This is a genomic window from Caldalkalibacillus thermarum (assembly GCF_014644735.1).
Taxonomy (GTDB): domain Bacteria; phylum Bacillota; class Bacilli; order Caldalkalibacillales; family Caldalkalibacillaceae; genus Caldalkalibacillus; species Caldalkalibacillus thermarum.
The window spans coordinates 1-56,546 of sequence record NZ_BMKZ01000011.1; the positions used below are offsets into that span (position 1 = coordinate 1).

The 56,546-nt window shown below is 47.2% G+C and carries 62 protein-coding genes, 4 tRNA genes, 2 pseudogenes and 1 riboswitch (1 of these 69 running past the window's edge); of the genes and pseudogenes, 11 read left to right on the forward strand and 57 right to left on the reverse strand.

The features are described from left to right. The first annotated feature begins 112 nt into the window (after window positions 1–112). Window positions 113–505: an AbgT family transporter gene (locus IEW48_RS05850; protein ID WP_268236544.1), complete on the forward strand. Its 393-nt coding sequence runs from the start codon at window positions 113–115 to the stop codon at window positions 503–505. Between the two features lie 62 nt (window positions 506–567). On the opposite strand, the gene IEW48_RS05855 is transcribed toward IEW48_RS05850, so the two are convergent. The 6 genes from IEW48_RS05855 to thiE form a co-directional block, all read right to left on the reverse strand. Next, window positions 568–840, reverse strand: a complete 273-nt coding sequence (locus tag IEW48_RS05855) for a hypothetical protein (RefSeq protein ID WP_007506219.1) — start codon at window positions 838–840, stop codon at window positions 568–570. 76 nt (window positions 841–916) lie between these two features. After that, entirely contained in the window at window positions 917–1,738 is an 822-nt protein-coding gene (thiD, locus tag IEW48_RS05860) for a bifunctional hydroxymethylpyrimidine kinase/phosphomethylpyrimidine kinase (protein ID WP_188622996.1), read from the reverse strand. A gap of 84 nt (window positions 1,739–1,822) precedes the next feature. After that, window positions 1,823–2,998, reverse strand: coding sequence for a glycine oxidase ThiO (thiO, locus tag IEW48_RS05865; RefSeq protein WP_188622997.1), 1,176 nt, complete (start codon window positions 2,996–2,998; stop codon window positions 1,823–1,825). 14 nt (window positions 2,999–3,012) lie between these two features. After that, window positions 3,013–3,819, reverse strand: a complete 807-nt coding sequence (locus tag IEW48_RS05870; RefSeq protein WP_276529770.1) for a thiazole synthase — start codon at window positions 3,817–3,819, stop codon at window positions 3,013–3,015. 3 nt (window positions 3,820–3,822) lie between these two features. Beyond that, on the reverse strand, window positions 3,823–4,023 hold the full coding sequence (gene thiS, locus IEW48_RS05875) for a sulfur carrier protein ThiS (RefSeq protein WP_007506223.1): 201 nt from the start codon (window positions 4,021–4,023) through the stop codon (window positions 3,823–3,825). 60 nt (window positions 4,024–4,083) lie between these two features. Beyond that, the gene (gene thiE, locus IEW48_RS05880) at window positions 4,084–4,710 is read right to left on the reverse strand and encodes a thiamine phosphate synthase (RefSeq protein ID WP_188622998.1); all 627 of its coding nucleotides are present in this window, start codon (window positions 4,708–4,710) and stop codon (window positions 4,084–4,086) included. A 65-nt stretch (window positions 4,711–4,775) separates the two neighbouring features. Next, window positions 4,776–4,866, reverse strand: a riboswitch (TPP riboswitch). Window positions 4,867–4,984: 118 nt separating this feature from the next. On the opposite strand from thiE, the gene yfkAB reads away from it, so the two are divergent. Then, on the forward strand, window positions 4,985–6,157 hold the full coding sequence (yfkAB, locus tag IEW48_RS05885) for a radical SAM/CxCxxxxC motif protein YfkAB (RefSeq protein WP_188622999.1): 1,173 nt from the start codon (window positions 4,985–4,987) through the stop codon (window positions 6,155–6,157). 141 nt (window positions 6,158–6,298) lie between these two features. Here the strand turns inward: yfkAB and htpX are convergent, their stop codons facing one another. From htpX to IEW48_RS05905, 4 genes are all read right to left on the reverse strand, one after another. Further along, entirely contained in the window at window positions 6,299–7,189 is an 891-nt protein-coding gene (htpX, locus tag IEW48_RS05890; protein ID WP_188623000.1) for a protease HtpX, read from the reverse strand. 181 nt (window positions 7,190–7,370) lie between these two features. Then, a complete protein-coding gene (nfsA, locus tag IEW48_RS05895; RefSeq protein ID WP_188623001.1) occupies window positions 7,371–8,138 on the reverse strand; it encodes an oxygen-insensitive NADPH nitroreductase in 768 nt (255 codons plus the stop codon). Window positions 8,139–8,213: 75 nt separating this feature from the next. Continuing rightward, entirely contained in the window at window positions 8,214–8,753 is a 540-nt protein-coding gene (locus IEW48_RS05900) for a hypothetical protein (RefSeq protein WP_188623002.1), read from the reverse strand. A 370-nt stretch (window positions 8,754–9,123) separates the two neighbouring features. Then, window positions 9,124–10,272: a glycerate kinase gene (locus IEW48_RS05905; RefSeq protein ID WP_188623003.1), complete on the reverse strand. Its 1,149-nt coding sequence runs from the start codon at window positions 10,270–10,272 to the stop codon at window positions 9,124–9,126. A gap of 144 nt (window positions 10,273–10,416) precedes the next feature. On the opposite strand from IEW48_RS05905, the gene IEW48_RS05910 reads away from it, so the two are divergent. After that, on the forward strand, window positions 10,417–10,734 hold the full coding sequence (locus tag IEW48_RS05910) for a hypothetical protein (RefSeq protein WP_188623004.1): 318 nt from the start codon (window positions 10,417–10,419) through the stop codon (window positions 10,732–10,734). Between the two features lie 17 nt (window positions 10,735–10,751). Here the strand turns inward: IEW48_RS05910 and IEW48_RS05915 are convergent, their stop codons facing one another. The 6 genes and pseudogenes from IEW48_RS05915 to ehuB form a co-directional block, all read right to left on the reverse strand. After that, window positions 10,752–11,276, reverse strand: coding sequence for a metallophosphoesterase family protein (locus IEW48_RS05915; RefSeq protein WP_188623005.1), 525 nt, complete (start codon window positions 11,274–11,276; stop codon window positions 10,752–10,754). 107 nt (window positions 11,277–11,383) lie between these two features. Then, a complete protein-coding gene (locus IEW48_RS05920) occupies window positions 11,384–11,635 on the reverse strand; it encodes a DUF1128 domain-containing protein (RefSeq protein ID WP_188623006.1) in 252 nt (83 codons plus the stop codon). 43 nt (window positions 11,636–11,678) lie between these two features. Then, a pseudogene (locus IEW48_RS05925) lies at window positions 11,679–12,037 on the reverse strand (amino acid ABC transporter ATP-binding protein); the annotation flags it as partial. 2 nt (window positions 12,038–12,039) lie between these two features. Next, window positions 12,040–12,174, reverse strand: a pseudogene (locus IEW48_RS05930) (ABC transporter permease subunit); the annotation flags it as partial. 59 nt (window positions 12,175–12,233) lie between these two features. Next, on the reverse strand, window positions 12,234–12,869 hold the full coding sequence (gene ehuC / locus IEW48_RS05935) for an ectoine/hydroxyectoine ABC transporter permease subunit EhuC (protein ID WP_188623007.1): 636 nt from the start codon (window positions 12,867–12,869) through the stop codon (window positions 12,234–12,236). 83 nt (window positions 12,870–12,952) lie between these two features. After that, window positions 12,953–13,870, reverse strand: a complete 918-nt coding sequence (gene ehuB / locus IEW48_RS05940) for an ectoine/hydroxyectoine ABC transporter substrate-binding protein EhuB (protein ID WP_188623008.1) — start codon at window positions 13,868–13,870, stop codon at window positions 12,953–12,955. Window positions 13,871–14,161: 291 nt separating this feature from the next. Here ehuB and IEW48_RS05945 point away from each other — a divergent pair, with 291 nt between their 5' ends. Together IEW48_RS05945 and IEW48_RS05950 are read left to right on the forward strand one after the other, a co-directional pair. Then, window positions 14,162–14,308: a hypothetical protein gene (locus tag IEW48_RS05945; protein ID WP_188623009.1), complete on the forward strand. Its 147-nt coding sequence runs from the start codon at window positions 14,162–14,164 to the stop codon at window positions 14,306–14,308. Window positions 14,309–14,403: 95 nt separating this feature from the next. Then, entirely contained in the window at window positions 14,404–14,550 is a 147-nt protein-coding gene (locus IEW48_RS05950) for a YjcZ family sporulation protein (RefSeq protein WP_007506239.1), read from the forward strand. Window positions 14,551–14,725: 175 nt separating this feature from the next. On the opposite strand, the gene IEW48_RS05955 is transcribed toward IEW48_RS05950, so the two are convergent. From IEW48_RS05955 to IEW48_RS05970, 4 genes are all read right to left on the reverse strand, one after another. Then, entirely contained in the window at window positions 14,726–15,703 is a 978-nt protein-coding gene (locus IEW48_RS05955; RefSeq protein ID WP_188623010.1) for an ROK family glucokinase, read from the reverse strand. Window positions 15,704–15,779: 76 nt separating this feature from the next. Continuing rightward, complete coding sequence (locus tag IEW48_RS05960) at window positions 15,780–16,871, reverse strand: ABC transporter ATP-binding protein (RefSeq protein WP_188623011.1); 1,092 nt, start codon at window positions 16,869–16,871, stop codon at window positions 15,780–15,782. 135 nt (window positions 16,872–17,006) lie between these two features. Beyond that, window positions 17,007–18,011, reverse strand: coding sequence for a PucR family transcriptional regulator (locus tag IEW48_RS05965; RefSeq protein ID WP_188623012.1), 1,005 nt, complete (start codon window positions 18,009–18,011; stop codon window positions 17,007–17,009). After that, on the reverse strand, window positions 18,011–18,526 hold the full coding sequence (locus tag IEW48_RS05970) for a hypothetical protein (RefSeq protein ID WP_188623013.1): 516 nt from the start codon (window positions 18,524–18,526) through the stop codon (window positions 18,011–18,013). The genes IEW48_RS05965 and IEW48_RS05970 overlap by 1 nt, the downstream gene beginning before the upstream one ends. A 131-nt stretch (window positions 18,527–18,657) precedes the next feature. On the opposite strand from IEW48_RS05970, the gene IEW48_RS05975 reads away from it, so the two are divergent. Then, a complete protein-coding gene (locus IEW48_RS05975; RefSeq protein WP_188623014.1) occupies window positions 18,658–19,314 on the forward strand; it encodes a hypothetical protein in 657 nt (218 codons plus the stop codon). Between the two features lie 87 nt (window positions 19,315–19,401). After that, complete coding sequence (locus IEW48_RS05980) at window positions 19,402–20,328, forward strand: hypothetical protein (RefSeq protein WP_188623015.1); 927 nt, start codon at window positions 19,402–19,404, stop codon at window positions 20,326–20,328. On the opposite strand, the gene IEW48_RS05985 is transcribed toward IEW48_RS05980, so the two are convergent. The 8 genes from IEW48_RS05985 to IEW48_RS06020 form a co-directional block, all read right to left on the reverse strand. Beyond that, entirely contained in the window at window positions 20,299–22,026 is a 1,728-nt protein-coding gene (locus IEW48_RS05985; protein WP_188623016.1) for a rhomboid family protein, read from the reverse strand. The two genes, IEW48_RS05980 and IEW48_RS05985, sit on opposite strands and share 30 nt — an antisense overlap. Before the next feature lie 2 nt (window positions 22,027–22,028). Next, window positions 22,029–22,814, reverse strand: a complete 786-nt coding sequence (locus IEW48_RS05990; protein WP_188623017.1) for an HAD family hydrolase — start codon at window positions 22,812–22,814, stop codon at window positions 22,029–22,031. Between the two features lie 145 nt (window positions 22,815–22,959). Beyond that, a complete protein-coding gene (locus tag IEW48_RS05995) occupies window positions 22,960–23,187 on the reverse strand; it encodes a hypothetical protein (RefSeq protein ID WP_188623018.1) in 228 nt (75 codons plus the stop codon). A gap of 146 nt (window positions 23,188–23,333) precedes the next feature. Then, window positions 23,334–23,732, reverse strand: a complete 399-nt coding sequence (locus IEW48_RS06000; protein ID WP_188623019.1) for a Spx/MgsR family RNA polymerase-binding regulatory protein — start codon at window positions 23,730–23,732, stop codon at window positions 23,334–23,336. A gap of 190 nt (window positions 23,733–23,922) precedes the next feature. Continuing rightward, window positions 23,923–24,726 carry a phosphonate ABC transporter, permease protein PhnE gene (gene phnE / locus IEW48_RS06005; RefSeq protein WP_188623020.1) on the reverse strand — a complete coding sequence of 268 codons (804 nt, stop codon included), beginning with the start codon at window positions 24,724–24,726 and terminating at the stop codon, window positions 23,923–23,925. Further along, window positions 24,726–25,538: a phosphonate ABC transporter, permease protein PhnE gene (gene phnE / locus IEW48_RS06010; protein ID WP_188623021.1), complete on the reverse strand. Its 813-nt coding sequence runs from the start codon at window positions 25,536–25,538 to the stop codon at window positions 24,726–24,728. Before phnE (IEW48_RS06010) ends, phnE (IEW48_RS06005) begins: the two co-directional genes overlap by 1 nt. Further along, window positions 25,538–26,311 carry a phosphonate ABC transporter ATP-binding protein gene (gene phnC / locus IEW48_RS06015; RefSeq protein ID WP_188623022.1) on the reverse strand — a complete coding sequence of 258 codons (774 nt, stop codon included), beginning with the start codon at window positions 26,309–26,311 and terminating at the stop codon, window positions 25,538–25,540. Before phnC ends, phnE (IEW48_RS06010) begins: the two co-directional genes overlap by 1 nt. A 122-nt stretch (window positions 26,312–26,433) precedes the next feature. Then, entirely contained in the window at window positions 26,434–27,378 is a 945-nt protein-coding gene (locus tag IEW48_RS06020; RefSeq protein WP_188623023.1) for a phosphate/phosphite/phosphonate ABC transporter substrate-binding protein, read from the reverse strand. Between the two features lie 262 nt (window positions 27,379–27,640). On the opposite strand from IEW48_RS06020, the gene IEW48_RS06025 reads away from it, so the two are divergent. Then, window positions 27,641–28,477: an HAD family hydrolase gene (locus tag IEW48_RS06025; protein ID WP_229703961.1), complete on the forward strand. Its 837-nt coding sequence runs from the start codon at window positions 27,641–27,643 to the stop codon at window positions 28,475–28,477. 107 nt (window positions 28,478–28,584) lie between these two features. Here the strand turns inward: IEW48_RS06025 and IEW48_RS06030 are convergent, their stop codons facing one another. The 9 genes from IEW48_RS06030 to IEW48_RS06070 all read right to left on the reverse strand — a co-directional run bounded on the left by IEW48_RS06030 (window position 28,585) and on the right by IEW48_RS06070 (window position 38,224). Beyond that, window positions 28,585–29,613, reverse strand: coding sequence for a ThiF family adenylyltransferase (locus IEW48_RS06030; RefSeq protein ID WP_188623025.1), 1,029 nt, complete (start codon window positions 29,611–29,613; stop codon window positions 28,585–28,587). A 24-nt stretch (window positions 29,614–29,637) separates the two neighbouring features. Then, window positions 29,638–29,877 carry a molybdopterin converting factor subunit 1 gene (gene moaD, locus IEW48_RS06035; RefSeq protein ID WP_188623026.1) on the reverse strand — a complete coding sequence of 80 codons (240 nt, stop codon included), beginning with the start codon at window positions 29,875–29,877 and terminating at the stop codon, window positions 29,638–29,640. Next, window positions 29,870–30,352, reverse strand: coding sequence for a molybdenum cofactor biosynthesis protein MoaE (locus IEW48_RS06040; RefSeq protein ID WP_188623027.1), 483 nt, complete (start codon window positions 30,350–30,352; stop codon window positions 29,870–29,872). Before IEW48_RS06040 ends, moaD begins: the two co-directional genes overlap by 8 nt. After that, complete coding sequence (locus IEW48_RS06045; RefSeq protein ID WP_188623028.1) at window positions 30,330–31,604, reverse strand: molybdopterin molybdotransferase MoeA; 1,275 nt, start codon at window positions 31,602–31,604, stop codon at window positions 30,330–30,332. The genes IEW48_RS06040 and IEW48_RS06045 overlap by 23 nt, the downstream gene beginning before the upstream one ends. A 31-nt stretch (window positions 31,605–31,635) precedes the next feature. Beyond that, complete coding sequence (locus tag IEW48_RS06050; RefSeq protein ID WP_188623029.1) at window positions 31,636–32,268, reverse strand: 5-formyltetrahydrofolate cyclo-ligase; 633 nt, start codon at window positions 32,266–32,268, stop codon at window positions 31,636–31,638. Between the two features lie 248 nt (window positions 32,269–32,516). Next, on the reverse strand, window positions 32,517–33,584 hold the full coding sequence (locus IEW48_RS06055) for an AI-2E family transporter (RefSeq protein ID WP_188623030.1): 1,068 nt from the start codon (window positions 33,582–33,584) through the stop codon (window positions 32,517–32,519). Between the two features lie 72 nt (window positions 33,585–33,656). Beyond that, the gene (gene moaA / locus IEW48_RS06060; RefSeq protein ID WP_188623031.1) at window positions 33,657–34,685 is read right to left on the reverse strand and encodes a GTP 3',8-cyclase MoaA; all 1,029 of its coding nucleotides are present in this window, start codon (window positions 34,683–34,685) and stop codon (window positions 33,657–33,659) included. Between the two features lie 320 nt (window positions 34,686–35,005). Next, window positions 35,006–36,943, reverse strand: coding sequence for a molybdopterin biosynthesis protein (locus IEW48_RS06065; RefSeq protein WP_188623032.1), 1,938 nt, complete (start codon window positions 36,941–36,943; stop codon window positions 35,006–35,008). Between the two features lie 48 nt (window positions 36,944–36,991). Then, window positions 36,992–38,224, reverse strand: a complete 1,233-nt coding sequence (locus IEW48_RS06070) for a molybdopterin molybdotransferase MoeA (RefSeq protein ID WP_188623033.1) — start codon at window positions 38,222–38,224, stop codon at window positions 36,992–36,994. Window positions 38,225–38,342: 118 nt separating this feature from the next. On the opposite strand from IEW48_RS06070, the gene IEW48_RS06075 reads away from it, so the two are divergent. Further along, window positions 38,343–38,618, forward strand: a complete 276-nt coding sequence (locus tag IEW48_RS06075; RefSeq protein WP_188623034.1) for a ubiquitin-like small modifier protein 1 — start codon at window positions 38,343–38,345, stop codon at window positions 38,616–38,618. After that, window positions 38,581–38,916: a MoaD-like domain-containing protein gene (locus IEW48_RS06080; RefSeq protein ID WP_188623035.1), complete on the forward strand. Its 336-nt coding sequence runs from the start codon at window positions 38,581–38,583 to the stop codon at window positions 38,914–38,916. The genes IEW48_RS06075 and IEW48_RS06080 overlap by 38 nt, the downstream gene beginning before the upstream one ends. A gap of 116 nt (window positions 38,917–39,032) precedes the next feature. Here the strand turns inward: IEW48_RS06080 and IEW48_RS06085 are convergent, their stop codons facing one another. Continuing rightward, a complete protein-coding gene (locus IEW48_RS06085; protein ID WP_188623036.1) occupies window positions 39,033–40,853 on the reverse strand; it encodes an aldehyde ferredoxin oxidoreductase family protein in 1,821 nt (606 codons plus the stop codon). A gap of 221 nt (window positions 40,854–41,074) precedes the next feature. Here IEW48_RS06085 and IEW48_RS06090 point away from each other — a divergent pair, with 221 nt between their 5' ends. Further along, window positions 41,075–42,061 carry a ThiF family adenylyltransferase gene (locus IEW48_RS06090; RefSeq protein ID WP_188623037.1) on the forward strand — a complete coding sequence of 329 codons (987 nt, stop codon included), beginning with the start codon at window positions 41,075–41,077 and terminating at the stop codon, window positions 42,059–42,061. Window positions 42,062–42,219: 158 nt separating this feature from the next. Here IEW48_RS06090 and IEW48_RS06095 read toward each other — a convergent pair whose 3' ends face one another. From IEW48_RS06095 to IEW48_RS06185, 19 genes are all read right to left on the reverse strand, one after another. Next, window positions 42,220–42,432, reverse strand: a complete 213-nt coding sequence (locus tag IEW48_RS06095; protein ID WP_188623038.1) for an alpha/beta-type small acid-soluble spore protein — start codon at window positions 42,430–42,432, stop codon at window positions 42,220–42,222. A gap of 192 nt (window positions 42,433–42,624) precedes the next feature. After that, window positions 42,625–42,698, reverse strand: a tRNA-Cys gene (locus IEW48_RS06100). A 10-nt stretch (window positions 42,699–42,708) separates the two neighbouring features. Then, window positions 42,709–42,783, reverse strand: a tRNA-Gln gene (locus IEW48_RS06105). A gap of 194 nt (window positions 42,784–42,977) precedes the next feature. Next, window positions 42,978–43,054 (reverse strand) — tRNA-Met (locus IEW48_RS06110). A gap of 84 nt (window positions 43,055–43,138) precedes the next feature. After that, window positions 43,139–43,230: transfer RNA gene (locus IEW48_RS06115), tRNA-Ser, on the reverse strand. Window positions 43,231–43,392: 162 nt separating this feature from the next. After that, window positions 43,393–44,859 carry a spore germination protein gene (locus IEW48_RS06120; RefSeq protein ID WP_188623039.1) on the reverse strand — a complete coding sequence of 489 codons (1,467 nt, stop codon included), beginning with the start codon at window positions 44,857–44,859 and terminating at the stop codon, window positions 43,393–43,395. A 65-nt stretch (window positions 44,860–44,924) separates the two neighbouring features. Beyond that, window positions 44,925–46,616 carry an ABC transporter permease gene (locus IEW48_RS06125; RefSeq protein WP_188623040.1) on the reverse strand — a complete coding sequence of 564 codons (1,692 nt, stop codon included), beginning with the start codon at window positions 46,614–46,616 and terminating at the stop codon, window positions 44,925–44,927. 129 nt (window positions 46,617–46,745) lie between these two features. After that, window positions 46,746–47,861: an extracellular solute-binding protein gene (locus tag IEW48_RS06130; protein ID WP_188623041.1), complete on the reverse strand. Its 1,116-nt coding sequence runs from the start codon at window positions 47,859–47,861 to the stop codon at window positions 46,746–46,748. A 140-nt stretch (window positions 47,862–48,001) separates the two neighbouring features. Beyond that, window positions 48,002–48,436: an arsenate reductase (thioredoxin) gene (gene arsC, locus IEW48_RS06135; RefSeq protein ID WP_188623042.1), complete on the reverse strand. Its 435-nt coding sequence runs from the start codon at window positions 48,434–48,436 to the stop codon at window positions 48,002–48,004. Window positions 48,437–48,502: 66 nt separating this feature from the next. Next, entirely contained in the window at window positions 48,503–48,832 is a 330-nt protein-coding gene (locus IEW48_RS06140; RefSeq protein WP_188623043.1) for an ArsR/SmtB family transcription factor, read from the reverse strand. A 202-nt stretch (window positions 48,833–49,034) separates the two neighbouring features. After that, entirely contained in the window at window positions 49,035–49,184 is a 150-nt protein-coding gene (locus IEW48_RS06145) for a phosphate signaling complex PhoU family protein (RefSeq protein ID WP_188623044.1), read from the reverse strand. Next, window positions 49,172–49,312, reverse strand: coding sequence for a hypothetical protein (locus IEW48_RS06150; RefSeq protein ID WP_188623045.1), 141 nt, complete (start codon window positions 49,310–49,312; stop codon window positions 49,172–49,174). The genes IEW48_RS06145 and IEW48_RS06150 overlap by 13 nt, the downstream gene beginning before the upstream one ends. 45 nt (window positions 49,313–49,357) lie before the next feature. Then, a complete protein-coding gene (gene pstB, locus IEW48_RS06155; protein WP_188623046.1) occupies window positions 49,358–50,128 on the reverse strand; it encodes a phosphate ABC transporter ATP-binding protein PstB in 771 nt (256 codons plus the stop codon). A gap of 29 nt (window positions 50,129–50,157) precedes the next feature. Beyond that, a complete protein-coding gene (gene pstA, locus IEW48_RS06160) occupies window positions 50,158–51,033 on the reverse strand; it encodes a phosphate ABC transporter permease PstA (protein ID WP_188623047.1) in 876 nt (291 codons plus the stop codon). Further along, window positions 51,033–52,019 carry a phosphate ABC transporter permease subunit PstC gene (gene pstC / locus IEW48_RS06165; RefSeq protein WP_229703962.1) on the reverse strand — a complete coding sequence of 329 codons (987 nt, stop codon included), beginning with the start codon at window positions 52,017–52,019 and terminating at the stop codon, window positions 51,033–51,035. Before pstC ends, pstA begins: the two co-directional genes overlap by 1 nt. An 84-nt stretch (window positions 52,020–52,103) precedes the next feature. Then, window positions 52,104–53,090: a PstS family phosphate ABC transporter substrate-binding protein gene (locus IEW48_RS06170; RefSeq protein ID WP_188623048.1), complete on the reverse strand. Its 987-nt coding sequence runs from the start codon at window positions 53,088–53,090 to the stop codon at window positions 52,104–52,106. 222 nt (window positions 53,091–53,312) lie between these two features. After that, the gene (locus IEW48_RS06175) at window positions 53,313–55,103 is read right to left on the reverse strand and encodes a peptidoglycan D,D-transpeptidase FtsI family protein (RefSeq protein ID WP_188623049.1); all 1,791 of its coding nucleotides are present in this window, start codon (window positions 55,101–55,103) and stop codon (window positions 53,313–53,315) included. After that, window positions 55,104–55,763: a potassium channel family protein gene (locus tag IEW48_RS06180; RefSeq protein ID WP_007504996.1), complete on the reverse strand. Its 660-nt coding sequence runs from the start codon at window positions 55,761–55,763 to the stop codon at window positions 55,104–55,106. Between the two features lie 77 nt (window positions 55,764–55,840). After that, on the reverse strand, window positions 55,841–56,546 hold the 3' portion of the coding sequence (locus tag IEW48_RS06185; RefSeq protein WP_188623050.1) for an MFS transporter. Its footprint extends 551 nt past the window's final position; 706 of the gene's 1,257 nt are visible here — the last part of the coding sequence; the start codon falls outside the window, past its right edge — the gene reads right to left on this strand; it ends in the stop codon at window positions 55,841–55,843.

Consider the following 56,546-nt stretch of genomic DNA (forward strand, 5'->3'; position numbering starts at 1 on the left):
TGAAGGGATTGGTTGGTTTTTAAAACAGGATAAGAAATGACCAAGAGAGTACCCTCAAACAATGAATCCGCTTACATCCATGATGGGGATAAAAAACTCTGCCCGGAAATACTTGACTCACACAGGGATTCCGCTCATCTTGACCTTTATGGTTGTGGTCGCATTTATCAATCTCTTTATCGGCAGTGCTTCCGCCAAATGGGCCATTATGGCGCCTATCTTTGTCCCGATGATGATGCATCTGGGCTATTCACCTGAATTGACCCAGGCTGCTTATCGTATTGCCGATTCAACCACCAATATCATTTCGCCATTGATGCCCTATTTTGCCATTGTGATCGCTTTTGCCCAAAAATACGATAAAAAAGTTGGAATTGGGACCCTCATTGCCACCATGCTGCCCTATGCCATTGCCTTCAGCATCATCTGGACGATCATGCTGATCATCTGGATGTTGTTGGGCATCGATCTTGGTCCTGGCTCTCCCCTTTATTACACCCGATAAAGCACATCTAGGAAAAATACTTGCCAATATTAAAGAAGCAGCCCGTGCGGCTGCTTTCATTTTTAAACCTTGAACGGCGACAAATCCAGCAACAATACTTCATAGGCGTCATTCATTTCCTCATCGTCCTCAATGGTGATCACTTTGTAGTCGATTTCCCCCAACCGCTGGTCTCCTTTGTATAAAATCACCCGTGTGGCGTAGTCTTCCAGTTTCAAATCATAACCCAGTTTTCTCAGGGTTAACAACAGCGTTTTATCCCAAGCGACCCGCCCTTCTTCAAATCGTAACTGCTGGCCGTATTTTTCTTCTAACAGATCCATTAACGTTGCCATCTCTCGTCCCCCTTATCACCCTCTTTTTTCCATCTCTATGTCATCTGCTATAAATAAAACAACAGAATGATCCAGCTCAATGGTGAACAGACCCTGATTGACCATGGACTTGACGATAAGCACCGTGATGCGTCGGCCCAATTCCCTGGCCGATTTCTAAGGCATGCTCAATGGCACAGGTCACAAAATCTTTAGCTACCCTCGCTGCTTCCAATACCGGCTGGCCTTTGGCCAGACCAGCAGCAATGGCGGCGGCAAAGGTGCAACCTGTTCCGTGGGTATGTTTGGTCTTGACCCGGTTGGCCCGTAAGTAGGTGACGGATTGTCCGTCATAGACCACATCGACCGATTCTTCATCCTCCAGATGGCCACCTTTTAAAATGACATACTGAACCCCCAGACTTTGAATGGCGCGGGCAGCCTCCTCCATGTCTTGCAGCGATTGAATGCCTTTTTGACCGATGAGCACTTCCGCCTCGGGAATATTGGGGGTAATCACAGTGGCCAGTGGAACAAGGGCCGTGCGCAACGCCTCAATCGCTTCCTGTTGGAGCAATGGTTGCCCGCCTTTGGCCACCATAACCGGATCAACGACAATGTTGTTCACCTGGTAAGCCTTTAATTGCTGGGCGACAGCCTCGATAATTTCGGCACTAAACAGCATACCGGTTTTAACAGCATCAACTCCGATGTCACTGAGTACGGCTTCCAGCTGGGCTTCGACCGCTTGCACGGTTTGGGGATACACGCCATGCACGCCCAGCGTGTTTTGGGCCGTTAAAGCGGTAATGACACTCATGCCATAAGTCCCTAATTCCTGAAAGGTTTTCAAGTCAGCCTGTATACCTGCACCTCCGCCACTGTCAGATCCGGCAATTGTGAGAACACGATAAACCATCATTACACATCCTTTCACAGCTTCATACTCATTTTCCAACGCACCTGTTTCTTCTCAAACAATCCTTTTTTACGTGACTCTTCTCTACTGAAAGCGCAATGGATCGAACATCTTAAGATTGACAGCAGGCTGGCGGCCTTCTATTATATCAGCAACCACCTTGGCTGTTACTGGACTTAACAAAATGCCGTTCCGATAATGACCGCTGGCCAGAATCACGTTAGGCTGATGGCGTAACCGGCCCAGAAGCGGATAGCCATCCTGGGTGGCGGGACGCAAACCAGCCCAGCAGTGAAACGGCTCTTTATCCTTCAGAAATGGAAACAGGTAACGGCTCCATTTGACCAGCCGGCTAATTCCTTTCTCCGTCGTGGAAGTGTCAAAGCCGGCAATATCTTCAGAGGCCCCACAGACGATGGTGCCGTTGCCCTTGGATAACACATAGCCCTGGCTGGAGAAAATAATGTGTTTGATCTCTTCCTGTCCTTGCTCATAAGCACAAATCTGGCCGCGGATAGGGAAAATGGGCAGCCGAAGTTGCAATGGTTCTTCAAAAAAGGAGGTCCAAGCCCCGCTGGCCAAAACACATTGATCTGTGCTGAAACACCCCTTCTCCCCGGTCTCAAGCAGCAAGCCATCTGCAGTTACCTCTTTGAACCGCACTTCCCCCGCGTGTTGTACAATATGAACGCCCATTTTCTCGCAGGCTGCCAATAACGCCTGGACAAAATCAGGGGTGTAGACATGGTGTTCATCGGGATAATATAAAGCGGCAACTGCTTCCTGGGTCAAGTGGGGTTCCAGGTTGCGCAACGCTTGGCCACGGACAATCTCGGCCTGTACTCCCCATTCTTTTTGCCATTCCAACCGGCTCTTTAAGGCTAATTCATCCGCCTCATGAAAAGCCAGATACAAACTGCCAGACCGAGTATATTCAAAAGCTAGTCCCGAGACAGTCCGCACTTCTTGTTGCCAGTCAGGGTACAGCTTTAAACTGTGGTGGCACAGGGTAAAAAAATCGTCCGGATCTTCCCCGATTTCTGAATAAGGGGCCAGCATCCCGGCAGCAGCTCCTGTCGCTTGTCCCCCGCATGCTGTTTTTTCTAATACGATAACCTTTAATCCGCGCTTGGCACACTCAAAAGCAATGCTCAGCCCAATAATACCTCCGCCTACAATGGTGAGCGGGCTGTGCGGCACTGCGGGCCTGGCCGGAAATGATAAGCTTTCCCTTTGTCTGGTTGTTGTTAAGATACCCATCATTAACCACTCTCTTATTTAAGAATAAAGTTTTGGGGGCTGCTGGCCGTTGCATATTTTTTCTTGGGAATCCGTCCAGCCAGATAAGCCAAGCGGCCTGCTTCAATGGCCAGCTTCATGGCCCGGGCCATCCGAACCGGATCCTTGGCTTTGGCTACTGGTGTATTCATCAGTACAGCATCGGCGCCCAGTTCCATAGCTTGGGCCACATCAGCAGCCGAACCTAACCCAGCATCGACAATGACGGGCACGTTGGCTTCCTCAATAATCAGGCCCAAGTTATAAGGGTTCAATATACCCAGTCCCGTTCCAATCGGTGCACCCCCAGGCATAACGGCAGCCGCCCCCGCTTCTTCCAACCGCTTACACAGAATCGGATCATCAGATGTGTATGGCAACACCACGAAGCCTTCTTTCACCAGCTGCTCCGTCGCTCTAAGTGTCTCCACCGGGTCGGGAAGCAAGGTTTTTTCGTTGGCGCTAATCTCCACTTTAATCCAGTCCGACAATCCTGAGGCCTTTGCCAAGCGGGCAATCCGCACCGCTTCTTCAGCTGTTTTGGCTCCGCTGGTATTGGGCAAATAGGTAAATGACATCCCTTCTAAATGTTGCAAGATGGCATCTTCATCCGGATGTTCTAAGTTAACCCTGCGAATAGCAAAGGTGAGTACCTCAGCTCCCGAGGCTTTAATCGCTTCAATTTGGACATATGGATTAGGGAAACGTCCCGTGCCCAGGAAAAAACGGGAATGTAAGGTTTTCCCGGCAATCACCAGCGGATCATTGCGCAACATAGATTCCCTTGATGCTTTGGCCGTCATCATTTAACCTCCCCCTACAAAGTGAACCAGCTCCACTTTGGACCCGGGCTCCAATTGATATTGCCCCCACATTGAGCGGTCCACGATATGGCCGTCTACTTCGGCAACCACATGTTGCTTATTTAACTGATAATGTTCGATAAGCTCTTCAAGCGTTTCACACTCCACCTGAGTCTCTTTTCCGTTGACGATTAACGTTTTCATGCTTTCACTTCCTTTGCACCGCTGTCCGTTAATTTGAGCACTGTCTGTTGATGGATAGGTTTACCGGACCGTTTCTAATTTGCGGGCAAAAGCGCGGGCTGCCTCTTTTACATTTTCAGCACCAACAATAGCGCTGACAATAGAGATGCGCTTGGCCCCTGCCTTCAGCACCTGATCCACATTGTGGAGCTTGATGCCCCCAATAGCGACAAAAGGAATGCGAATATGTTCCACCACTTGCCGCACGTACTCCAGACCAACGGGATCGACCACATCTTCTTTGGTGTTGGTGGGAAAGACGGGGCCAACTCCAATATAATCGGCACCTCCTTCTTCCGCCCGTTTAGCTTCCTCCAGATTGTGGGTGGAAATGCCGATGATTTTATCGGGGCCCAAAATTTTGCGGGCCTCTTCCAGCGGCAAATCATCTTGTCCTAAATGAACCCCGTCTGCATCAACGGCCAGTGCAATGTCGACATGATCGTTGACAATGAAGGGAACCTTATACCGGTCACATAAAGCTTTCAGTTGACGGGCCATGTCTAACAGCTCTCTCTTGGTTTTCTTCTTTTCCCGCAATTGAACCATATCGGCACCACCCTGAATAGCCTCTTCAATGACCTCCAGATAATGTCGATGCGGATAAAACTGTTCCCCTGTAATGACGTATAAGGAAAAATCCTTCATGACCGAACCCCCCTTTAAAATAGAAAAACCACTTTCTGCACGCAAGAAAGTGGAATCAGGTTCTTTAGCACCGGATTCGACTTCCCTGCGCTGGCATTACCCAGATCAGGTAATAAGGGTCTCTCTCAGCCCAAACAGGCACCCCTAGTCGATTGCACCATTCATATTCCCTTTTACTTTAACCATACCTTTAGTTAGGAGTTATGTCAATCAATCGTTGACGAAAGCGCGAAGGTGTCGTTAAATAAAGGAGAATAATAAAGGAGGAGTCAGCATGCTCAAACAAGCTGAGAAACAGGTGATACAGCCCGTTAACAGAGAATCTCTGCTTCCTGATGAACGGCATATTGATCCCTGGGAATCCTTGTTTCGCCGCAACGAGCTGGGGACAAACAGGCTGACCAGTGTAGAGTTTACCGTAACCAACCTGTGTAATTTGCGTTGTGAACACTGCGCCGTTGGCGATGTGCTAACTGTGAAAGAATCCGAAACACGCATCCCCCTGTCGTTGTTACTTAAACGTTTGGACGAAGTAGAACTGTTGGATACACTTAGCATCACTGGCGGAGAGCCGATGTACAATAAGGAAATCATTGCTGAATACATTGTTCCTCTGCTGCGCTACGCCAAAGAGAGAGGCGCCCAGACTCAGATCAACTCCAACTTAACCCTTGATCTGTCCCGCTATGAATCGGTTTTGCCTTATGTGGATGTGCTGCATATCTCCTACAATTACAGGGATGCGGAGGATTTTTATCACATTGCCTATGCCCGTCACATGCACCAAGTCTCATTTGCCCAGGCCGAAAAAACGTTCCAGCGGTTAGTGGATAATACCAAAGCCTTAGCTCAAGCAGGGGTGTTTGTCTCGGCAGAATCTTTATTAACTCCCTTTACCCGGGATAAAATAGGACAGATTCACTATCTTATTAAAGAGATGGGCTGCCAGCGCCACGAAGTGCACCCCTTGTATCCCAGTGACTTTGCCCGGAACATGCAGGTGCTTACCTTGGATGAATTGAGAGAAACTTACCATCGTCTGCTAGATGAACGAGACCCGGACTTGTGGATCCTGTTTGGCACCCTTCCTTTCTACGCGTGCAGTCAAAACGAAGCAGACCTGGTTTTAATCAAACGCATATACAACACCCCGAATACAACCGTTCGCAATGATCCCGATGGCCACAACCGTTTAAACTGCAACATTTTTACCGGCGAAGTAACCGTTACTGACTTTGGAGACGTCGGTCCTCTTGGTCATATCGAACAGGACTCCTTGACCACCTGTTTTGAACGCTGGCAAGAGCACCCAGCCTTCAAGCCTATGAAATGCTGTTGTCCCCAAGCCCAGTGCAACGGTCCCAATCTTCTCGTTACCCATACCTATTACCAAGGGGTTGACTTCCGCAACCGACACGGCATTAATTTGAAGAAAAGCAGTGATTAAACAAATCAAATATCCTTCTCCGCTTAGAATAGAAAAAGGCATGAACTAAAACGAGCCGAGATATCAGTTTCTCGGCTCGTTTAAGTGTTTTTAGGGGAAAAATTCGGATTTTCACTTGCTAGAATCTGCGTTTTTGCTTCATTATTTTGCTTCCAAACGGCGAATGCGCTCATCCAAGTCAGGGTGGGAAGCAAACAGCTTAAACCAGCTACGCTGATTGTTGATTTTAAGGGTCTGCAACGCTTGCTGGCTGTTGTCAACCCTGTTGACGTAGGCTTTTAAGCACCGCAAGGCATGTACCATTTTGTCTTTGCCAGCCAAATCAGCCCCGCCACGGTCAGCGTGGAACTCCCGGTGACGGGAGTAAGCCATAACCACGATGCTGCCCAGAATAGAGAACAGGAGCTGAAACACGATAATCGCTACAAAGTGAACAATGGGTTGCAAGTCTTCTTTCACCAAGCGGGAAGCGGCAAAAGCAATAATCCGGGAGAAGAAGACGACAAAAGTGTTAATGACTCCTTGCAGCAGGGTCATAGTGACCATATCACCGTTGGCGATATGGGCCACCTCGTGAGCCAGCACCCCTTCTACCGCTTCATCATCCATGGTTTCCAAAAGGCCTGTAGAAACAGCAACCAGTGACCGCTTCTTGGTCGGACCGGTAGCAAAAGCGTTTACTTCAGGAGACTGATAGACACCCACTTCAGGCATATGGGTCAATCCTGCCGCCCTGGACAAGCGGTGCACTTTCTCCACAATCATGCGCTCACGGGGAGAAAGGGGCTGATCAGGATCTAAAACCCGGACACCCATCATTTTCTTAGCCATCCAACGGGACATGGCCAAAGACATCAGGGCGCCTGTAAAACCAACAACCGCACTGAAAATGAGCAGGGAGACCAGATTAATCTGTCCATCTGCCAGATACCATTCAAAACCTGTCAAAACAGAAAGAAGAGATAGAACGATACCGATGGTTAATAACACCATAATGTTAGTTAAGATAAAGAAAAAAATACGACGAGCCATTCTCATCCCCCTATCCCAATGTTGTTTCTCGTTCCCACATCATTATACCCTCTCTACAGCAGCCTTTGCCGAAAATACGTTGACGTTCACAGATTTGTCACTTTTTTACCTCGGTCTACATATTCTTCTGATTCAAAAGCAGGTCTCCCTATCATCCGGCCTGCTTATTAATCAACTCCATTTACTTTAATGGAAATCCTTGTTCCTTCAAAAACGATTTCATATGGGTGCGGGAAGGAGTAGAGAGTGTTTTGACCACCATATCTGTCCAGGTGTCCTGACGTTTGCCTTTCGTCCGCTGCAGATAGTATTGTTTGACCTCTTGGTCATACTGTTTCAGTTCATCAGCTAACGAATGTAAATCTGGATAACGGTTTTCAAAATAGACACAGGATTGGGGAAGGCGAGGTTTCACTTCCGGATCTTGATCCGGATAACCCAGACACATTCCAAAAACGGGATACACTTTATCGGGTAATCCCAACAAATCTGCAACCTTATCAGGGTTGTTACGGATGCCTCCAATATAGACAATCCCCAGTCCATGGGCCTCAGCAGCTACTGCAGCATTTTGGGCGGCAAGCGCTGCATCCACCGTAGCGACAATAAATTTTTCAGTTGTTTCCAGCGTTTCCGTCACATCCACACCTTGGGCCCTTGTTACGTAATCTAAGCGATGGAGGTCAGCGCAAAAAACAAGAAAGTGGGAACATGTTTCCACATAAGTTTGATTGCCAGCATACTCAGCCAATTTTTGCTTGAGGGACTGCTCTGTCACCCCAATAATAGAGTAAGCTTGTAAGTGACTGGAAGTTGAAGCCATCTGGGCACAGCGAATAATTTCACTAATCGTTGCGGCAGGGATTTTCTCCTCGGTAAACTTGCGAATGGAACGATGTCCTTGTAGTAATTGGACAACGCGTTCAGCCTGAGCCGGAAAGGTGGTCATGATGTTTCACCCCATCTTATGCTTTTTTTGTTCCTTTTCCATGTCTCGTCCTGTATGTTTCCACCAGTAGGATAGTTACGGGCGATGTTTCAACAACACTTTGCGGTCCTCCAGCAAAAAATGAACAACGATTTCACTCTCTTTCTGATTACCCTCTTTATTGGGAGAATAAACCTGGTGATACAGTTCTTCCAGATTGATGAGGGTATCATCTGCTATATAGAAATGGTACTGTTTCTTTCCGGCTGGCGTCAATGTTTCTTGCCCCACAATCCCTTTAATCATTAATAAATTTCGATGGTCTTGAGACCACAGCACATAACATAGGCTTTCCAGAAGCCGTCTAATGAGAATAGGCAGCTTAGCAGAAAGTGCGCTTTGGTTAGGTTCGAGTCCCGCTTTTTTATACTCGGTTCCGAAAATATGCAAGCACATCAACCCCGTGTGCCGGTTTTGCGGACGGGCAATATATTGTTGAACCGTCCTGTTAATCACCGCTTGAAGCAGCCATTTCCAGTCTCTTAACCCTGCTCCAGTCCCGTTTCCTTCTGTCAAGGGGTGTATATTGTCGGTTTGTAAGCGTTCACATTTCAAAGATTGCTCAAGTTGATCCATTCTTTCTATCCTTCCTGTTTCCCCACTGGGTTTTAAGTTACCGAGCACATAACAGAAGTTAGTTCCCGTTAATTTTTTCGCTGTATTCAGCGTCGCTACATTGACGTTTTAGTACTTTAAAGTCCGTTATCTTATTATATATTCTAACTTATTTTAGCTAGCATAAACCGTTCTGGTTTGTGACAAAAGCTTAACAATATAAATAAGGCCAGGACGCTAAATCCTGGCCAGCCTGTGCTGCCCCTTACTGGTTCCCACAACCAAAATCAACCATAACAACATGGTTACCAGAATAGCTGTAACCTTGTTACAAGGATAGTCATGGTTTGGGCTTTGAAGGCATCTGTCACTGTCATGCCAACCGCCCATTCTACAACAGTGTTTTCCCTAGTTTAAGTGTTTCCATTAACCGTTTGCTTGCTCTGTATATCAGCTTCGGTCCCTGTGCCATGGCCTCCTCCAGTGTCATCGGTTGATCCACAATGGGAATCATAAGCAACAGCCCCTCCTCCCGGGCTTGAACCGGATCTCCTTCCACGGTTCCAGCCAGGGCAATGCAGGGCACTTCGTGTTTCTTAGCCAAGCGGGCGATGCCGATGGGCCCTTTGCCAAAGAGGGATTGGGCATCCAGTTTCCCTTCCCCAGTGATCACTAAATCAGCACTTCTGACATGTGATTCAAAGTGGCACACTTCCAATATCAATTCAATGCCGCTCTTCATCTCTGCTTGGAAAAAGGTTAGCAAACTGAAGCCAAAACCACCTGCTGCACCGCTGCCTGGCTCGTTATGCAGTCTTTTTCCGGTCGTTTCGGCCACAACTTCGGCAAAAAGGGCCATGCCTTGCTCAAAATAGGCCAAATCCTTTTTCTGAACCCCTTTTTGAGGACCAAACACGTAGACAGCCCCTTCCGGGCCGAGCAACGGGTTCGTCACATCAGCAGCAATCGTTGTTTTCACCTGTTGCAAACGGGGATCCAGTTCCGAAATGTCAATGCGGGCAATCCGGTCCAGTTTTCCTCCCACCCGTTTTAACAAGCGGCCATGCTGATCAAAACACTTTAAACCCAGGGCCTGTAAACACCCAACACCGCCATCGACTGTGGCACTGCCGCCCAGACCGATGATCAGGTGCCGGGCTCCCCGGTCTAACGCATCCTTAATCAACTGGCCCGTACCATAAGTAGAAGCGGTATATGGATCCCGTTCATTTGGAGCAAGCCGGTTAAGCCCAGAAGGTTCAGCCATCTCAATCACTGCCGTGTGCGAATCGGGCAGCCAGCCGTATGCAGCTTCAACGGTCCTGCCTAACGGGTCTTCTACAGGAAGCGTTATCTTTTCTCCCCCGGTGCTCATCAGCACCGCATCCACTGTCCCTTCTCCTCCGTCTGCCACAGGAACAGTGGTGACCTGTGCATCAGGCAGCACTTCCCTAATTCCTTTAGCCATCATGTGGGCTGCCTCCATGCTGGACATGGATCCTTTAAATGAATCGGGTGCGAGCACGATATGCATAGACATCCCCTTTGCTCTCCACGATTTAAATTTTCTGTATTTTAGTTTGTATACTTATAATTTCCCACTTGTATAAGGGGCTTTGCGTTGCCTTGGGCCTTAACAATGCGGTACTTATATACTACAATATAGAACATAGGAGTGACGACAATGGCTTACCAATTCCAATTAGATCAACGCTTAGGCATTTACATCCCGGTTCTGGACCGGGACTGGGAAGCTTATTCAGTTGCTGAACAAGCTCAAATTTTGAAGCAATGGGAACAGTACCGTTCAGATATCCCAGGCCGGATTAAGGAGCTGGAGCGCCTCATCGAGCAAAAACAAGAGGCGTTAAACAATGAATCTGATTTTGAACGTTCCTGCCAGCTGAACGACGAGATTGCAGAGCTGGCCAGCATGATTAATGATCTAAATATCTGGTTTCGCATTCAGGAGGAAACACAAATCGAAAAAACCCATCAATAATCACCAACCTCCTGATCTCAAGCCCGGAGACGGAACGTGCGGCTCAATTCAGGTACCCGCTGATAACGATGGTCATAGTAAGTGAATTGCAACTGCTTATCCCCTTCATCTCCTTTAATGTCGAGGAGGATAAAAGTTGGCTTGGAGAATCCGCGGGGTTCTTTAAAACTGCCAGGATTCACATAGATAATCCCCTCCTCTTCAAAACAAACCGGATGGTGAGTATGGCCAAACAACACCACCTGGGCGCTTGCCTCTTGGGCTCGGTATTTCAATTGCAGCATGGAATAATGCACTTGATATGTATGGCCATGGGTCACAAAAAAGCGGATTCCTTGCCATTCTAGTTCTTGATCAAGGGGAACAGCGGCATAAAAATCATTATTCCCCTTGACAAGGGTCATTTTATTAAAAGGGAACCGGTTTTCATCCACACAAAAATCTCCACAGTGGAACGCCCGGTCAAAAGAAAAAAGTGATGCCGCTTTTGCCACTTCTTCCGTTAACCCGTGGGTATCGCTGATGATCAATGCTCTGGCCAAAACTACATCCCCCTTGTCCATGTGCTTTTGTTACCAATACCTTAATATTTAAGCAGGATAAAAACCACCTTGGCTTAAGGTGGTTTTCTTTTTACACTAAACGGTCATCATCTTTTTCTCATTTTTCCCAGTTCGGTCAGGATTGAATCAAGCTCACTCATCGTAAATTGATTTTTTTTGCGCATTATATCATAAAGATCCAGTAAATCTTCATAATGGTCAGTGTCAAAACTTGTGGGATTAATAGCAGCAGTATTAACAACATTCACCTTTTTCTTGATCCATTCAATAATATATTCAATATTTTCACGGGATGGCTTTTCCAATGCTTCTCTTGGTTTTTCCGTCACCTTAAACATCCTTTCCCTGCCAGAACCATACTGTTTTCTCTAGTATAACAGATCAGAACCCATTCCGGAAGCGGCGCAGAAAAGATTGCAGGCGCTTTGTTTGGGGATTGTCCAGCACCTCTTGGGGCGGGCCCTCTTCAACAATATAGCCTTGGTCCATAAACACCACCCGGTCCGCCACCTCATAGGCGAAATCCATCTCATGGGTGATCAGCATCATGGCCATTTTTCCTTCCCTGGCCAGATCCTTGATCACCTCCAGCACTTCACCCACCAATTCCGGGTCCAAGGCGGAGGTCACCTCGTCAAACAGCATCACTTTGGGCTGATCACCACTGCCCGGGCAATGGCCACGCGTTGCTGCTGCCCTCCGGAAAGCTGGCTGGGATAAGCATCCAGCTTATCTCCCAGCACATGGGCAGAACCGGCAGAACGGCCTGGGGCAGAATCACCTTTGTCCAGGTGTGCAGCCTGGAAAAGTTGAGGGCTGTACAAGCCTCCCATTGGCCTTTGGGAATTGATTCAATCCCGCTGCGGTAAATTTCAGCTTGAAAAACAATGGGAAAAACGGTGATGGCATACTCCCAGTTCCACATCATACTTGCCGTCATGACCGGCCACCTCCCGCCCAGGCCCGCTTCTCCAGCCAGCGGACGGTCAAAATCAAGGGCAAGGCCAGGATAAAGTACACCACAAGCAGCAAGCTGTACATTTCATACTGGGTTCCCGCCCCGCTGGGAATCAAAATTTGTTTAACCATGTACGTCACATCGGTGACGCCAATCAACACCACCAAGGCGGTTCCCTTTAACAACTCGATGGAGATATTGCCAAAACCGGGCAGCATGATTTTAATGGCCTGTGGCAATATCACCAGGCGCATGCGCTGCCACAGGGTCATGTTTAAGGCAATGGCCGCTTCTGTCTGCTCCTTAGGGATAGCTAAAATGGCACTGCGTACAATTTCCGATGCATATGCCCCATAGTTCAGGCCCATAGCGATGACTCCAACCAACAGGGACGGCAACTTAAGGCCAAAGAAAGGCAAAACGAAGTAAAACCAGAACAATTGCACCAGAAGAGAGGTGCCGCGGAAAAACTCCACATAAGCCACGGTGATCCCACGGATCAGTTTATACTTGGATAAACGGCCAAAACCGGCAATAAAAGCAATGATAAAGGCCAACAAGGCAGAATACACCAACAGTTGGACGGTGATCCCTACACCCTGTAACAACAGCATCAAGGCATCGTAAGAAAGAATGGCTATTACATCCTGTTCCGTTTAGAATCGGATTCCTTGTCAAGATGCCCACACTTTTTCCGCTACCTGTTGCAAAGCTGCTCTGTTGTCATCTCTCCGGGAAGTTCATCTTCGGTAAAACCAAACTGTTTGTAGATCTCCAACAGCTCGCCTGACTCTTTTAATTGGGCCAGGACCTCATTGTAAGCTTGCACAAAGTCCTCGTCACCTTTACGGAACGCGGCTGAACCATACCCACTGACACTTTCGCCGTCAATCACGGGCTGGGTAAAGTCCTCCACGATTTCAACGGAATCGTCACCAAACATGTCCATTGCTTCCCGCAAAGAGGGACCGGTCATGGTAATGGCATCAACGCGACCGGCTTTAAGGGCTTCTACCGCAGACGGATTGTCTTCTACGTTGTGAATCTGGTTTTCATTAATACCCATAGAAACCAAATATTGGTGTTCTATGGCGCCCGTCATGATACCCACCTTCACATCAGGATTAGCCACAATATCTTCATAACTGGTCAAATGATGCGGGTTGCCCGCTTGGACAGCCAACGCTTCACCGATGCTGTATTCTGGCTCGGCAAACAATACTTCCTGGCACCGCTCTGGAGTAATATACATCCCGGCGGTAATCACATCAAAGCGGCCGGCCTGCAGCCCAGGAATTAAGGAGCCAAACTGGGATAAACTGCCCTCCATCTCTTCGATGCCCAGCTCTTGGAACACGCGGCGGGCAATTTCCACATTCAATCCAGTCAGCTCTCCTGACTCAGTGGCATAGGCATAGGGACGTTCATTGGCAAAGCCGACACGAATAACCCCTTCTTGCTGAGCCCGTTCCAGTGTGCTTACTTGGGATCCTTTACCACCTGCCGTATCATTGACATTGACCTCGGGAGCCTCAATATCTTCAGGATTGACCCCGCATGCGCCCACGAAAGCTACTAACAGTAACAAAACACTTAGTTTTACTAAAGACCTCATTATGTACGTTCTCCCCCTCTGCCTTTTTGGCAATTTTATGAATCATTATTAATCATAACAGTTACCGTCCAACTCTAACAAACAGCTCATTTTCGCATATTTCCCTGTTTATACAGCTCAGCAGCTATGAGCTTAAATAAATCCCCTTATTCATATAATCAGCCCCTATTCCTCCCATTTCCTCACAAATCCTCAAATGGGCTGTGGTTTAATGGCCACCCTATTGGGGGTTGCTCTCTATTTGACCCCTTTTCACTGGCCGTCCATCATCTCCTCCGTACTTGACAGTTGATGACCATTCCTCTCTCCATGTTAGTCAACGGAAAAGATGAAGCTTTTGCCGCTGTTGGGGTCACGCTCAGCACACTGCTGGCTATGGTCACTATTCCTGTGTTGTATACGCTGGCCCATTGGTTGGGACACATGTGGTTTTCTTAACCAAAATGGCAAATGCCCAAGCTCTTTGGCAAGAGTTGAATAAGATATAGTGACCTAAACAAGATGGGTCAAAAGCAAGGGAAGGAGGAATGAACATGTCCTGCAGTAGACATTATGCAGGTTACCCTGTAGCTGGTTACGGCCCTGTTGCTCCTCTCGGTGGAGGCTTTGCTTTGATTGTTGTGTTGTTTATCCTGTTGATCATCGTTGGATGCGGTTGCTTCCTCGGCTTGGGCGCCTAATTAAAAAACTCCAAAATTAAAAAGCCCCGTTTTCACGGGGCATGACACAGTATGAAAAGGAAACGGGCTGTTCAGACTTGCTCTTTTCCTTCATCATCTTGAATCTCCCTATATAAAAAAGAGTCCAAGGTATTACTCAACCATGGACTCTTTTTATGACTGCCATCATCAGTTTTTAGAGCCTGGAGTGAGCCAGCCAGGCGGCGCCGATCACACCGGCATCGTTGCCTAATGTGGCCGGAACTATGTCAATCTCTCCCGTAAGGTGGGTCAGAGCAAAGCGTTTGTAAGTTTGGCGAATAGGCGCAAACAAGACGTCTCCCGCCTGGGACACCCCACCCCCGATAATAATTTTGGCGGGGTTGAAGCAGACTGCATAATTGGCCAAAGCAAGACCAAGGTAATAACCCACTTTGTCCAACACTTGCCTGGCCAATGGATCGCCCTCTTGGGCTGCTGCCGCTACATCGCGGGCCGTAATTCGTCTCTTCGTGCGATAGATGGAGGCAAGTTCACTGACAGTGGAACCATCGTGCTCCTGTAGCGCTTCCGTGGCTAAACGGACGATGCCCGTTGCCGAAGCGATGGTCTCCAAACAACCTGTTTTTCCGCAGTTACAGGGATGTCCTCCTTGAGGGACTACAGTCACATGGCCCATTTCTCCTGCCGTCCCCCTGGCCCCGTGATAAATATCACCATGGACAATGACACCTGCACCCAAACCGGTTCCCAGGGTAATGCACAGCAATTCTGTTTCCCCTTGTCCAGCGCCCCGCCACATCTCACCCAATGCTGCCGTGTTAGCATCATTGTCCACAAACACCGGAAGATCTAACTTGCTTTCCAAGCGCTCTTTAAGGGGGTAGTTTTTCCAGCCAAGGTTGACTGCCTCATACACAAATCCGGTTTCCAAATTCATAAAAGCCGGGGCACCGATGCCTACCCCTTTGATCCGGGAAGGATCCAGTTGCAGGCGCTTTAGAGCCTCTTTGAGCATATCCTCCATCTGCTGAACAATGACATCCCCGTCCCCCTTAACAGCCGTAGGCTGTGAGGTCTTATAGGCGATGTCGCCCTGATCCGAAACGATAGCGCCTTTAATGGATGTTCCTCCGAGATCAACACCAAAGTAGTACTGGACTAATTCTGTCAATCTTCTTCATCCTTTGCTATCGATTTAGTGTGACCGCTGATCATTTGCTGTTTTGTAAAGTTTTAAATAAGGGCCATTATTTAATGCGTTCCTCTGTTTTCACATCGAAGAAGTGCACTTTGTTCATATCAAAGGCCAGTTTTAAGTTTTGGCCATTTTTCACATCGGTTCTGGAATCGACACGGGCAATAAACTCTTGGCCGGCCAGCTTACTGTACAGATAGGTTTCTGCCCCCATCAATTCCGCCACTTCAATATGGGCATTGATGACAGACCCGGGAGATGACTCGATAAAGAGCGGTTCGTCATGAATATCTTCTGGACGAATGCCCAAGATGACTTCTTTGCCAATGTAGTTTTGCAGCTTTTTCATTTTGCCTTCAGGCACCACAAGCTCATGTTCCCCAACAATAAACTTGCCGTTCTCCAGGTGCCCGTTAATAAAGTTCATAGCCGGTGAACCGATGAAACCGCCAACAAACACATTATTAGGATAATCATATACTTCTTTTGGAACTCCAACCTGTTGAATCATCCCATCCTTCATGACGACAATCCGCGTGGCCATGGTCATTGCTTCAGTTTGATCGTGGGTCACATAGACAATCGTTGTTTTTAAACGCTGGTGCAGCTTGATTAATTCAGCACGCATTTGTACACGCAGCTTGGCATCCAGGTTGGACAAAGGCTCATCCATGAGGAACACCTGTGGTTCCCGAACAATGGCCCGCCCCAGTGCCACACGCTGGCGCTGACCGCCGGACAGTTCCTTGGGCTTGCGATCCAGCAGATGTTCAATGCCTAAAATTTTAGCTGCTTCATGCACCCGTTTCTTAATTTCATCTTTCTTGAACTTGCGCAATTTTAAACCAAAAGCCATGTTATCATACACATTCATATGAGGGTACAAGGCATAATTCTGAAAGACCATGGCAATATCCCGGTCTTTTGGAGGCACATCGTTCACCAGCCGGTCGCCAATATATAGTTCCCCTTCAGTAATTTCCTCCAAACCTGCGATCATGCGCAAGGTCGTCGATTTCCCGCAACCGGATGGACCGACAAGGACAATAAATTCCCTGTCTTCAATTTCAAGGTGAAAGTCTTTAACGGCTGTCACCTCATCATTATATCTTTTGTAAATATGGTGTAACCGAATGCTTGCCACATCCCTTTCCTCCCTTAAGTCATCTTTTATTCCCATTGTAGATGATCTTTGCCGGGAAAACTATATGGCAGAGTGCCAGAAAATTTTTTCTCCCCTTTGTCTAAACTGCCCAAACATTGTCTCATTTGCCCAGGGTCAGTCCAGTCGAGATATAGCAAGCAAGGCTAAGTAAACCGTCATGGCGTGTTTAAACTGCCGTATATCGATGTCCGTTTTTTCAATAAACTTATCCAACCGGTATTGCATGCTGTTGCGATGGATATACAGCTTTTTTGCTGTTTCCGACACATTCAGGTTTTGCTCTAAAAAGACGCGGATCGTATGCATCAGTTCCTGATCCTCCCGCACCAGCCCAACCAGCTTGTCCACCATGCGTTCCCGTTCCTCTTTGGAAAGGGATTCTAGCAACAAGTATGGGATAAGCAAACGGTAATACAGCACTCTTTCCTTGATTTGGTAATCATGAGCAAGCCTAAAATAAGAAAGCTCTTGGTGCACATGATCTTGAAGTGGAGTGGGCATGGGGTACGCTTCTCCCAGGTAACACAAACAGTCTAACATACATTCCGAGCGAATGGTATCCAAGATGCCTTCAACCACATCGGCCAGCAAGGACCTTTGTTGATCATAATCGGGAATGACCCACACAAACAAATTCCCAGTATACGGAACCAGAATGCTTTTTTCCTCCAAAACCCCTTCCACAATCTCTTTGACAGCCGGATAGAGCTCCTCCGTGTTTTGCTCCGTTTTAATCCAGAAATAAATATTCCCGAAACGTGTATCCGCTGGGTAATTTAGCTTGTCCCACTGTCTTTCCCAATGCCGGAGGTCTTGTTTCATAAATGTGCGCCAGTACAAGGCTTCACCGCCTACCCCGCTGTTGGACAGAGGGGGCTGTTTTGTAACCAGCACTTCTATTAATTGTTTACTTTTTTCATCTAAAACGGAGTGGGGCAGACCAAGCCACCCCAAAATGTGTTCGCCATCTTTAACAGGAAAATAAGCGAAATTGGGGCGCTGCTTGCCTTCATCAACCACCACGGTTTGCTCTCCAAAAATCTTAACAAGTGTGAGGTACAACCATGTTTGTTTTAAATGTTCCATCAAAACCAACCCCGCATATATTCTCTTCTCCATTATAGCATCCTGATCAACCCGATCAGAATCATGGCCACACTGGCCAGGTATGGCAGCGCAAGATTGAGGCGCCAATTGGACCACCTTCTCTGGCCCAACATCATCCCTCCTAGCATACTGCCCAACAGCAGCAAGGAGATGAACACCGCCATTCCAGTTCCCCTGCCATGGGAGAGACCGTAAGAGAGACTAAACAACCCCGTGTCTAGTTGAACAGCAAGCGTAAGGAGAAGCAAATCTTTTCCCCCTGGATACAGGGGTGGGGTTAAGGTGAGGACAACCCCAATCCCCACCAGGACAAGGCCAATCACCACTTCGAAGAAACGAATGGAAAGAAAATCTCTTAACCAATCTCCGAGAAAAGAAAATGACAGGCTGATCAGAAAAACGGATAAAACAATAGCAACAAGATGATACCATACAACAACAACCCGGCGGGCGGCAAATCCAAAGCCTGCAATGCCGGCGGTCAGAGCTGTAACCAAGGACAGAGCCGCCCATTTGATCAGTTCCATGGTGTTCCCTCCCATTGACATTGTATGTCCCAAGTGTCATAATCATGTAACAATCTGGGACGGTCAGCACCGCTGGAACATGATAAAATAAGCTTAAAATTACTCTAAAAGGTCAGGAGGAGGTTCGGCCTGTGTTCTATCTGTGGTTTTTGACAACATTTATCGCCCTGGTACTCACCATTATTCTGATTAATAAAGCTAGCAAACACTTTGCCTGGCATTACCTCCCCTGGATTGTGGCCTTCGCCTCTTTTTCCTTCTGCTCATTTGCCAGCTGGACGTCCTATTTAACGGGCTGGACACCCTGGCTGTACAAGGGATGGTATGTGGCCGGTGCAGTGCTGGTAGCGTTAATGGGTCTTGGACAAATGCTGTTTCTCAAACTAAATAAATGGTCGATCTTGTTTAGTGTATATATTGGACTCCTCTTCATCTGGTTTGTCTGGTCCATCCTCCACGCTCCGGTTGACCACCAGTTGCTCACCAGGCAAGGGGAAATTGGAGGATCCGCCTTACCTCGTGATGTGCGCTTATTCTCGCCGCTGTTTACCATTCCGGGCAGCCTAGCCTTAATTGGCGGAGCATTCTACAGCGCCTTGCGCCATAAAAGCAAAGAGGGCTGGCTGATTGGGCTGGGGGCTCTGATTTTGGCCAGCGGAGGAACTTTAGTCCGTTTTGATATTCAGCTTGCGTTGCCTATAGCCAATTTGATTGGGATTACCATGATTTTCTTAGGTACGAACACCTCATCTTTATCCTCACGTTCTTTATCTGCCACCAATGCATAACCTGCACCTGTAATGATCACCCCTGATTCTGTACAAGCTAAATATAAAAAAAGAGCACTGATTGCTCCTTAAGGAAGGAGTTATGCTATGAATACGAAAGCGCTGTGTACCGTGTTCCTCATCTTTAGTCTTGTATTGAGCCAGGGGCTCTTGCCGTTCTTCTCTTTTTTTCACCCCAAAGTTGCCCTTGCCAAAACAAATGCCGAATTTCCAGCCTATCCTATCAACCCGAGAATCCAGTTTGTCCACAACGCTGCAACTTTTTCCTTGCAAAAACTGAAAAAAGACCGTTACACCTTGCGTTTGGCCATCGAATCCATGACGAATATTCCTGTTGATCAGCGCCTGGATCTTACCCTTCTGTTTACCAATGGCACACTTGCTGGCTATTTTGTCACTAAAGGGCATGGACAGGATACGTTAAGAGAGGAACATCTGCTAGAAGGAAATGAATCTGCCAAATACGAAGCGATCACCTATCATTATGCCGTGCAGATTCAAAACACGGGGAAAGTCAGCCAGAATGCCATGAGTTACGATCATGTGTACCTTCTTAGCTCTGCTCTCTCCCAACCAACCCTGTTCAGACAGCCAAAAACCAATACACAGAAGCAATGGCAAAGGATCCTGGACCATGCCATTAAGCAGCAAAAAAAATATGAACAAAAGCAATTACTTCAAAAGTTTAAATTAACTGAACAAGATTATTTTATTTATCCCCTTGACGAACTGACTGTCTATGCCAACGACCATTTGCCCACTTTTTCAGCCCAAGAGACCAAGGAATTACTCGGACACATATGGCATCAGTTGTACATTCACTATGTACTGGGACAGGTCCAGGACAAACGCTACCCCATTGATACAAGGGGTAGCCATATGCCACTCGTGGTCATTGCCCGCGACCACTCCCATTTCCACCTGTTATTCCGAACCCGCAGTGGAAATGAACATAAAGTAACAGAAGCCTTAGCGTCAACAGTACTACACACCCATGCTGCTCACATACGATGAGCCTTCCTGCTCCCGCAAAATTTGCTCATACAATTCTTCCAGCTTTTCGTCCCGTATACCGCGCTGATATGCCCGTTCAATCACCTCAGCAGCATAGGCATATTCCTGCTGTTCTTTGTAAACAAGAGCCAGATTGTAGTAAGCTTCCATCATGTCGGGATCACGGGCAATAGCTTCCTGTAAATTGATCCGCCCTTCATCATATTTATTCTGCTTAAGCTGAGCGTAGGAAAGATGAAAATACAACTCGGCCTGGTCCGCTCCTTTCTCTTTAGCCATGAGCAAGGTTTCCTCTGCCTGTTCATATTGGCCTTGATAGTTATAGATCGCCCCCAGCTGGACATATACTTCAGGACGGTCCAAGCCCATCTCCAAGGCCCGCTCAATATGAAACAAAGCATCCTCGACGCTTTCCTCGTTCAGATGCATCTCAGCCTGTATCAAATGGTAAAAAGGCGAATCCAAAGGCTGGTTAAAACCAATCTTGAGCAAAAGCAGCACTGCCAAACCAGAACTAAACGCCGTGGCAATGCGTTCTTTCCACTGCCGTTCTCCCGGAAGATTAACCATCGCTGCGGCCAAAAAACCGCCGATCAGCCCCCCGATATGACCGTAGTTGTCAATCATGGGGATGATAAAGCCGATAGCCAGGTTAAAAATCAAAATAAAAATGATATCCATCCCAATCGTCCGGAAAAACAAATTGCGCCGCTTTAATCCAAAATACAATAAAGCACCAAAGCAGCCAAATATGGCTCCTGAAGCTCCAGCCGCAAGGTTGGGGGTAAAAGCAAAACTGGCTAACGTTCCCGAAATGCCGGCAAACATATAGATCCATAAAAAGCGGAAACTGCCAAAAATACGCTCCACAGCGCCTCCCAAAAAGTAAAGGGCCAGACTGTTGAACATCAAATGCCAGATGCCAATATGTAAAAACATAGGCGTGACAAGGCGCCAATACTCTCCCGCAATAATCAAAGGATTCCACTTGGCTCCATAAGTGATCAAGGTCTGGGGATCCGTGCTGGAGCCTACCCATTCCAAAAACATAAAAATAAAGACATTGATGATCAGAAAGGAAATGGTCAGGTAAGGCTTGCCGTAATGAAAAACCTTTTTAAAAGCCTCCTCCTGCCGTTTTTCTTCCCCCTTAACCATTTCTTTCAACTCAAATGCCGTGTGAAACTGAGCCAAACGGACCACTTGGGCTAACAGTTTATCGGTGTCGATATTGATCTCCTGTAAGTTGAGTCCCTCCATCTTTGGCTCGGCATACGGCCAACCGCCCTCGGAGACATGAATAAACTGGATGGTCAACCGGCTGCGCTTGTCATCCACATTACGTATGTCCTCCGTGTGCTCCGGAAGGGAGAATGATTCACCGTGGGGAAAAATATACAAGTTTACCACGTGTAAGGAACGGGCCCGTAAGCGTTTGCGAAACAAAGGGATATGATCAGCCAGCTTACGTAGGTCACGGCTCAAGGCCGACGGGCCACTTGCATCGACAGCCTGAATGCGCAGCAATTGGTAATCTCTTCCCTCATTGCGCACCAGCCAGTGTTCAGGCAAAGGCTGATCGAAAAAGTCAGTAATATGGTGTTGTTCCTGAGGAAAAGGATCTTGCATTTTTTGGAATTCATGTTTGCGCATCAGTACCAGTGTCAGTGCATACAGCAATCGATCACGAAGATCCAAGTTCACGCCTCATTCCCTTCTTTCCCGCTTCGATTGTTTGTGCGCGAAGTTGAGCACAGAAAATCTTGGATAAACTGGTAAAACTGATATAAGTGCTGAAACTCAGCCAAAGGGCGGTGAGATGTGGTTCGCGGCCGGTTTTGAGTGTTAAGGTATACCGCTTGCCAGCCCGCCTCCAAAGCCCCAACGACATCATGCTCCCAGGCATCACCAATGAACAGGGCCGCTTCAGGAGGACAGCACGGTCCTTGAACCAGCCTGAAAAAGGCGGGATCAGGTTTGACTAAACCAATTTCTTCCGATATATAAATATGGTGATCGGGGATGTAATGTTCCAAGCCTAATTTCCGGCATTTTCGACGTTGAATATAGGCATGGCCATTGGTGATCACCCCCACTTCAAACTGGTGATCAACCAAACATTGCAACAATGGGTATAAGCCTGGGTAGGGTTGGACATAATCAAGTGCACGCTCATAGGCCCGGTTATGAAATTGGTCAGCTTCCTCTGGACTGCAAGGGAGTTGAAAGTGGCGCATAGTTTCCATATACCGTTTGCGCCGGTAATCCCTTTGACTTATAGCCTTGTTTTGATAATCTTCCCAATAGACATCGCTAAAATATTTAAACACCTCACACCAATCGTCCAATGGCACAATCGGAACGGAGAGGTTGGCTGCTTCCCATTGCTCAAGCAGTTCGAGGTAAGTATCTTTGATAGCATGCTGGAAAGCATATTCATAGCTGAACAAGGTGTTGTCCAGATCAAAATAGATCTTTTGCCACATGAACGACCGAATCCCCTTTTTCTGCACTATGGATATTATAACAACAAAAAGAAGCCAAAACAAAAGTAAGCTGCTCTCACATGACGGATTGAAAGCAGGGCCACTCCTCCTCACAGAGACATGGACAAATCAGGCAGAAAAAGTGTCAGTGGCGTTCAAGCTTGCTGCTGGGAGTAAATACCTGGGAGAGCAACCTGTCCCTAATAAACGGAATGCTGAACAGTGTGTTTAATCCAAATGACATCACCATTTTATTGCGAATGATACGCGTTAACATAAAGCGGCGCAAGCCAGGGATCAACAGGACGGCCAAACCTAGGGACAGCATGACCAACCATTTTAGGTTCAATTGCTCCGTCTGTCCACGATCCAAAGACGAACCCTCCTCCTTGTGATGTTTCTTTTCCTTTAGTCTCCCCATGCTCAACCCAAAATATATTTTCGATCAAAAAAAGAAGAAGCGAAGACAAGATCTCTTCACTTCTTTTTTTCCTTCACTTCCTTGTATCGTTTTTCCATTTAAGAACAAGCCACGGGAGTCAGGTCTTCTTTAGCATGCTTAAGTTTGTACTTTTTGACAAAACCAGCATATTCTTCTTTATTAAACCCAACAATTAATTGTTCATCGGCAACCAATAAGGGCCGTCTCAACATCCCTGGATGTTGAACAGCCAGTTCGATCCATTCATTAAGAGATAAATCATCTAGCTCTACGGACAGGTTTTTTACGTCCTGACTCCGCTTAGATGTAATCTCGGTCGTGCCATTCGTCGTGTATGTCAAGATGTGTAACAGTTCCTCCCTGGTCAAAGGGTCAATGCTCATATTTTTCTCTTTAAACGGAATCTGATGTTTGTTTAAAATGTCACGTGCTTTGCGACACGACGTACAACTTGAAAATGTATAAAGTTGAATCACCCATTCCACCTTCTTTTTATAAACATGATCTGTATGCCGTTAATCCCTTATTGTTTATTGTAGCATAGAATATCATTTTAAAATAGAACAGGAATATATTTTTTGTCAAATTTTAACGCACACTTGTACAAGAAAACCTCCCGACCCCCTGTACAGGTTGTCAACAGGCAACGGCAAAAGCTTCTACAGCTTACACAATTTTGCGCCTTATATAAGCACTCAGGTAATCAATAAGCGTCACAACTACGATAATAATCAATAACATCATCCCCACTTGTTCCCAGCTCCTTTGCTGGGCTGCAATTAAGAGCGGAGCGCCAATACCTCCCGCTCCAACCAAGCCCAGAATGGAAGCGGAACGGACATCGATTTCAAAACGATAGATGGCATAGGACGAAAACTCAGGGATAATTTGAGGAATCACACCAAACCAGATCATTTGCAACCTATTGGCTCCACTTGCTTTTAATGCTTCTAATACACTCATATCAATGGACTCGACCACTTCAGAGTACAGCTTGCCCAACATCCCGATGGAATTGATACCAATGGCTAAAACACCAGCATAAGGGCCCATTCCCACTGCGGCGACAAAAATGATGGCAAACAACAATTCGGGAAAGGCGCGGATACCATTCAAAATCCCCTTTCCTATATATGCCAAGCGGTTGGAAATGTTTTTGGCCGCTAAAAAACCCATAGGAATGGCTAAGATGGCGCCAATGAGTGTTCCGGCATAAGCAATGGCTACTGTTTCCAACATGGCCAGGGAATACTCCGGAATACGGGCAATCGCTTGTTCATCGGTAAACGGACCCACGACGAGACGCTTGAGCGTTGTAGCCGCTGAAACATTGGTATTGTAGGATAAATTGGTTTGGGTTAAGGCAATCCAATACAAAATGACCATTAGGGCCGTTATGCCAAAAAACTTCAGCCAATAAACTGACCGGTTCGGCCTGTGAAGTTTTAGCGGTTCAGGATTCAAACTCATCAGACCAATCTCTCCCTTATGCGGCTGCTGATGGTGTCAATGATGGTCACCGCAATAAAAGTCATTAAAATGATCATAGAGACGTTGTCATAGTTAAAGTAGTTCAGTTGATGCCGTAAAATCATGCCTATTCCCCCTGCCCCAACAAAACCGAGCACAACAGAGGCACGGACATTGATCTCTAAAACATATAAGGTGTAGGAAGCATAATGAGGGAGAATCTGGGGCAGGACGCCATACCAGATGACTTGCACAATATTACCTCCGGTCGCTCGAATCGCTTCCAAAGGTCCCGGATCCACCGCTTCGATGGTTTCACTGATTAACTTGGCCAAAATACCTAAAGAAAAAATAAATAAGGCCAAAATCCCTGCCAATGCACCTATGCCAACCAAGCCAACCAGTATGACAGCCAAGACCAGTTCAGGGATTGTTCTTAAAATATTTAAAAAGAAACGGGTAACATTATAAACGATTTTACTTGTGGTTATGTTTGAAGCGGCCAGGAAACTGAACGGCAAACAAACAATGGCCGCCAATGTGGTCGCTAACAAAGCAATATTCCATGTTTCCATCAACTTCTCCAGCACGGTCTTATAATAACCCCAGTTGGGAGGAATGAGGTCTTGAACGACAAACTCAACAATGATGGGCAACCCAGAGACAATCCGGTCCGGGTAAGCACTGGTTTGAACAGCAGCCAAACCATATAACAGCACCACAACAATGAGAATAGCGGTTACCGTTTTTTTGGTTTTGGGCGCAATAACTGGGATTTTTTGCACCGTTTGTTTTGAAGTTTCTTTGGCCATTAGCTATCCGCTCCCCCAAGCAAGTCATCCTCCTTAATGGGACGCCCATAAATCTCTTCGAACGTTTTTTCAGTCACTTCTTTAGCTGGTCCATCAAATACGATTTCCCCTGCACGCATGCCAATGATTCGGTCAGCGTATTCCATGGCCATATCAATAAAGTGCAAATTGACAATAATGGTCAACTTATCTTCACGGTTAATCCGCTTCAGATCTTTCATCACTTGATGGGAAGTTGGCGGATCCAAACTGGCTACCGGTTCATCAGCCAGAATTAATTTGGGTTTTTGCGTTAAGGCACGGGCAATGCTCACGCGCTGCTGCTGACCGCCAGACAATTGATCCGCGCGGGAATAAGCTTTATCCTCAATGCCAACACGGCGCAAACTTTCCATGGCTAATTGAATATCCTCTTGACGGAAAAGCCCCAGCATGCTTCTCAGAGTGCTGGTCCGGCCCAATGTGCCCGATAACACATTACGCAACACAGACATTCTGCGCACCAAATTATAATTTTGAAAAATCATGCCAATTTTTGTGCGCATTTTACGCAGCTGACGCTCATTAAACTTAAGCGTATCTTCCCCGTCAAAATACAGCTCACCAGACGTTGGTTTAACCAGCTGATTAATGCTACGGATCAAGGTGGATTTACCAGCTCCTGACAAACCCACAACGACGACAAACTCGCCTTCATTGATCTTCAAGTTAATATTTTTCAACCCTTGATGACCATTGGGATACACCAGCGACACATTTTTAAATTCGATCATCACAACGCCCCTACTTTCTAAAGTCTTTTACCAGGTGTAGCAGGTGTACACATTGAATAAACAGGGGGAGGGTCTTACGCTCCCTCTCCCCTCAGACAAAGTTTGCTATTATAAGTGATCATTTACTGAATCTGATCTTGGAAACGCTCATAAGTCGTACGCACAATATCGTAGTCTTCAGACTTTGCTTCGGCAATCCCTGTCCAGTTATAAACATTGTTCAACACTTCAAGCATTTCTTCATCATCATTGAAGCTTAAGAAAGCATCTTTGATTTTTTGTACCCACTCTTCGCTCAGTCCGGCACGGAGAGAAATGGTGTCATTCGGAATGGGATCGGTATAACCGACCACTTTAATTTTGTCCATTACATCGGGATGGTCGTCCTGAATGCGTTCCCGGGCATCTTCATAAGTGGTGGCAAAATCAGCATCCCCATTCAGCAAAGCAATCAGCGCGTTATCGTGCCCGCCCACTTGCAGATGGTTAAAATGAGCGTCTACATTCTCAACGCCCATATCCATCAATTGGGAGGCAGGGAACAGAAATCCGGAGGCGGAAGTGGGGTCGGCATAGGCCCATCTCAAGCCTTCATTGGCCACCAAATCTTCGATCGAATTGATATCTTCCAGATCCGCCCGGACATTGTACTGGGCGCGGTAAGACAATTCTCCATTACGCTCAGCTTTTAAAATCACTTGCACGTCTGCCCGCTCTTCTGCCTGGACAAATCCAAAAGGTGGCAAAAAACCAATGTCGATTTGTTGGGTGCGCATCCCTTCCACAAGTCCGACATAGTCCGTCATCACCTGGGCATCCACTTCAACACCCAGAATTTCACTTAAGCGTTCGGCCAGGGGCTTTACCGTATCTGCAATTTTGTCAGCATCCTGGGAAGGGACAAACCCCATAGTCAACCTTGTGATCTCTTCCTTCCCCCCTGCTGCTTCCTCCCCTTCTGCCTCCTCACCGGCTCCCGCATTGTCCTCGTTGGCCGTTCCACAGGCAGCCAAGGCGAGAACAAACACCATGGAGAGTATCAAAAAGATCAGTTTGTTTCGTTTCACACCGAATCCTCCTTAACTTTAAATTTATGTAGTTTTGTCTGACCATGGCTATTTTACCATAAACCCCATGCATATTGGAGGTATTTTTACAATTCCTTAAAAAATTTAACATCAAGTTAAAAAAATTTAAAAAATAAATTTAAACAGAGTTGAAGCTAGAATCACGTTCACCGGTAACAAACAAGCACCGTTGACGTACCTTAACAGGATAATATATCCTAGTGAGCGAAACCTGATTATATTGAACACGGAGGCTGCTATGATGAACGTATTCCAACAAGCAGAACTGATTATTTTTGATCTTGACGGCACATTATACGAAGATACCGCACATTTTGAATACTATGCCCAAAGATTAGCGGAACAGATCCCGGAGGATCAGCGGAAGGCTTATTGGCAGGAGTATAAAAGAATGGAAGCGGGGCAGCATATTGTCACTATTGGCAAGGTTTACGATGTGGTCCGGGACCGTATATTGGAATTGGATTACCCCACAAATCTAGTTAAGCAAGCCTGGACATGGGAAGGGAAACCTTTAAGTGATGAAGAAATAGCCCGTTCTTACCCTTCACCCATCCAGTGCGATTTCCAGTCGATGATTGCCATCGGGGATGGATGGTGGCTGCCCAACGTTTGTGCCCGTCATTTTGGGGCCATGGATACAGAGTCTGCTTATCATGCCACCAAAGAATATATGGCCAGCGATCAGTTTCAATTAACCCCTGTCCCGGGATTAAGGGAAGCCCTGGATTATCTTAAAACAAAAAAAGAGCTGGTTCTAGTGACCAACAGCCAGCCAGATGATGTTGAGCGGCTCTTAACCATGTTAAATTTACAAGGACTGTTTGGACTCATCATCACTGGAGCTAAAAAACCCCAGTACACGCTGCATCATTTCAGTCAGCTGTTAAAGAGTTACAACATTGACGCGGCCCGGGCCCTTTCCATCGGTGACAATTTTATCAATGACATCGCCCCCGCCCATCAATTAGGTATGAAAACCATCTTCATTGACATGTATAATCTAGATTATCCTGGGTATGACGGTTGCAAGGTGAGCAGCATTGCGGAGACCGTCGAGGCCATGAAACAATGCTAACCATCTGAGCTGCTCTTATAAAAAAGATTTCATAAAAAAATTCAGCATAACCGGTAACTCCTATTAACTAAACGGGACCGGTTATGCTGTGTTGATATTTTATTTTTCTACATGCCGATATATCTGGCATATACGGCTTTGGCCCGGGTCACATCTTCCGTCCCTTGCACCAGGACACGCCCATCTGTGAACAACACTAAGCGCAGATCATCAATGTCCGCCCGCAAGAGGAACGGGGTTAATTCGACTTTGCCCACTTTTTCCAAGCGTTTTTTCCACTCCTTTAAATCCCAGTCACGTTTGACAGAAGGTGTAATTTGAACCGTTTCCCTGCCGCATAAGGAGGTAATTTGGCCTTCTTCTTTCATTTCCAGAGCCGGATATTCTTTCTTCTGGCAGGTCAGACAGCCTGTTTTGGGCTGTCTAAGCTTGATGTCGTGACTGAAGCCGTGCCAGAGATCGAAACTAAGCAAGGTGCTGCGCACAGCTTCTTTTTTTCCTACGAGCAGTTTTAGCGCCTCTGTCGCCTGATAAGAAGCAATGATATCCACCACCGGAGCAATCACGCCGCTGGTATCACAAGTTTCTCCTGTTCCTTGCCCTTCATCAATCAGGCAACGCAAACAAGGGGTTTCCCCGGGAATAAACGTAGCCTGCATCCCCCTTGCGGCGACTACTCCGCCGTAAACATAAGGAATGCCATGTTTAAAGGCGTAATCGTTCATTAAAAAACGGGTCTGAAAGTTGTCCGTTCCGTCCAGAATTAAATCCACTTCATGAGCGACCTGGTCAATATTGGCCGCTGTTAAATCCCCAACAATGCCTTCAATGTGGATCTCCGAATTGATCTGTTTCAACTTCCGCTCGGCAGCAATTGCTTTGGGCAGGCTCTGGGCCGCATCTTGCTCGTCAAACAGCATCTGGCGCTGCAAATTGCTTGGCTCCACAAAGTCCCGGTCAATAAAGCGGACATGTCCAACCCCTGCCCGCACCATGTGATTAGCCAAAACAGTGCCTAAGGCTCCCATGCCCACAATCAGCACCCGGCTTTGCCCCAGACGCTTCTGCCCTTCTTCGCCGATGGGGGTAAACAACATTTGCCGCGAATATCTTGATTGCTTCAGCTCTTGCTTCATGCCCAACGCCTCCATGCTTGGCCATTATCCCCCGCTGACGGGGGGAATGACAGCAACTTGATCTCCGTCCTTTAAAACCGTCGAGTCGTCCGCAAACTCCTCATTCACCGCAATCATAACCCGCTTCATGTCATCGGCCAGCTCAGGGCAGGTTTCAGCCAGCCAGAGTTTCAACTCTCCCACAGTTATCCCTTTCCGTTCACAACGAATCGTGTCCCTGCCTGCTTTTTCCCTGATACCGGCGAATAGCAAGACGTTAATCATCAGTCAGTCCCTCCGGTTTTCCGCTCGGGTAAGCCACACGCTCCAGCTGGTCTCCGATCCAGGCTTCCCCGTCTTCCCAAAATTCCTTCTTCCAGATCGGTACGATCTCCTTGATCCGCTCGATGGCATAACGGGACGCCTCGTAAGCATCAGCCCGGTGCGGGGTGGAGACGGCGATCACCACAGCAATATCAGAGATCTCCAGCCGCCCAATGCGGTGGCTGATCGCCACCCGGGCCTCCGGCCACCGTTCAGCAATTTCCTGGCCAATTTTAAACAGCTGTTTTTCAGCCATAGATACATAAGCTTCATACTCCAGATATAATGTTTTACGCCCCTTGGTGATTTCCCTGACCGTGCCGATAAACGTATTGATGGCGCCTGCATGGGGATGAATCACCTTGGATACCACTTCCTCGATGGAAATGGGTTCTGGCACCACTTTAAAATGATCAGGAACGGGCTGTTGACCCATGGCACATCCCCTCCTCTTCCAGCCAAATGACGTTCACTTTCTCCCCCCGGTGGTAGGTTTGCTCACCACCTGGAATCATCAGCAAACTGTTCGCTTCTAGAAGCCCGGAAATAATGCTTGATTTATCCAAACCAACCGGCCGCACCACCATTTGGCCCTGGTGTAGCTCCGTCCGGGCCCGCATCAGACGGGTATACGGGTTCGTGGTGGTGATATCCACCGCAAGGGTAGCCGAGATTTGAGGCAGGTGTATGTGTTGAGCCCCCATAGCCTTTTTTAACACGGGACGGACAAACAGCTCCACTCCAACGAAACAAGCAGCGGGATTACCGGACAGGCCGAAAAGCCATTTTTCTCCCTTTTTGGCCACCGTGGTGACACTGCCAGGACGCATGGCCACTTTGTTAAACAGCACCTCAGCATCCAAGCGTTCAATTAAAGCTTGCACAAAGTCGTAGTCACCTACAGAGGCTCCTCCAGTGGTGACCACAAAATCTGCTTCTTCTAAAGCCGTTGCCACGGCCTGGTAACATGCTTCAAAATCATCTTTTATGATACCCAAGGGTTTGGGTACGGCGCCCATCCTTCTGAGCTGGGTTTCGACCATGTAGGAGTTGCTATTGCGGATTTTACCCGGAACTAAAGGGGCATCTACCGGCAATAGTTCAGAACCTGTGGCCAAAATGGCAACTTCCGGCGGTTGATACACTTTGACCTGGTGATAGCCAAAGGTAGCCAACACCGCTTTTTCTCCCGGTCCGATACGCCGACCGGTCTTGGCCAGAACCATTCCTGCTGTGATATCTTCACCCCTGTGGGAGATGTGGCTGCCGGGGGAGACAGGACTTGTCACCTCAATGTAAGACCCATCTTTGTCATTGCCTTCCCGCACATCCTCCAGCATGAGCACGGCATCGGCCCCGGGAGGGATAGCTGCCCCCGTCATAATCCGCATGGCGGTGCCAGACTGTAAAGGGCCTTGGGCTTCTTTTCCAGCGGGGATCGATTCAATTACCCTTAATCTTTTGGGAGCATCCGGTTCGGCTTGTTGTGTATCGGCCGCTTTGACAGCAAACCCGTCATACATGGAACGGTCAAACATAGGGACATGATGATCAGCCACAATATCCTCAGCCAGATGGAGAAAATCGGCCTTTTCTAAAGAGACGGTTATGGCCTTTCCCGGTGAGGATCTGGACACAATCCGTTCAATCGCCTCTTCAATAGTGACCGGTTTTCTATCAGTCTTCATCTTTTACCGCTCCTCCGGTATTTCACTAAGTCTATGGTACATGATACGCTCCCCCTTGACAATTAATCAGCTCCCCTTCTGTTATGATCACGTCCACTGGCTGATCAAAAGGTTCGCGGGGGAGGGGATGATTCAAGACCTGAAACTGAAAAGCAAGGCTGACTTTGGCTACCGCCGGGGATAAAGTGGCTAAATAGCGGTCATAATAACCGGCGCCATAACCAATCCGGTATCCCTCCCGGTCAAAGGCCACCCCGGGTACGATCAGACACTGTAAGCGATCGACATCCATAGGGGTACAGCGTTCGGGGACAGGTTCCGGAATTCCGAAATAAACCGCTTCCAGGTCATCAAATGTGTCCACCTTATAAAAAGTTAACTGTCGTGTTTGGGGATTACACTTGGGCAAATAGATGGTCTTGCCTTGCCTCCATCCTTCTTCAATCAGAGGCACGGTATTCACTTCTTGATTAACAGAATGATAGAGGGCTACATGGCGGGATTTCTGCCACACTGAGAGGCCGCATAAACGATCCTTAATCCGGGCTGACCTTTCCTTCCATTCCTCAGCGGGCAACTGCTTTTTTAAAAACGTTATCTGCTGGCGAATGCGCTGCTTGGTGTACTGGTTTTGCTTCCCATTTTCCTCTGGGATGTGGGCCAAGGTATTCCCCTCCTTCCCTCAATTCGTTGTCAGATCATCTTATTCGTTAAAGGTTTTGCAAGCGTTGTCATTCAGTCACCAACCCAAGCAGAAAACCATATATTGAAAACAGGATAAAGCTTTGAACCCGGCTTAACAATTGTAGCAGAGGTCAGGCTTAGGAGAGGGCATTACCACCGCACCGAACACAGCAGTAGGGGCACGACGGCTTGAACGACAAAGAGAGTGGTCCATCCACTCTCTTTGTCCTATTTACTGGACAAACGCAACTGATACAAGCGATACATATGTTTAACGACCACTTTGGACACGGCATAAATGGGAACAGCTAAAATCAGACCAATGATCCCTGCCAGACTGCCTGCAACTAACAACAGCAAAATGATCGTCAACGGATGAACATCAAGTACGCGTCCCATCACCTGCGGTGAAATCAAATTAGATTCAATTTGCTGGGCAATTACCACAACGATAATCACCTTCAGCATCATCCACGGCGAATCAATCAAGCCCACAATCACTGCGGGAAAGGTGCCGATAAACGGCCCTATAAAGGGAATCACATTGGTTAACATGGCCACCAAGGCCAGAATTAACGAGTACTCCAGGCCAATGATTAAATAACCAATATAAACCATGATGCCCACGCACAGGCTGACAATCAGTTGCCCCAAAACATAAGTGCTCAGGGCTTTATTCATGCCAGAGAGAATGGCTTGGGCCTCTGTCCGCTTATCCTCCGGTAAGAGCTTCAAAATACCTTCGGGAAAGCGGTGGCCGTCTTTCAGCATGTAAAAAAGAATAAACGGGACGATAGCCAAAGTGATCACAAAACTTGTAATCCCACTGATAATATTAGCTAAATTTTGGCCGATGGCACTCATCAGCTGTTGCACGTAAACAGTGGCCTGCTCAATCCAGTCATTGACAAAATCAGGAAAGTTGGCTTGATTGGCCTGAAAATAAAGCCACTGACTCCACAAAAGATCGGCAATGGCCGGAGCAGTTTCAATCAGACGGTTCATTTGTTGCTGGAAAATAGGACCGACCGCCAAACTTAACCCGACTAAAACCCCAATCACAGCCACATACAGCAAAAGGATCGCCATGGCCCGGGGTACGCGGTGCTCAGCCAAGAAGTCGACGATCGGCTTCATTACGTAAAATAAGACCCCAGCCAGCAAAAACGGCATTAGTAAAGTTTGAAAAGCAACTCTAATCGGAGTAAAAATAAAGGAAACCTGACTGGCCAGCCAAATAATGGCCAATACCAGAATCACGCCATAACAAAAGGTGAAAAATTTATGCTTGGGCATCTGTCTGCTCCTCTTTTTTGTGGTGTGACCTTTTGTTGATGATGACCTGGAATAATGTTTACTGTCCTTCTCTTATCCGCCAATATGATACATCTCCACTTTTTTGCCCTTTAAAACATTTGTGTTTTTTAGACGCTCTTCTGAGTAGCGGTCTTGTCGCTTCTCCCATACATTAACAATGCGCGTCCTGAGTTGTTCATCTGTCTCACCCTGACGCAGCGGGGTGCGCAAGTCAGTACCTGCCGTAGCAAACAAACAGGTGTACAAAGTGCCTTCTGCTGACAAACGGGCCCGGGTACAGGTGGAGCAAAAGGCTTCAGTGACCGAAGAAATAAAACCGATCTCCTGCTTTGTCCCCTTGTACCGGTAACGGGAGGCCACCTCTCCGTAATAATTAGGTTCTACTGGTTCGAGGGGCATTTCGGCATTAATCATCTGCACAATTTCCCTGCTAGGCACCACATGTTCCAGCCGCCACCCGTTAGCATTACCCACATCCATAAATTCAATAAAGCGTAAGATGTGACCCTTTTTTCTGAAGTAGCGGGCCATAGGCAAAATATCCTGGTCATTGACGCCCTTTTGCACAACCATATTAATTTTGATGCCAAGCCCTGCTTTTTCTGCAGCTTCAATCCCTTTCAACACATCACGCACTTTAAAACCGCGGCCGTTCATCTTGCCGAACCGTTCGTCGTCCAAACTGTCCAAGCTAACATTCACCCTGTTTAACCCTGCCGATTTAAGAGCTTGGGCATATTTCGGCAGCAATGAGCCATTAGTGGTCAGGGCAATATCTTCAATCCCTTCCACCTGCCGAATCATCTTAATTAAGGTGGGGAGCTCTTTTCTAAGCAGCGGTTCTCCACCCGTGATGCGAATCTTCTTAACCCCTAAGGTGGCAAAAATACGGACCAAGCGGATAATTTCTTCAAACGTTAACAACTTTTCCTGTGGGAGAAAAGGATAATCGGCACCAAAAATCTCTTCCGGCATACAATATCGGCACCGGAAATTACATTTATCAGTGACTGAGATGCGCAGGTCACTTAACGGGCGATTAAACCGGTCAAACACGTGCTGATGGGCTTTGGCTGTCATCTTAATACTCCCCCACCAAATCATATTCATATCATTATAATTTTATCACACTCATTTCGCATATCATAGCACTGGCTTAATGATAAATCCTTTTAGAAATATATAATTTCCAATCTTCTGGTGTATCGATGTCTACGCCCCATAATGAATGATCAAAATCGACGTATTCTACTTCAGCTAAATGTTGACGAATGACATGATTGGCCCCCCTATCTCCTTCAATGCGAAGCAATTCCGGGAAAATGTCTTCAGCAAAGAAGACTGGATGACCAGGAACAGCTGCATAGCGAGGACGGATAATTCATCACAAATCCGTACCGTTAAAAAAGGTCTGCCGAGAACAGGTCCACCACCTGTCCAATATCCTTCACCTTGTAGCCGCCCAATTGCTCGATTTGGATCTTAAACGCCTCAGAAACCATGACTGCCAATAACAACTGTCCTCCTTCACTCTCGTAAAACTCACGGGACATGAGCAAGTCATAAGACTCATCAGCCACTGGAACAAAATCCAAGTCTAGTGCTTTTGCGGCTGAATAAATACCCAATCCCACATCCGCTGTTCCTTCCTTGACCGCAGCAGCCACATTGAGATGGGAATACACCTCTCGCTCGTAACCGCGAATGTCATTAACAGAAAGATCGTTTTGTGCCAGCAGAGAATCAAACAAAATCCTGGTCCCTGCTCCCCTCTGTCTGTTAACATAAATCAAATTCTTATCGACAATATCTTGCACAGAAGAAATCTGATGAGGATTGCCTTTTGGGACGATCCACCCTTGTTCTCGCTGTAAAAACCGAACCAGCACCACGTCCTCATCCTTCAAGTAGCGTTGAACGAAGGGAATATTGTACACGCCGCTTTCTTCATCCAAAAGATGAATGCCGGCTACATGGGCCTCCCCTTTCTTGATGGCCATCAGCCCGGCCATGCTGCCAGTATGGGAGGAAATAATTTGCCTATCTTGGTCCCGCTCTTTGATCAGAGAAGATAAGAGGTCAATAGATAAGTCATGGCTTCCGCTGAACAAAATGGATTTACGAATGGTTTCCAGGGGTTTATACAACTCTACGGTTACTTTCTCCCCTTGCTCATAGCCCAAACTTTCAGGCGGGACAATGAGCAAACCGTCCGCTTTGACCAGAGACATGGTGACGCCCGCAGCCCGTGTCAGGGGATTGGCAACATATTTGCCATTGACATAACCGATATTCAGACGGACAAAATCTTCCGACCCCATTGTAGAGACTAATCGTCTGCCCAACGTCACTTCCAGCTTCGGTCTCTTTGGGACCGACACCCCTAAATAGTGGCAGATAAGAGGTTGTACAAACCATTCCAGGGTGAGGTAAGCAGACACCGGATAACCAGGCAGGCCGATGACAGGGGTATCCTCCACTTTGCCAAGTACTACCGGTTTGCCGGGACGGGTCGCCACACCGTGCGTAAACACTTCACCAAGCTCAGCAATAAGGTGGACGGTATAATCTTCAGACCCTGCCGATGATCCAGCATTAAGGAGCACGATGTCAGACGTCCGGACACAGTCCAGAATGGCCGCTCGAATCTCTTCGGTATCATCTTTGACGATCCCGTAATAACGGGGAGAGCCTCCCCACTGTTCAATATAACCGGCAAACACCGTTCCATTAAATTCGATAATTTGGCCGGGGGTGACATCAATAGTAGGCTGAACCAGTTCACTTCCGGTGGGAATAATGGAAACAACCGGTTTTTTAACCACGGGAACAGACAAAATACCTCCGGCCAAAAGGGCCCCTTGGTCAACAGGACGAATCACATGTCCCTGAGGCAGCAACATCTCGCCACTGACAACATCCTCCCCAACAGGGCGAATATGTTGCCAGGGAGTGGCCGGTTCAATAATTTGCACTTTGCCCTCGCCCAGCTCCTGAACATGCTCGATCATAATCACCGCATTGTAGCCTGCCGGAATGGGATCACCGGTGTCCACATACTCAAATGTTTCCCCTTCCACCAGCTGCTTCGGCCGCTGCTCATGGGCACCATAGGTGTCTTCCGCCCTGACTGCAATGCCATCCATGGCCGAAGCATGATAATGGGGCATGGACAAACAGGCATAAATCGGTTCAGCTGTCACCCTGCCCAAGGCTTTGACGGTTGGGACCCATTCCACTTCTCTCGGCGTCCGAAAGTGAGAAAGCAACTGCTTTAATGCCTGTTGCCGGGGTACATCTTCCAAATAAATGGTCCGTTCTATTTTTTTTCTGGTCATGGTTTCCCCTCCTTGCCAGCAAATCACCCGATTGTTAGCCTCAGCTGTTTAACGCAGCATAATAACCGGAACACGCTCTCCCTGCCGCACCCCTTCTTTTCCTGAAGCAATCTCTACCAAGCCATCACTGGCCACAAGCGTGGAGATAAGTCCCGATTTGCCCAGTATGGGTTCTGCCCACCATTCTCCTTCTTTTTTGACCAGACGCACGCGGATGTAATCGGCCCGTCCGGGGCTGGAAGCGATATTTTGAGTGATGCGTGCCTCAATCCTGCGCGGTAAGCTCCGTTCTGCTTCACCCTGTAATCTTCTCATCACCGTCTGACCGAAGAGCAGAAAAATCAGCATAGCTGAAGCCGGTTGTCCTGGGAGGCCCAACACAGGCTTCTTGCCAGCCATGCTAAAAATGGTAGGTTTTCCCGGTTTGATGGAAACCCCATGGACTAAAACCCCGGGATCACCCAGAGATTGGATCACTGCTGTCATGTAATCTTTTGCACCTATGGAGCTTCCGCCAGACATGACTAAAAAGTCAACTTGCTCATACAAACGGTGGACGGTCTGTTTTAATTGCTCCTCATCGTCTGGAACAATACCTCCAAACATCACTTCACCGCCCCATTCCTCAATAAGGGCAGAAATGGTCAGCTGGTTAATATCCCTGACTTGTCCCACTTTCAATTCCTGAGTCTGGTAAGAGACAATTTCATCCCCTGAGGAAAAGTAACCTACCCTTACCGGCCGGTAGACCGTCACTTCCGTAATGCCAAGGGAAGCCAAGACCCCTAGCTCCTGGGCTCGCAGACGGGTTCCTTTGGCTAATAATTGAGCTCCTTTCTGTACATCTTCTCCCTTTTGGATCACGTTCTCCTGGGGAGCAACTTGCCGGTATGTATTTAATAATCCATCCAGGTTTTCACAGTATTCCATCATGATGACACTATCGCTGCCCGGGGGAAGCATTCCGCCTGTGGGAATGGCCATGGCCTGCCCTTTTTCCAGCACCTGGGTTACCTCTTCCCCCATTTCAATCTCCCCAACCACTTCTAGAAACTGGGGATTAGATTCACTGGAACCATATGTATCCTGAGCTTTGACTGCATAGCCATCCACCGTTGCACGGTCAAAACCAGGCACATCTTCCGGAGCGATAATATCCTCAGCCAAAACAAACCCTCTTGCTTGGTGAAGGGGAAGGGTAACCGTCGCCCCGTGAGGTGTGACGTTTTGGTTTATAATTGAAAATGTTTCTTCGACTGATTTTACATTGTAAAATTGCACGATGATCCCCTCCTGCTTTTTACTTCGCCAGTAAAAGAACAAATTCCTTCTTGCCTTCTTCAGCTTGTTCATCAATAATAAGCAAAAAGAGCATCCTTCCAGACAGGAGGTAAAGGAAGTGCAGATTAAAGTGTTTGCCAATTTTAGGGAGATTTGTGGAGGAAAAATTGTCACATTAGACCTTACCCCGCCTCAAACCGTAGCATCGGTGCTCGACGCCTTAATAGCCCAGTATCCCCCCATGAAAGAAGAGCTCTTCACCGAACAAAAAACGCTTAAACCTTTGGTCCATGTCTTTGTCAACGGACAAAACATTATCCATCTTGATGGGCTGCAAACCAAAGTGGAGAGCAAGGATGAAATTGCCCTTTTTCCCCCTGTTGCCGGAGGATAAATGGGGAGGCAGCAGGCGAATGTACACCGAACAGTTGGAGATCAGGGGAGTTAACTTAAAAGACATTTTCTGTTATTTGCATCAATTGGGCGGCCGCCCCTGTCCCCACAGCAGCTCTTCAGCCGTCACGGTTTTTGATCATCCCGACTGGCACTGCCATGTGGAGCAGAAGGAGCCTTTCATTTTCATGCACTCACCGATACCCAAAGTCCACGTACAGTTTTTTGCCCTGGATAAAGATCACCTGGAACATGTTGTCAAATTGTTCAGATTGAAAACATTCCGTGCCGGAGGCTAGGATTTGGATGCCACAATCTGTTGCCAGTTGGGTGAGGAAAAATGCCGAAATCGTTGTAATGAATAAATGGGGTCAAGGCCCTCTACCGTCAGGGGTAGAGGGCCTTGACCTGCGGATTAGGCCCCTACTGCTTCGTTGATCCCCAACTCCTGCAGTTTTGCTTTGGTCACCACGCCTTTCTCCCAGCCTCTCACCTGATAATACTCATTCAGCATGACATCCAAATGGCTGACAGAGCCTTTGGAGTTTCCTCCCGCCGGTTCTTGCAGGAACCGTTTGGGCAAGAGATCATCCTCATAGCCAAAGCCGGCCAGGTTGTTAAAGTAACGTTCCAGATTGTAGATCCTCTCCCCGATTTTCATAATATCTTCGCCTGTCAGGTCAATGCCCACAACAGCGGTATATTGCTTGGCGTATAAATCAGCATTTTCGGAGAAGGACGAGAACTTGCACAGATCGAGGGAGTCGGAAAAAGCATGCAGATCCTGGAAGATTTTTAACAGCTCACCCTTGCCTTCTGGCTTCAAGCGGTCTGTTGGCTCGGGAATACCGACAATTTCGCTGGCCACTGTGTATCCCCGCAAGTGACAGGCACCGCGGTTGCTGGTTGCATAACCCAGACCAATGCCCTGGATGCCGCGGGGATCATATGCTGGAATAGCTTGATTTTTAACCACCATAGCAATGTCCGGATCTCCAAAGTGCTTGGCAGCTCGTGCTGTACCATTGGCTAGGATATCACCAAAACCTTCCCGGCGGGCAATTTTTTCGGTCAGGGCGATCATGGTATCCACGTCTCCCCATGGAATGGGTTCCTGATGTAAACCTTTTTCATAAGCTTCCATGGCCATGGAGAGGGTGTTGCCCAATTCAATTGTATCCATGCCATACTCATTACAGAGGTCGATCAAATACGCAACCGCTTCTTTGTTGGATGTTCCGCAGTTTGGACCCAAAGCCCAAGCTGACTCGTATTCAAAACTTTCCACTCTGGTCTTATACGGCCCTTCTTTCACTTCCACTTCAATTTTACAAGCTACAGGACAGGCATGACAGGTGGGGTCACTGACTAAGAGCTCATTGCGCACCGTTTCACCGCTGATCTCATCCGCTGTGGGAAAATAGGTTTCCTGTGAGTTTTTAGACGGCAAAGCACCCACCTCGTTGATAATATTCATCAACACGTTGGTACCATAGACAGACAAACCGCCCTTTTTGGGTGCTGTGAGTGCCCCTTCCATGAGGGCCTTCAATCCTGCCTTGATTGCTTCAGGATACTCATCAGGCCGTGCCGGTTCCGGCATGTTTCCTTTCTGGGAGGCCCTGATGACAATGGCTTTTAAATTTTTCGAACCAGCCACCGCTCCCGTGCCTCCCCGTCCGGCCGCACGGTCATCTTCGTTTATGAAGCCGGCAAACAACACCTGATTTTCTCCTGCCGGGCCAATCGTCATCACCGAAACATCTTTGCCGTATTTATCACGCATATACTTGATTGTGGCCCGCGTACCCATTCCCCACAGATGGGAAGCATCTCTTAATTCCGCTTTGCCGTCTTCCACATACAGATAGACGGGTTTGTCGCTCTTTCCTGTAAAAATGAGGTTGTCAAACCCCGCCCATTTTAATCTGGCCGCTGTCCATCCTCCCATATGGGAGTCCGTTACTGTTCCTGTCAACGGTGAACGGGTAACTGTACACAAACGTCCGCTCATATTGATTCTGGTTCCTGTCAAGGGCCCTGTCATTACACAGAGCATGTTCTCTGGCGAAAGCGGGTCTACCTTATAAATCTGGTGGTCAAACAGGTATTTCACCCCCAGCCCCCGGGCCCCTACATATTTGACCAGATCTTCTTCTTTCGGTGCTCTGTATTCTACAGTGCCCGAGGTTAAGTCCACCCACGCTTCTTTGTGACGGTAGCCTCCTAGCTTCACAGTTGATCAACCTCCCTTTTAAATAGTGATGAACTGGCCTAAAGCCTTTTGTCATTTATTTATATTCAACTATTTACATTCAACATGCAAGCGCTTAAATCCTTTTTAATCGCAAATTTTTTTCTAAAATATTGGAGGAATAATTGGGATATGTTATGCTCAAATTACCATCTCTACGCTAATCAATCGGTCATTTTAGACCTTGCGGAGTGGAAATGTACATGGTGATGAGCCATTCAGTGGAACAGGCATTGTTAAGGGATAAAAAAGTGGCTATTATTGGGGTTGGTGCGCTGGGATCAGTAACAGCCCAGCATTTGGTCAGACTGGGCGTGGGAAAGCTGCGCCTCATTGACCGGGACATCGTGGAAATGAGCAATCTTGGGCGGCAAGTACTGTTCACAGAAGACGATGCACTCAACCAATTGCCTAAAGCGGTTGCTGCCAAAAGCAGACTGCAGGCGATCAATTCGTCCGTTGACATCACCGCTTATGTTGAGGATGCAAATCCCCATACCATTGAAATGTTAGTTCAAGATTGTGATCTTATTATAGACGGTACAGACAATTTGCGCACGCGCTTTTTAATTAACGATGTGAGTGTTAAATTCAACATCCCCTGGATTTACGGCGGTGCTATTGCCTCCAGAGGTGTTGTGGGCTGCTTTATCCCTTCCCGTACCCCCTGCTTGCGCTGCCTGTTTCATGAACCTGATGAACTGCATGGCCAAACCTGTGATACGATAGGGGTATTGGGGCCCCTTGTGCATGTGGTTGGCTCGTGCCAGGCCCTTATCGCCTATCAGCTATTAACGGGGCACATTGAAGCCTGTCAACCCGTTTTAAAACATATTGACCTTTGGCACCACGATGTGGATGAGCTGCCCCGCGTGTTCAATCCCCAATGCCCCTGTTGCCAGAATAAAGAATATCATTTTTTGGAACAGGTGGCTAAAGAGCCCGTTATTGCCCAGCTTTGTGGCCGGAACAGCATCCAGGTGACCCCCCAACAACCTGTGCACGTGCCGTTTGAGACGTGGATCAATAGGTGGAAACAGCTTGGCGAGGTTAAACAAACGCCATTTTATGTACAGCTCTATTACCATGGGTACCGCATCGTCATCTTTAAAGATGGGCGGTTGCTGCTGGAAGGTTTATCAGATCCAGAACAAGCCAAACAATTATACACCAAGCTGATCGGCACTTAACTGAAAAGCAACAGGCAGCAACTAGGTGATACGGGTAGCATAGAGGGCTAATTTGAGAGATAATCAACAATGTCAAGAGCCCCAGTCTTGAACTGAGGCTCTTTTTTTATATATTTATTACGTCTAAAAGTTTAACTGTCAACTGGCACCCGTTATTATTAACTATATTGTTGCCCGCTCAACTGTTGCTGAGCCATACGAACCAGGCGCTTGGTCATTTCTCCACCAACTGAACCGTTAGCACGAGAAGTGGTTTCAGGTCCCAACTGTACACCAAACTCCTGGGCAATTTCGTATTTCATTTGATCAAGGGCTTGTTGTACACCAGGCACGAGAAGCTGATTAGTGTTCCTGCTTCTGTTTTGAGCCATAGTCTTTTTCCTCCTTTTTAAAGGATAAATAGTGATGGGATTCTTACTTTGCACTGCAAGATAAGTTTCTATGCAGGGATCGACATGGTAATGATTCCTAACAAAAAACCGCACATTAAACGTTAAGCAGACCAAAAAGAAGGCTGCTTAGCGGTTAATGTACGGTTAGATCATTTGAGATGAAGTTATGTATGGAGGCGGCACCCGGATTCGAACCGGGGATAAAGGTTTTGCAGACCTCTGCCTTACCACTTGGCTATGCCGCCATAATCAACATGGCTGGGCTGGCTGGATTCGAACCAGCGCATCACGGGGCCAAAACCCGTTGCCTTACCACTTGGCTACAGCCCAGCATTGATAAACATGGGGCGACTGATGGGATTCGAACCGCCGAACCCAGAGGGAGCAGATTTACAGTCTGCCGCGTTTGACCACTTCGCTCCCCCTCCACACATAAATGCCCAAACGTCCTTAAACGTTAAAAAAAGAGCAACACGAAAGTGTGCGTCTCTTTTTCCACAAGATAGCTATTTACACTTCATTATTGGTTGCGGGGGCAGGATTTGAACCTGCGACCTTCGGGTTATGAGCCCGACGAGCTACCAGACTGCTCCACCCCGCGTCAATATCATTGTCTTTTGCATTACTTTATTATAGAACATAACAAAGTTAATGTCAAGAGTCCAGGCTAATGATTTGTGGATGATGGCGGAGAAGGAGGGATTTGAACCCTCGCGCGGCAGTTAGCCGCCTACTCCCTTAGCAGGGGAGCCCCTTCAGCCACTTGGGTACTTCTCCGCATTGCGCCTGTATCATTTCCAACGCATTACTTATCCAACGCATTACTTAATATAACATCTTCCCACGTGTTTATCAACCCCTGAACGGATGTTTTAATTTTGTCTCTTCTTTAAAAGCGCAAAAGCACAAAGACCAAAACCTTTGTGCTTGGCTCAGTGACTAGTGAAGTTTGTCTTCGTCCTCAATATCTAATATGGCCGGCCTCGTTTTTTTCAAAGGCACTGGAGTTCGAACCAGCACCTCATACAACGCTTTTATATCCAATGGAATCAGCGGCCACAAATAAGGGACATTCAATGTTTTCGTTGAGGCAAGCAAAATAACCCAAAAAGCAACCGCCAATGTAAATCCATACAGCCCAAATACCGCCCCCGCAATTAAAAAGATGATGCGAAACATCCGATTGGCTAAACTTAATTCATAGCTTGGAGTAGCATAAGTTCCCATGACTGAAATAGCCACGTACAGGATCACTTCATTTGTAAAGAGTCCCACCTGTACAGCTATTTCACCAATTAAAATCGCGGCTACCAAACCTAAAGCGGTCGCTAATGCGCTGGGAGTATGAATGGCAGCCATGCGCAATATTTCTGTACCGATTTCAGCTAAGAAAAATTGCCAGAACAAAGAGAGATGCCCCACATCATTGGGCCCGATGAAGTCCCAACGCTCGGGCAGCAAATGGGGGTTGGTTGCCAATACATACCACAAAGGTAAAACAAACAATGAAGTAAAAATAGCGGTAAACCGCACCCAGCGTAAAAAAGCGCCCACAACCGGTTTTTGGCGATATTCTTCAGCATGTTGAAGATGGTGCCAAAAAGTGGTCGGACAGATTAAAACACTCGGGGAACCATCGACAATGATGAGCACATGCCCTTCCAGCAAATGCACGGCTGAAGTGTCTGCCCGCTCCGTAAACCTGACCAATGGATAGGGATTCATATAGCGTCCAAAAATAAATTCTTCAATGGTTTTTTCTGCCATACTCAGCCCATCAATATTGATTTCATCCAGTTTTTGATCAATCAGCTTCACAAGATCGGGATCAGCAATACTGTCCATATAAGCAAGCACAATATCTGTTTTAGATCTTTGGCCGACTTGCTTATATCTCATCACCAGTGAACGGTCGCGGATACGGCGCCGGATAAGGGCAGTGTTAAACACCAGCGTCTCCACAAATCCATCCCGGGGCCCGCGGACTACCCGTTCAATATCAGGTTCTTCTGGGGTACGGCTGGGATATTCCCTAATGTCAATTAATATGGCTTTTGTGGCACCTTCCACGATCAAGGCTGCCTGCCCTGACAAAACTTGGGTAATCACTTCTTCCAGATCTTCAGTTGTTTCCAGTTCGATATACGGGATCAAGCTGCGTGTCAACACTTCAATGGGGTTAGAACGCAAGTCCCGGGGGGCAAGAGCGTTGATATGCCGCATGATATTGACCATCACATCGTCCTTGGCAAAACCGTCTACAAAAAAAAGGCCAAATTTTAACCCGCCATATTCCAATTTGTGATGGATCACATCAAAACTTTTGTCAATCCGCAACTCTTTTTGTAAATAGCTGATATTTTCTTCAAACCGTTCGGAAACGGGAACTTGCGTGACCTGACTCATACCCAGTCTCCTTCCGCCCTTTTTTGTTAGTATGGTGGAAGGAGAGGCTTTGTATGTGTGCTGAACTAATACTTCCTTAACAGCCATTTAAGGGGCAAAATCGAAACCAGGATGATCAGTAATGCGGCAGGAGCAGCTAAATGGTAAATCGCTTCCCTCGCCTCAACCCAAACCCTTACTGCCAGCGTATCAAATCCGGGTGGACGCAACAGCAAAGTGGCTGGCAGCTCTTTGATTGAGCTGACAAAAACCAGCGCCCCGCCTGCCAAAATACCGGGCATCACCAGCGGCAAGATCACAGTAAACAACACCTTCCAGGGCGGTTGGCCCAAACTGCGGGCCGCTTCATCCACCCGTGGGGAGACAAGGCTGAGGGAAGCTTCCCCTGCCTGTAAAGCTTGGGGCAAAAAGCGGATAAAATAGGCCAGAACTACAAGGAAAAACGTATTGTACAACCAGGTGACATATTGATTAAAAATAAAAACAATCCCAAGGGCCACGATTACTCCTGGCAGGGCATATCCCGCATAGGCCAGTTTGTCAATAATCTTGCTCATCAGAGAAGGATAGCGTGACTTAAGATAAATGACCGGCAAGGCAAACAGCATGGAGAGAAAAGCCGCCAAACCTGCTACTTTCATACTGTTAAATACGTAGCCCCAGAACCGGGCATCCAAGGCACCCATACGTATCCCAATGTTGGACCAGTAAAGGAGCACCATGATAGGCAAGGCAACAGACAGGAAAAAGATAAACAAAACATAGATTAATGCGGGAATTTTCCAACGGCCCAACGGGAGAAGATCAGGTTCCCTAAAGGAGTTGCTTGTTTGATAATACTTTTGGTTGGCTCTTGTTTTTTTCTCTATCCACAAAATGAAAAGCGTGATCAAGATCAGCACCAAGCTGAGAACACTGGCCGATATGCGGTCATAGCTGCCCATTTGGTAATAAATAGCCGAAGTAAATGTGGTATACCTTAACATTGCAATGGCACCAAAATCAGACAGAACATATAAGGAGACCAGGATGGACCCTGCACCAATTGCGGGGCGCAGGAAAGGCAAGTTGACCTTCCAAAATGTTTGGAGAGGCGTTAAGCCTTGAGAGCGGGCAATGTCTTCAAAATTGCGGTTCATCTTCCTCAGGGCAGCGCTGGCAACCAAAAAAACGTAGGGGTATGTGAACATGGTTAAAGCAAAAAAAACGCCCCAAAAGCTGTAAATATTGAACGGAAAATCCACCTGGCTCAGCCAAGGCTTCTCTGCCCACCAACTGGCCACCCACCCTCTGGGACCAAAAACAATGACATAGGTCATAGCCCCAACATAAGGAGGAATTACAAGGGGGAGGGCCAGCAGCCATTGCCACGTTCGCCTGCCGGGCAACTGGCAGCGGTTGACCAGCCAGGCCAGAGAAACTCCGATGAACACCGCTAAAGTTGTAACTGCTACTGTTAAAAGCAAAGTGTTCTGCAAAAGCTCCGGGATACGGGAGTCTAACAGCCGTAACCAGCGTTCCGTCCCGGCAAAAAGGGAGCGCCAAACGACATAAAAAATAGGAACGCCCATCGCTAAGGCTGTGATAAGGCCTAACAAAAGAAGAAACACATCGGGGGGATTCCCGTTCCAATGCTTGCGCCAATAGAAACGGACCCAACGGAAGAGGGTTCGGGAAGCCGGTTCCCGAACCTCTTGCTGCCTTCTATTCAGTTCTTTATGCTGAACTTCTTGTTGTCGGACTAAATCGCGTTTCATCAACTTTAGCTCCTACCTGAAAGAATGGGCATCTTGAATACTCCAAGATCTCCGTTTATTATTGTAAACAATCTTAGACCTTTCGTCCATGGCTTAAACCCTTAAAAGTTCAGGATCCCCTCATCTTTATCAGCGCAACTCCAAATCCAAACCAGCTTCTTCAATTAATGCTTTAGTGTCTTCCCATACTTTGCCAAGCTCACGCAACGGCATATCCATGACTTTGTAGTCAGAAATGCGGGCGGCTTCCTCCCGGGTTTGTACGTTGGGATTCAGCGGCACTTCCATGGACTCATAAGAAAATTCCCTTTGTCCTTCCTCTGTCAGCAGCCACTCAATAAATGCTTTGGCATTGTCCGGGTTAGGACCCCCTTTGATCAAAGCCACACCGGCTGCATTGACAAAAACGCCCATTTCTCCTTCACCCTGGTCTGGGTAAATAAAACCGACATTGTTATCCTCAGGCTCATTTAACTGTTGATGGTAATAATAGTTGTTAACCAGTCCGAATTTATATTCACCTGCGCCAACAGCACGGCGAATATCTCCGTGGCCTTCAGTAATGGCTCCGGCGTTATCTTTCACTTTGGACAACCATTCTTTCGTCTTTTCGTCACCCCATTCATAACGCAAGGCTGAGACGTGGGCGACCATAGAACCGTTACCCCCGCGGGTAATCATGAATTGCCCTGCCCATTTAGGGTCGGCCAGTTCTTCCATTGTTTTAGGCATTTCTTCTTCACTAATTAAATCTTTATTGTAAATAAATCCACGGGAACGCGCTGACAACCCTATCCAGGAATTATCTTCAGCACGGAATTTTTCATCAATGCTTTCCACGCCTTTAGGCTCCCAGCCTTCCAACAAACCTTGCAAGCGAAGATATTCCATGGCACCGATATCATTAGAAATAAAGATGTCAGCCTGAACATTGTTGGCCTCTTCAATGATCCGTTGTACAGCGCCATCGTCCCCATGCAAGGCGCGCACCGTAATCCCTGTTTGTTCAGCAAACTTATCAAGGAGCGGCTGAACAAATTTCTCGTTACGAACAGAGTAAACCACAAGTTCCCCAGATAACTCTACAGCCTCTTCATTGTTTTCTTCGATAGCGTCTTCCTGGCCTTCTTCAGGCTGCGTTGCTTCCGGCTGCTCAACGTCATCCGTTTGGCCGCAAGCAGCCAAAGCAAATAATAATGATAACGCCAAAAGTGCAAATAAGAACGGCTTCAAGTGGTGTTTCATGCAGATATCCCCCTTATTATGTATTCATAATGAGATTCATTCTCATCACAACTTTAATTATATTGCGATTGAGAATCACTGTCAATAAATTTTTTTACAAAAAAAGACGTGCCTTGCCGGACACGTCTTATTATGAGAATTCAATGGTCTTGCTCACCTGTTTCGGCAAAACGTTTAATGCGTGCCCCAATTTCATCCCTTACTCGGCGGAATACGGCCCATTTTTCTTCTTCTGTTCCCTCCGCTTTGGCCGGATCATCGAACCCCCAGTGCCAGCGTGTGGTTCCAGGCGGTGTGGCCGGACAGACCTCGTCAGCATGCCCGCATAAGGTGATCACATAATCCGCTTGCTTTAGAAGTTTGGGGTCAATGACATCAGAAGTTTGCTGGCTAATATCTATGCCCACTTCTTTCATGACTTCCACCGCCATCGGATTAACCCCGTGAGCTTCGATCCCGGCCGAATACACCTCAAAGCGGTCCCCTAAATATTTTTTGGCCCATCCTTCAGCCATTTGGCTGCGGCAAGAGTTCCCCGTGCACAAAAAATAGATAATCGGTTTTTGCTTAGACATGTGGTTCGGCTCCTTTCAAGCCAGAGTAGATGTAAAAACTTTTGCGGTTAAGAGATGGGCTCATCCTTAACGACACACTCTTAACCCCTTTTGTTCCAATTCGGTTATCTTGTGACTGAGCTCAGGCAAACGCTCCAATAAAGGCTCAATAAATCTACAGGCTTCATGGTCTTTATTCAGTTGATAAAATATCCATTGCCCTTGCCGGGTCTCCTTGACCAGATTGACACTTTTCAATCGGCGGACATGCTGGGAGACAGCCGGCTGGGACATATCAAACAGAGCCACAAATTCACAAACACACATCTCATGCTCACGCATCAAGGCTACCATCTGCAAGCGAGTAGGATCCCCCAGCACCTTAAGAATCTCCGCTTGCTCTTTCCAGGTTAACATCGATCTTCTCTCCTTAATCGATGATAGAAAGCCAAATATACAGGCCCAACAAGGTTGATAATCACCCTTACCGTTGTGGTCAATACAAATATATAATAATATATTTATATTTAAATTTGCAATGTGTATTTGGCTGCAGTGGTCAGCAATGCGTTCAAAGTAACGGGCAACATAAGCCAATTGTAGTATCTGCTCCATTAGATCAGGATAAGCAATCATTATCAATCATGATCGTAAACGAATCAATCGCAGCCATCACATCTGCTTGCTCAACACGGGCAGTTGTTTTGGCAATATCCACAGCAAAATCACCGATCCGCTCAATGCTGGTTGTGATCTTCAAAGCTGCCATAGTTGCTCATCTTTATTTTTCAGGGCGCTTACCGATTTCTTCAGGGCCTCATTCACTTTTTGCCCCATAAGGTAAAGACTTTTCTTTAGAGCCCTTAAGTCCTGGTCATACTGTTTGCGTGTCTTCATCACAACGCCTCCTTAAGACCCGTTGCAGACGGGATGCAAGCAATATTACCCAAATCTTCCCGTGATATAGTCTTCTGTCCGTTGGTCAGATGGATTGGAGAAAATAGTATTCGTGTCATCATATTCTACAACTTCTCCGTTTAAGAAAAAGGCGGTACGGTCAGAAATGCGGGCGGCCTGTTGCATGTTGTGCGTGACGATCACAATCGTATAGTTCTTTTTTAACTCTTGCACCAATTCCTCTATTTTCAGGGTCGAAATAGGATCCAAAGCAGAGGTTGGTTCATCCATCAAGATCACATCCGGCTCGATAGCCAGACACCGGGCGATGCACAGACGCTGCTGCTGGCCTCCAGATAATCCGTATGCATTCTCGTGCAAGCGATCCTTCACTTCATCCCATAACGCTGCTCCACGCAAGCTTTTTTCCACAATCTCATCCAGTTGCGCTTTGTTTTTAATGCCATGAATGCGTGGCCCATAAGCAATGTTGTCATAAATCGACTTGGGGAAAGGATTCGGTTTTTGAAAGACCATGCCCACATCGGTTCGCAGCTGAACCACGTCATAACTGGGATCAATAATGTTCTGACCGCGATACAAGATTTCTCCCCGTACTTTTACATTAGGGGTTAACTCCACCATGCGGTTCAATGTTTTGATAAAAGTAGATTTTCCGCAACCTGACGGCCCGATAATGGCAGTCACCTGATTCTCAGGAATGGTTAAAGTGATCTCTTTTAGCGCCTGGTCCTCGCCATACCATACATATAAATGGCGCACGTCAAAAATGGTTTGTGTTGCCGTTTGAGGCATCCTGGGTGCTCCTTTCTTACTTGTTTGCTTTAAAACTTATGCTGAAATTTGTTACGCAGATAAATGGCTAACGCATTCATTGTCAGCAGCATGGCCAACAGAACGATAATCCCCGCAGCTGCCACATATTGAAAATCTTCTTGCGGACGGGAAATCCAGTTAAAAATTTGAATAGGCATAACCGTAAACTGGTCCAGCGGACTCGAAGGCGTAAAAGCGACAAAAGTGAGTGCCCCGATCATAATTAAGGGAGCTGTTTCACCAATTGCCCGGGACAAGGCCAGAATATTCCCGGTTAAAATTCCGGGCAGTGCCGCAGGAAGCACAATGCGCCGGATCGTCTGCCATTTTGTGCCGCCCAAGGCGTATGAAGCGTGTCTTAACTCCTGCGGGATTGATTTTAAAGCCTCTTGAGAGGCGACAACAATAATCGGAAGAATAAGCAAAGCCATCGTAAAAGCACCGGCTAAGATACTCCTGCCCAATCCCATTCCTCTGACAAACAGGGTTAACCCTAATATGCCGAAGACAATAGACGGAACCCCGGCCAAGTTAGAAATATTAACCTGAATAAACCGGGTAAACCAGTTCTTCTTGGCATATTCTTCAAGATAAATGGCCGTTCCAACGCCGAGCACAAAGGCAATGGGTGCAGTCAAAGTAATCATCCAGATTGTTCCAAAAAATGCCGATTTAATTCCGGCATTAGCCGGCCTGCGGGATGGATAGTTAGTTAAGAAATCCCAGTTCAGCCAGCCTATACCGTTAATCAGCACATCAATCAGCAGGGTGCATAACACTACAATACCCACAGATGTGCTGGACAAGAAGACAAGATAAGACAGACGGTCAAACCGTTTTCTTCCACTTAAGGTTCGTTTCAGCTGTTCTCTGGGGAGACTCATCAATAATCCTCCTTAAATCGTCTGGACAGCCAGCTGGCAATCATATTCATGACAAAAGTCAACACAAACAAGGTCATGCCTACAGCATAGATGGTATAGTACTCAATGCTGCCAAACGGCGTATCACCCAGACTCACCTGTACGATATAAGCGGTTAATGTTTGAACAGGCTCCACTGGATTAAAGGTAAAATTGGGCATCGCCCCGGCTGCGATCGTCACAATCATGGTTTCGCCGATGGCTCGGGATATCGCAAGTACAAAGGATGCGATAATCCCTGAAAAAGCAGCAGGAACGACCACTTTTAAAGCCACTTCCAGACGCGTGGCTCCCAAAGCATAAGCCCCCTCACGAATGGAACGGGGCACAGCCGTCATGGCATCTTCACTCAGAGAAGCAACCATAGGAATAATCATGATCCCGACGACAATTCCGGCACTTAAGGCATTAAACAAACCTAAATCGGGAATAAACACCCTTAATAGCGGAGTAACAAAGGAAAGGGCAAAAAAGCCATAAACAATGGTTGGCACCCCTGCTAACACTTCCAATATGGGCTTAATCACGCGTCTGACCCGGTCAGGAGCATACTCACTCAGAAAAATAGCGCTGGCCAAACCGATAGGAATGGCCACTATACTAGCGATCAATGCAACCAGGACAGAGCCGGCAACCAAGGGAAGCACGCCAAACCGCTGAGGCTGAAACAAGGGCGTCCATTGTGTGCCTGTGACAAACTCGATAATGGAAACTTGCCCAAAAAAAGTGACCGTTTCTTTTAAGAGCGTATAAATAATGCCGAAAGTCACAAGAATAGAAAGGGATGCACAAACTAAAAGCAATTTTGGCACGACCCATTCAGTCACACGGCCTATTTTAAACGAATTACTTCTGTTGGCCTTTATCTGTTCCCGCACGGATTGGGAGATGACCTTTTTGTTGGGCGAATGGCTCATGGCCTTCAATTCACTTCTGACACTCACCATACTTCCTCCTCATATGAATGAGCCAAAAGTGTGATAATGCATATCACACTTTTGGCACAAATAATCACTATCTATTGTTTCAACCTATTGTTTCAACGCATCTAGTTTTTCTTTATTTTCTTCATAAACTTCATCAGGCAGGTTGATGTATCCCACTTCAAGTGCCATTTCTCCTGCCAGTTCATTCATAAAGTACACATAGTCTTGCACTTGCGGTTTTTCCAAGAAGGAGTGCACATTGACATAGACGAAGATCGGTCGGGACAGCGGTGTATAAGTGCCGTCGTTGATGGTTTCTTCAGTGGGAACAACCGGTTCAGCATGCTCATCTGCTTTAATGGCCACGATGTTTAATTTGTCCTGGTTCTCGACGTAATAAGCATAGCCAAAGTAGCCTAACGCATATTCATCATCGGCAATTCCCTTAACCAACACATTGTCATCTTCGGAGGCCACAAAGTTGGAGGTAATCTCATGATCGTCGCCAATGATGACTTCATTCCAGTAATCAAAAGTGCCTGAGTCTGTTCCCGGGCCGAACAACTTAATTTCAGCATCCGGAAATTCAGGTCGAACCTCATTCCAATTGGTCACTTCTCCAGTCCAAATTTTTTGCAGTTCTTTAACTGTTAAATCTTTGACAAAGTCATTCTTGGCACTGACCACAACAGCAAGCCCGTCATAGGCAATGGGAAGCTCCACATATTCAATGCCATTTTCTTCAGCAATGGCTGCTTCTTCCTCCTTAATGGGGCGAGAAGCATTGCTCAAGTCAGTTTCACCGACGGTAAACCGTTTGAATCCCCCGCCAGTACCAGATACACCAACCGTTACGTTAACGTCAGGCTGTTCCATGCGGTATTCTTCAGCAATGGCTTCCTGTAAAGGATATACAGTAGATGAACCGTCAATCTGCACGTTACCTGACAACGCTTCAGCAGCTGAGTCTTGTCCTGCTTCACTGTTTGGGTTTTGCTCAGTGTTGCTTTCTGTGGTCCCGCATCCAGCAACCACAACCAGTAAAGCAGCTAAAATCATGAAAACCCCTGTCCATTTCAACATGCGCCTCATCCATCAGTTCCTCCTCATGAATCAATATCTCTCCCTTACATGTATGAGGATACACCCTATTTTTTAAGGTGGTTTTAATAGAATGTTAAGTTAGTGTAAAGATTGCTAGAAATAAAAATAAAAAAAGAAGAGAGTTGTTCTACTCTCTTCTCGCAAATCATCGGGACGGAAAGGACAGGTGCCGCATCTTAGGTGACAGCTTCCACTCCGAAGCCGGTTCGCTTATTCCGTTTCCTCTCCATTGTCCTCTTCCCCGTTTTTCTCTAGACCAAAATAAACACTTAAGATCTCTTTCGTGATCCGTTGTGCCGGTGATTGGGTTTGGGTCTGGGCCCTTTGGGAATAGGGAACCAGTGTAGCAAAAGCAATTTCAGGATCATCGGCCGGGGCATAGCCCAACAGCAACGTGTGGTTATAGGGTCGTTCGGTTTGTGCTGTTCCTGTTTTGGCCGCCACCTTAACCGGGAAGTCACCAAACATTCCGTACGCCGTTCCGCCGGGGGCCGTTACCGCCTCCATCCCCTTTTGCACAGTACGCAAATGCTCTTCACTCATCTCAATGCGGTTTAACACCCTAGGTTCCTTGCGCCAGATCACTTCTCCAATCCCATCATCTTCCGCTGTGCCGCGCCGGATTTCTTTGACCAGATACGGTTGCATGCGGTAACCCCCGTTGGCAATGGTAGCCACATATTGGGCCAGCTGCAAGGGGGTATACTGATCCAACTGGCCAAAGGTCAAGTGAGCCAAACGGCCAGGAAGATGATAATCCGCTGAATCAAAGATTTGGCCAGCAGATTCACCAGGCAGGTCAATGCCGGTGGGCACTCCCAAACCAAATTGGGCATAGTATTCCCGCAATTGATCCTGGGCCCGGCTCACCGCATCTGAAGAGTAACTGCCCGCCATTTTAAGGCCAATGTTGATCATGTAAATGTTGGAGGATAATTGCAATGCTCTGACGGCATCAACAGAGCCCAGTGTTTTCCAGGAACGGAAGGTCTGTCTGCCAATGGTAATGGGCCGGTCATTAATGACCGTATGGGGTGTGACGATTCCCTCATGCAGGCCAGCCAGCACAGTAGCCATTTTCACTGTTGAACCGGGGACATAAGATCCAACTTTATAGGTAAAAACATTATTGGACATGCCCAAGATCTCACCTGTTTTGGGGTTAAGGGCCACAAACAAGGGCTGCTCAGCCGGTTTATCTTTTGGTATGTCAGGGTTAGTTTCAATTTCTTTGGCAATTATCTCCTCAATCGCTTGTTGGAACTCCACATCGATCGTCAGGACCAGGTCATTGCCTCTGCGGCCGGGAATCTCAATGGGGTGGTCAATGATGCGTTGGGTGCGGTCTACGGTGATAATACTTTCAGATGGCACACCCCTCAGCTGTTCTTCATATTGCAATTCCAAACCGGAACGCCCCACTTGTTCATTCAGCCGGTAACCCCTGGAGAGGTAATAATCCCTGTTCTCAGCTGTAATTGGCCCCACACTGCCTAATAATGTGTCTAATACTCCGTCATAGACATAGTTTCGTTCGGAATCCACAATAATTTCCACACCTGGAAGCTGGTCCAAGTGTTCGGCTACCCTGGCCATCTCCTCAGGCGTTAAGTTGGTTTTGATCCGGTGGGGGGTTAAAAAGATTCCTTCTTCCATTTTGGCCAGAATCTCTTTGGCGTCCATATCGATTAATGCGGAAAGCTTCTGGGCAATCTCCGCTTTACGGCTTTCCAGCTCCCGCTGGCGGGTAAACGTCAGGGTATACATATGCTCATTGGTCACAATTTCGCGGTAATGTCGGTCAAGAAAATATCCCCTTGGCGCTGTGCCTTCAATCGTGCGCTGGGTGTTGCGTTCAGCCTGTTGGACAAACTCCTCCCCTTGGACAATTTGGATTAACCCCAGGCGGAAGATTAAAGCGGAAAATAAAATAAAGGTAAGTAAAAACAGCAGATTTAAGCGCAAAAAAAGCTGTTTTTCCTTTTTCTTCTTTTTCCCCATTTAAGCTCCCTCATTTTCTTCAAAGCGTGAAATATCTTTGTTGGCACCAATCACCACAAGAATATCATCCTTTTGGATGACATCTTCCGCTTTAGGTGAAATGTTTAAACCGTCTTTGGATTTAATGGCCATAATATTACACCCGTATTTAGCACGGATGTTCAACTCCAAGAGCGATTTGCCCACCATTTTTTCTCCCGCTTTAATTTCTACTAGACTATAATCGGGAGACAGCTCAATATAATCCATGACATTTTTGGAGAGTAAGTGGTGAGCGATACGCACCCCCATGTCCCGCTCCGGGTGAACAATTTTGGTGGCCCCTATTTTTGCCAATACCCGCTCGTGATAATCATTTTGGGCCTTTACCGTAATATACGGCACGTTCAAATCTTTTAAGATCAATGTCGTCAAAATACTGGCTTGGATGTCGTCTCCTATGGCGACGATGACATGATCCATATTGCGAATGCCGATATCGCGCAAGGCTTGCTCATCGGTGGAATCCATTTGTACCGCCTGAGTAACGATATCAGCATATTGATTCACTTTATTTTCATTTATATCAATGGCTAACACTTCATGGCCCAAATCGCTTAACGTCTTGCAAATACTGCCCCCAAAACGTCCCAACCCGATGACGGCAAACTGTTGTTTCATGACTTCCCTTCTCTCCTCTCCCTTTATCTTTCATTTTACCGAATCACAGAGCCGCTTGCCAAGAAAAGTGAAGGGGACTAATCACTTACATTACGGATAAAATAGTATAACAATAACTGGGCATTGCCAACAACAATAATGTAATAGGGTAGAGCCTCTTTAGGATGAAATAACAACACAGCAGCAATAAAAACCAAAATGCTCAGGATGCGCCCCCCGTTTAAAAACAACTCACGCCCTACAATATATTCAATTCGCCATTCTGCTGCCTTTTTGGCCCTGCCGATTACATCATAAGTCATAGACAAAAACGGAACCATCAACAGCGGGAAAGCCGCTGAGATGATCACACCGTAAGTCATGAGCCGGGCAAACGTGAGCTCAAAGGCAATAATCCACACGGCCAGAGACAAGACTACAGCGGATAATAAAATAACTTTATGGCGATGTTTAGGGGAAACCAGACGGCCGGCAACATAGTAAAAAATGAGAGAGACCCCAGAGGTGACTAAACCAAAGGTTCCCAGAGCCATTTCTGTCCCGGTGGCCACAAAAATCCAGATGGTGATCAGAAAGGCAAAAGAACCTTCTCTTAAGCCTTGGGCCATATTAGCCAGGAGAATCCTGCGCCAGTCAGCCGAAATCTCCCGCCAGCGCAAAACGGAACATAAGAGGAAGCGCCCTTGGGCCGCACGGCGTTTCAGAAAAAAACTCAGCACAACTGCCAGGACAAACAAGGCCAGGGAAATGGTAAAAATCATTGTATAGCCTGTTGTTTCAGCC

Bases quoted from the DNA above. Each gene is read 5' to 3' on its own strand.
- IEW48_RS05855 (WP_007506219.1), bottom strand. From the start codon at position 840: ATGGCAACGTTAATGGATCTGTTAGAAGAAAAATACGGCCAGCAGTTA.
- thiD (WP_188622996.1), bottom strand. From the start codon at position 1,738: ATGGTTTATCGTGTTCTCACAATTGCCGGATCTGACAGTGGCGGAGGT.
- thiO (WP_188622997.1), bottom strand. From the start codon at position 2,998: ATGGGTATCTTAACAACAACCAGACAAAGGGAAAGCTTATCATTTCCG.
- IEW48_RS05870 (WP_276529770.1), bottom strand. From the start codon at position 3,819: ATGACGGCCAAAGCATCAAGGGAATCTATGTTGCGCAATGATCCGCTG.
- thiS (WP_007506223.1), bottom strand. From the start codon at position 4,023: ATGAAAACGTTAATCGTCAACGGAAAAGAGACTCAGGTGGAGTGTGAA.
- thiE (WP_188622998.1), bottom strand. From the start codon at position 4,710: ATGAAGGATTTTTCCTTATACGTCATTACAGGGGAACAGTTTTATCCG.
- yfkAB (WP_188622999.1), top strand. From the start codon at position 4,985: ATGCTCAAACAAGCTGAGAAACAGGTGATACAGCCCGTTAACAGAGAA.
- htpX (WP_188623000.1), bottom strand. From the start codon at position 7,189: ATGGCTCGTCGTATTTTTTTCTTTATCTTAACTAACATTATGGTGTTA.
- nfsA (WP_188623001.1), bottom strand. From the start codon at position 8,138: ATGACCACCTTTCCGGCTCAGGCTGAACGCGTTGTCCAATTACTACAA.
- IEW48_RS05900 (WP_188623002.1), bottom strand. From the start codon at position 8,753: ATGGATCAACTTGAGCAATCTTTGAAATGTGAACGCTTACAAACCGAC.
- IEW48_RS05905 (WP_188623003.1), bottom strand. From the start codon at position 10,272: ATGTCTATGCATATCGTGCTCGCACCCGATTCATTTAAAGGATCCATG.
- IEW48_RS05910 (WP_188623004.1), top strand. From the start codon at position 10,417: ATGGCTTACCAATTCCAATTAGATCAACGCTTAGGCATTTACATCCCG.
- IEW48_RS05920 (WP_188623006.1), bottom strand. From the start codon at position 11,635: ATGTTTAAGGTGACGGAAAAACCAAGAGAAGCATTGGAAAAGCCATCC.
- ehuC (WP_188623007.1), bottom strand. From the start codon at position 12,869: ATGCTGTTGTTACAGGGTGTAGGGATCACCGTCCAACTGTTGGTGTAT.
- ehuB (WP_188623008.1), bottom strand. From the start codon at position 13,870: ATGAGGTCTTTAGTAAAACTAAGTGTTTTGTTACTGTTAGTAGCTTTC.
- IEW48_RS05945 (WP_188623009.1), top strand. From the start codon at position 14,162: ATGACCATTCCTCTCTCCATGTTAGTCAACGGAAAAGATGAAGCTTTT.
- IEW48_RS05950 (WP_007506239.1), top strand. From the start codon at position 14,404: ATGTCCTGCAGTAGACATTATGCAGGTTACCCTGTAGCTGGTTACGGC.
- IEW48_RS05965 (WP_188623012.1), bottom strand. From the start codon at position 18,011: ATGGAGAAGAGAATATATGCGGGGTTGGTTTTGATGGAACATTTAAAA.
- IEW48_RS05970 (WP_188623013.1), bottom strand. From the start codon at position 18,526: ATGGAACTGATCAAATGGGCGGCTCTGTCCTTGGTTACAGCTCTGACC.
- IEW48_RS05980 (WP_188623015.1), top strand. From the start codon at position 19,402: ATGAATACGAAAGCGCTGTGTACCGTGTTCCTCATCTTTAGTCTTGTA.
- IEW48_RS05990 (WP_188623017.1), bottom strand. From the start codon at position 22,814: ATGTGGCAAAAGATCTATTTTGATCTGGACAACACCTTGTTCAGCTAT.
- phnE (WP_188623020.1), bottom strand. From the start codon at position 24,726: ATGAGTTTGAATCCTGAACCGCTAAAACTTCACAGGCCGAACCGGTCA.
- phnE (WP_188623021.1), bottom strand. From the start codon at position 25,538: ATGGCCAAAGAAACTTCAAAACAAACGGTGCAAAAAATCCCAGTTATT.
- phnC (WP_188623022.1), bottom strand. From the start codon at position 26,311: ATGATCGAATTTAAAAATGTGTCGCTGGTGTATCCCAATGGTCATCAA.
- IEW48_RS06025 (WP_229703961.1), top strand. From the start codon at position 27,641: ATGAACGTATTCCAACAAGCAGAACTGATTATTTTTGATCTTGACGGC.
- IEW48_RS06030 (WP_188623025.1), bottom strand. From the start codon at position 29,613: ATGAAGCAAGAGCTGAAGCAATCAAGATATTCGCGGCAAATGTTGTTT.
- moaD (WP_188623026.1), bottom strand. From the start codon at position 29,877: ATGATTAACGTCTTGCTATTCGCCGGTATCAGGGAAAAAGCAGGCAGG.
- IEW48_RS06040 (WP_188623027.1), bottom strand. From the start codon at position 30,352: ATGGGTCAACAGCCCGTTCCTGATCATTTTAAAGTGGTGCCAGAACCC.
- IEW48_RS06045 (WP_188623028.1), bottom strand. From the start codon at position 31,604: ATGAAGACTGATAGAAAACCGGTCACTATTGAAGAGGCGATTGAACGG.
- IEW48_RS06055 (WP_188623030.1), bottom strand. From the start codon at position 33,584: ATGCCCAAGCATAAATTTTTCACCTTTTGTTATGGCGTGATTCTGGTA.
- moaA (WP_188623031.1), bottom strand. From the start codon at position 34,685: ATGACAGCCAAAGCCCATCAGCACGTGTTTGACCGGTTTAATCGCCCG.
- IEW48_RS06065 (WP_188623032.1), bottom strand. From the start codon at position 36,943: ATGACCAGAAAAAAAATAGAACGGACCATTTATTTGGAAGATGTACCC.
- IEW48_RS06080 (WP_188623035.1), top strand. From the start codon at position 38,581: ATGAAATTGCCCTTTTTCCCCCTGTTGCCGGAGGATAAATGGGGAGGC.
- IEW48_RS06090 (WP_188623037.1), top strand. From the start codon at position 41,075: ATGGTGATGAGCCATTCAGTGGAACAGGCATTGTTAAGGGATAAAAAA.
- IEW48_RS06095 (WP_188623038.1), bottom strand. From the start codon at position 42,432: ATGGCTCAAAACAGAAGCAGGAACACTAATCAGCTTCTCGTGCCTGGT.
- IEW48_RS06120 (WP_188623039.1), bottom strand. From the start codon at position 44,859: ATGAGTCAGGTCACGCAAGTTCCCGTTTCCGAACGGTTTGAAGAAAAT.
- IEW48_RS06125 (WP_188623040.1), bottom strand. From the start codon at position 46,616: ATGAAACGCGATTTAGTCCGACAACAAGAAGTTCAGCATAAAGAACTG.
- IEW48_RS06130 (WP_188623041.1), bottom strand. From the start codon at position 47,861: ATGAAACACCACTTGAAGCCGTTCTTATTTGCACTTTTGGCGTTATCA.
- arsC (WP_188623042.1), bottom strand. From the start codon at position 48,436: ATGTCTAAGCAAAAACCGATTATCTATTTTTTGTGCACGGGGAACTCT.
- IEW48_RS06140 (WP_188623043.1), bottom strand. From the start codon at position 48,832: ATGTTAACCTGGAAAGAGCAAGCGGAGATTCTTAAGGTGCTGGGGGAT.
- IEW48_RS06145 (WP_188623044.1), bottom strand. From the start codon at position 49,184: ATGGCAGCTTTGAAGATCACAACCAGCATTGAGCGGATCGGTGATTTT.
- IEW48_RS06150 (WP_188623045.1), bottom strand. From the start codon at position 49,312: ATGAAGACACGCAAACAGTATGACCAGGACTTAAGGGCTCTAAAGAAA.
- pstB (WP_188623046.1), bottom strand. From the start codon at position 50,128: ATGCCTCAAACGGCAACACAAACCATTTTTGACGTGCGCCATTTATAT.
- pstA (WP_188623047.1), bottom strand. From the start codon at position 51,033: ATGAGTCTCCCCAGAGAACAGCTGAAACGAACCTTAAGTGGAAGAAAA.
- pstC (WP_229703962.1), bottom strand. From the start codon at position 52,019: ATGGTGAGTGTCAGAAGTGAATTGAAGGCCATGAGCCATTCGCCCAAC.
- IEW48_RS06170 (WP_188623048.1), bottom strand. From the start codon at position 53,090: ATGAGGCGCATGTTGAAATGGACAGGGGTTTTCATGATTTTAGCTGCT.
- IEW48_RS06175 (WP_188623049.1), bottom strand. From the start codon at position 55,103: ATGGGGAAAAAGAAGAAAAAGGAAAAACAGCTTTTTTTGCGCTTAAAT.
- IEW48_RS06180 (WP_007504996.1), bottom strand. From the start codon at position 55,763: ATGAAACAACAGTTTGCCGTCATCGGGTTGGGACGTTTTGGGGGCAGT.